Annotated in this window: 39 protein-coding genes and 1 tRNA gene; 12 read left to right on the forward strand and 28 right to left on the reverse strand. The window is 59.8% G+C overall.

All coding sequences use genetic code 11. The annotated features are described in order from the left end of the window. The first annotated feature begins 109 nt into the window (after positions 1-109). From ACJ8PL_RS17680 to ACJ8PL_RS17700, 5 genes are all read left to right on the forward strand, one after another. Positions 110-1,411 (forward strand): anaerobic C4-dicarboxylate transporter, encoded by a 1,302-nt coding sequence (locus ACJ8PL_RS17680; RefSeq protein ID WP_016929379.1) that lies wholly within the window; start codon positions 110-112, stop codon positions 1,409-1,411. Positions 1,412-1,520: 109 nt separating this feature from the next. Then, the gene (gene cutA / locus ACJ8PL_RS17685) at positions 1,521-1,844 is read left to right on the forward strand and encodes a divalent cation tolerance protein CutA (protein ID WP_015376376.1); all 324 of its coding nucleotides are present in this window, start codon (positions 1,521-1,523) and stop codon (positions 1,842-1,844) included. Beyond that, entirely contained in the window at positions 1,820-3,538 is a 1,719-nt protein-coding gene (locus ACJ8PL_RS17690) for a protein-disulfide reductase DsbD (protein WP_397609342.1), read from the forward strand. Before cutA ends, ACJ8PL_RS17690 begins: the two co-directional genes overlap by 25 nt. Positions 3,539-3,577: 39 nt before the next feature. Further along, entirely contained in the window at positions 3,578-4,153 is a 576-nt protein-coding gene (gene dicD / locus ACJ8PL_RS17695) for a division control transcriptional repressor DicD (protein WP_016929381.1), read from the forward strand. Between the two features lie 160 nt (positions 4,154-4,313). Further along, positions 4,314-4,389: transfer RNA gene (locus ACJ8PL_RS17700), tRNA-Phe, on the forward strand. A gap of 925 nt (positions 4,390-5,314) precedes the next feature. On the opposite strand, the gene ACJ8PL_RS17705 is transcribed toward ACJ8PL_RS17700, so the two are convergent. The 12 genes from ACJ8PL_RS17705 to ACJ8PL_RS17760 form a co-directional block, all read right to left on the reverse strand. Beyond that, positions 5,315-5,593, reverse strand: a complete 279-nt coding sequence (locus ACJ8PL_RS17705) for a hypothetical protein (protein ID WP_442517286.1) — start codon at positions 5,591-5,593, stop codon at positions 5,315-5,317. Positions 5,594-5,731: 138 nt separating this feature from the next. Then, entirely contained in the window at positions 5,732-6,268 is a 537-nt protein-coding gene (locus ACJ8PL_RS17710) for a helix-turn-helix domain-containing protein (RefSeq protein WP_016929383.1), read from the reverse strand. A gap of 103 nt (positions 6,269-6,371) precedes the next feature. Then, positions 6,372-7,166 carry an MrpH family fimbial adhesin gene (locus ACJ8PL_RS17715; RefSeq protein ID WP_110146525.1) on the reverse strand — a complete coding sequence of 265 codons (795 nt, stop codon included), beginning with the start codon at positions 7,164-7,166 and terminating at the stop codon, positions 6,372-6,374. 399 nt (positions 7,167-7,565) lie between these two features. Next, positions 7,566-8,372, reverse strand: coding sequence for a hypothetical protein (locus ACJ8PL_RS17720; protein WP_152514000.1), 807 nt, complete (start codon positions 8,370-8,372; stop codon positions 7,566-7,568). A gap of 162 nt (positions 8,373-8,534) precedes the next feature. Beyond that, positions 8,535-9,188, reverse strand: a complete 654-nt coding sequence (locus ACJ8PL_RS17725) for a fimbrial protein (protein WP_110146524.1) — start codon at positions 9,186-9,188, stop codon at positions 8,535-8,537. A gap of 56 nt (positions 9,189-9,244) precedes the next feature. Further along, complete coding sequence (locus tag ACJ8PL_RS17730) at positions 9,245-9,790, reverse strand: fimbrial protein (protein WP_406948089.1); 546 nt, start codon at positions 9,788-9,790, stop codon at positions 9,245-9,247. Positions 9,791-9,823: 33 nt separating this feature from the next. After that, positions 9,824-10,318 (reverse strand): fimbrial protein, encoded by a 495-nt coding sequence (locus ACJ8PL_RS17735; RefSeq protein WP_016929388.1) that lies wholly within the window; start codon positions 10,316-10,318, stop codon positions 9,824-9,826. 14 nt (positions 10,319-10,332) lie between these two features. Next, complete coding sequence (locus ACJ8PL_RS17740) at positions 10,333-10,863, reverse strand: fimbrial protein (RefSeq protein WP_442531307.1); 531 nt, start codon at positions 10,861-10,863, stop codon at positions 10,333-10,335. A 76-nt stretch (positions 10,864-10,939) separates the two neighbouring features. After that, entirely contained in the window at positions 10,940-11,692 is a 753-nt protein-coding gene (locus ACJ8PL_RS17745; protein ID WP_033634298.1) for a fimbria/pilus periplasmic chaperone, read from the reverse strand. An 18-nt stretch (positions 11,693-11,710) separates the two neighbouring features. Beyond that, positions 11,711-14,251 carry an outer membrane usher protein gene (locus ACJ8PL_RS17750; protein WP_097102942.1) on the reverse strand — a complete coding sequence of 847 codons (2,541 nt, stop codon included), beginning with the start codon at positions 14,249-14,251 and terminating at the stop codon, positions 11,711-11,713. Between the two features lie 46 nt (positions 14,252-14,297). Further along, positions 14,298-14,840 (reverse strand): fimbrial protein, encoded by a 543-nt coding sequence (locus tag ACJ8PL_RS17755; RefSeq protein WP_016929392.1) that lies wholly within the window; start codon positions 14,838-14,840, stop codon positions 14,298-14,300. A 92-nt stretch (positions 14,841-14,932) separates the two neighbouring features. Next, positions 14,933-15,475 carry a fimbrial protein gene (locus tag ACJ8PL_RS17760; RefSeq protein WP_079449977.1) on the reverse strand — a complete coding sequence of 181 codons (543 nt, stop codon included), beginning with the start codon at positions 15,473-15,475 and terminating at the stop codon, positions 14,933-14,935. A 415-nt stretch (positions 15,476-15,890) separates the two neighbouring features. Between ACJ8PL_RS17760 and ACJ8PL_RS17765 the strand changes: the two genes are divergently transcribed. Continuing rightward, complete coding sequence (locus ACJ8PL_RS17765; protein ID WP_079449976.1) at positions 15,891-16,634, forward strand: winged helix-turn-helix domain-containing protein; 744 nt, start codon at positions 15,891-15,893, stop codon at positions 16,632-16,634. A gap of 82 nt (positions 16,635-16,716) precedes the next feature. Here ACJ8PL_RS17765 and ACJ8PL_RS17770 read toward each other — a convergent pair whose 3' ends face one another. The 11 genes from ACJ8PL_RS17770 to fes form a co-directional block, all read right to left on the reverse strand. After that, positions 16,717-17,208: a hypothetical protein gene (locus tag ACJ8PL_RS17770; protein WP_442531308.1), complete on the reverse strand. Its 492-nt coding sequence runs from the start codon at positions 17,206-17,208 to the stop codon at positions 16,717-16,719. After that, positions 17,189-17,923 carry a winged helix-turn-helix domain-containing protein gene (locus ACJ8PL_RS17775; RefSeq protein ID WP_228988497.1) on the reverse strand — a complete coding sequence of 245 codons (735 nt, stop codon included), beginning with the start codon at positions 17,921-17,923 and terminating at the stop codon, positions 17,189-17,191. Before ACJ8PL_RS17775 ends, ACJ8PL_RS17770 begins: the two co-directional genes overlap by 20 nt. Positions 17,924-18,248: 325 nt before the next feature. Next, positions 18,249-18,869, reverse strand: a complete 621-nt coding sequence (locus tag ACJ8PL_RS17780; protein ID WP_097102944.1) for a DUF2238 domain-containing protein — start codon at positions 18,867-18,869, stop codon at positions 18,249-18,251. Positions 18,870-18,990: 121 nt separating this feature from the next. After that, on the reverse strand, positions 18,991-20,010 hold the full coding sequence (gene yncE / locus ACJ8PL_RS17785) for a 7-bladed beta-propeller protein YncE (RefSeq protein WP_391564977.1): 1,020 nt from the start codon (positions 20,008-20,010) through the stop codon (positions 18,991-18,993). 106 nt (positions 20,011-20,116) lie between these two features. Beyond that, positions 20,117-20,977, reverse strand: coding sequence for an isochorismatase family protein (locus tag ACJ8PL_RS17790; RefSeq protein WP_442531309.1), 861 nt, complete (start codon positions 20,975-20,977; stop codon positions 20,117-20,119). A 3-nt stretch (positions 20,978-20,980) separates the two neighbouring features. Further along, positions 20,981-22,609, reverse strand: coding sequence for a (2,3-dihydroxybenzoyl)adenylate synthase (locus ACJ8PL_RS17795; RefSeq protein ID WP_016929400.1), 1,629 nt, complete (start codon positions 22,607-22,609; stop codon positions 20,981-20,983). Between the two features lie 7 nt (positions 22,610-22,616). Next, a complete protein-coding gene (locus ACJ8PL_RS17800) occupies positions 22,617-23,822 on the reverse strand; it encodes an isochorismate synthase (RefSeq protein WP_110146520.1) in 1,206 nt (401 codons plus the stop codon). A 212-nt stretch (positions 23,823-24,034) separates the two neighbouring features. Further along, a complete protein-coding gene (entS, locus tag ACJ8PL_RS17805) occupies positions 24,035-25,303 on the reverse strand; it encodes an enterobactin transporter EntS (protein WP_016929402.1) in 1,269 nt (422 codons plus the stop codon). A gap of 175 nt (positions 25,304-25,478) precedes the next feature. Continuing rightward, positions 25,479-29,423: an enterobactin synthase subunit F gene (locus tag ACJ8PL_RS17810; RefSeq protein WP_442531310.1), complete on the reverse strand. Its 3,945-nt coding sequence runs from the start codon at positions 29,421-29,423 to the stop codon at positions 25,479-25,481. A gap of 32 nt (positions 29,424-29,455) precedes the next feature. Further along, positions 29,456-29,662 (reverse strand): MbtH family protein, encoded by a 207-nt coding sequence (locus ACJ8PL_RS17815; RefSeq protein WP_028127805.1) that lies wholly within the window; start codon positions 29,660-29,662, stop codon positions 29,456-29,458. After that, positions 29,637-31,016: an enterochelin esterase gene (gene fes, locus ACJ8PL_RS17820; RefSeq protein WP_079449972.1), complete on the reverse strand. Its 1,380-nt coding sequence runs from the start codon at positions 31,014-31,016 to the stop codon at positions 29,637-29,639. Before fes ends, ACJ8PL_RS17815 begins: the two co-directional genes overlap by 26 nt. Positions 31,017-31,300: 284 nt before the next feature. Here fes and ACJ8PL_RS17825 point away from each other — a divergent pair, with 284 nt between their 5' ends. Then, positions 31,301-33,583, forward strand: a complete 2,283-nt coding sequence (locus tag ACJ8PL_RS17825) for a TonB-dependent siderophore receptor (RefSeq protein WP_028127806.1) — start codon at positions 31,301-31,303, stop codon at positions 33,581-33,583. A gap of 57 nt (positions 33,584-33,640) precedes the next feature. Here ACJ8PL_RS17825 and ACJ8PL_RS17830 read toward each other — a convergent pair whose 3' ends face one another. From ACJ8PL_RS17830 to ACJ8PL_RS17840, 3 genes are all read right to left on the reverse strand, one after another. After that, the gene (locus ACJ8PL_RS17830; RefSeq protein ID WP_346404062.1) at positions 33,641-34,873 is read right to left on the reverse strand and encodes a YncE family protein; all 1,233 of its coding nucleotides are present in this window, start codon (positions 34,871-34,873) and stop codon (positions 33,641-33,643) included. A gap of 47 nt (positions 34,874-34,920) precedes the next feature. Then, positions 34,921-37,821 carry a condensation domain-containing protein gene (locus ACJ8PL_RS17835; protein WP_442531311.1) on the reverse strand — a complete coding sequence of 967 codons (2,901 nt, stop codon included), beginning with the start codon at positions 37,819-37,821 and terminating at the stop codon, positions 34,921-34,923. A gap of 78 nt (positions 37,822-37,899) precedes the next feature. Next, the gene (locus ACJ8PL_RS17840) at positions 37,900-39,993 is read right to left on the reverse strand and encodes a TonB-dependent receptor (RefSeq protein WP_016929409.1); all 2,094 of its coding nucleotides are present in this window, start codon (positions 39,991-39,993) and stop codon (positions 37,900-37,902) included. Positions 39,994-40,527: 534 nt separating this feature from the next. Here ACJ8PL_RS17840 and ACJ8PL_RS17845 point away from each other — a divergent pair. Continuing rightward, positions 40,528-42,138 (forward strand): condensation domain-containing protein, encoded by a 1,611-nt coding sequence (locus ACJ8PL_RS17845; protein WP_079449969.1) that lies wholly within the window; start codon positions 40,528-40,530, stop codon positions 42,136-42,138. Between the two features lie 64 nt (positions 42,139-42,202). Next, positions 42,203-45,298, forward strand: coding sequence for an amino acid adenylation domain-containing protein (locus ACJ8PL_RS17850; protein ID WP_442531312.1), 3,096 nt, complete (start codon positions 42,203-42,205; stop codon positions 45,296-45,298). Between the two features lie 43 nt (positions 45,299-45,341). On the opposite strand, the gene ACJ8PL_RS17855 is transcribed toward ACJ8PL_RS17850, so the two are convergent. After that, positions 45,342-46,685: a condensation domain-containing protein gene (locus ACJ8PL_RS17855; protein WP_442531313.1), complete on the reverse strand. Its 1,344-nt coding sequence runs from the start codon at positions 46,683-46,685 to the stop codon at positions 45,342-45,344. 274 nt (positions 46,686-46,959) lie between these two features. Then, positions 46,960-48,276, reverse strand: a complete 1,317-nt coding sequence (gene gltP, locus ACJ8PL_RS17860; protein ID WP_016929412.1) for a glutamate/aspartate:proton symporter GltP — start codon at positions 48,274-48,276, stop codon at positions 46,960-46,962. Positions 48,277-49,177: 901 nt separating this feature from the next. Between gltP and acs the strand changes: the two genes are divergently transcribed. From acs to actP, 3 genes are all read left to right on the forward strand, one after another. Then, a complete protein-coding gene (gene acs, locus ACJ8PL_RS17865; RefSeq protein WP_016929413.1) occupies positions 49,178-51,136 on the forward strand; it encodes an acetate--CoA ligase in 1,959 nt (652 codons plus the stop codon). A gap of 91 nt (positions 51,137-51,227) precedes the next feature. After that, positions 51,228-51,539, forward strand: a complete 312-nt coding sequence (locus tag ACJ8PL_RS17870) for a DUF485 domain-containing protein (protein ID WP_004930047.1) — start codon at positions 51,228-51,230, stop codon at positions 51,537-51,539. Beyond that, a complete protein-coding gene (gene actP / locus ACJ8PL_RS17875) occupies positions 51,536-53,188 on the forward strand; it encodes a cation/acetate symporter ActP (RefSeq protein WP_004930048.1) in 1,653 nt (550 codons plus the stop codon). Before ACJ8PL_RS17870 ends, actP begins: the two co-directional genes overlap by 4 nt. The last annotated feature ends 232 nt before the right edge of the window (positions 53,189-53,420 follow it).

A 53,420-nucleotide genomic window follows, 5' to 3' on the forward strand; every position in this document is an offset into this window, starting at 1 on the left:
CGCAAGTCCCCAGGAGCTTACTCAAGTAAGTGACTGGGGTGAGCGCTCGCAGCAAACACCGATGCAGTTTCAAGGATGACGGGAAATCTCATTTTAAGGAGTAAACACTATGCTAGCCGTAGAATTGGTTATCGTTCTGCTGGCCATCTTTTTAGGGGCCAGGTTGGGCGGTATCGGTATCGGGTTCGCGGGGGGATTGGGCGTTCTGGTCCTGGCGCTGATCGGCGTCAAGCCGGGCAGCATTCCTTTCGACGTGATTTCCATCATCATGGCGGTGATCGCGGCGATCTCCGCCATGCAGGTCGCCGGGGGGATGGACTACCTGGTGCAGCAGACCGAAAAGCTGCTGCGCAAGAACCCCAAACATATCACCATTCTCGCCCCTATCGTCACCTACTTCCTGACCATCTTCGCCGGCACCGGCAACATCTCGCTCTCGGCGCTGCCGGTGATCGCCGAAGTGGCGAAAGAACAGGGCATTAAACCTTGCCGGCCGCTGTCGACCGCCGTCGTCTCCGCCCAGATCGCCATCACCGCCTCGCCGATCTCCGCCGCGGTGGTGTACATGTCTTCGGTGATGGAAGGCCACGGCGTCAGCTACCTGCACCTGCTGATGGTGGTGATCCCGTCCACCTTCTGCGCGGTGCTGGTGATGTCGCTGCTGGTGACCTGGCTGTTCGACTCCAAACTGTCTAACGATCCGGTGTACCTGAAACGCCTGGAAGAAGGCCTAATCACCCTGCGCGGCAACAACGCGCTGGCGATCAAACCGCGCGCCAAAACCTCGGTGCTGCTGTTCCTGCTGGGCGTGCTGTGCGTGGTCGCCTACGCCATCATCAACAGCCCGGGCCTGGGCCTGGTGGCCAAGCCGCTGATGAACACCACCAACGCCATCCTGATCATCATGCTGAGCGTCGCCACGCTGACCACCCTGCTGTGCCGCGTCGACACCGACATGGTGCTGAACTCCAGCACCTTCAAGGCCGGCATGAGCGCCTGTATCTGTATCCTCGGCGTCGCCTGGCTGGGCGACACCTTCGTACAGGCCAACATCGACTGGATCAAAGAGACGGCCGGCAGCGTCATTCAGGCGCACCCGTGGCTGCTGGCGGTGATCTTCTTCTTCTGCTCGGCGCTGCTGTACTCGCAGGCTGCCACCGCCAAGGCGCTGATGCCGATGGCGCTGGCGCTGAACGTGTCGCCGCTGACCGCCGTCGCCTCCTTCGCCGCCGTTTCCGGCCTGTTCATCCTGCCGACCTACCCGACGCTGGTCGCCGCGGTGCAGATGGACGATACCGGCACCACGCGCATCGGCCGCTTCGTGTTCAACCATCCGTTCTTCATTCCCGGCACCATGGGCGTGATCTTCGCGGTGGTATTCGGCTTCCTGCTCGGCAGCGTCATGCTGTAACGCTTCGACCGGGGCTGCGGCCCCGGTTTTCCTTTTGGCGATAAACTCGCCTTCTAGCCAATCCGCCTTCAGGGTATAGTGCCCATTCGAACCGATGAGAGGGCTGAAGATGTCTGATTGCGAAGCTGTCGTCATACTCTGTACCGCACCCGATGAAGCCAGCGCCCAGGAACTGGCGGCGCGGGTCCTGGGCGATAAGCTGGCGGCCTGCGCCACGCTGCTGCCCGGCGCCACCTCGCTGTATTACTGGGAAGGGAAACTGGAACAGGAATACGAGGTGCAGATGCTGTTCAAAAGCGATCGCCGCCGTCAGCAGGCCCTGCTCGACACCCTGAAACAACATCACCCCTACCAGACGCCCGAGCTGCTGGTCTTGCCGGTGATGGCCGGAGATAAAGACTACCTGTCATGGATCAACGCTTCATTAAACTGATTTTGCTGCTGTGCAGCCTGTGCTTCCTGCCGCAGGCGGCGCAGGCTTCGCTGTTCGCGCCGAAGGGCGGCAGCCAGTTCGTGCCCGTCGATCGGGCCTTCGCCTTCGATTTCAAACAGCAAGGCGGCCTGGTAACGCTGAACTGGCAGATCCGCCCCGGCTACTACCTGTATCGCCAGCAGATCAAACTGGTGCCGCAGCAGGCAACGCTCGGCGTCTTTACCCTGCCCGAAGGATTGAGCCACAAGGACGAGTTCTTCGGCGAAGTGGCGATTTTCAAACAGCAGTTGAATCTGCAGGTGCCGCTGCAACAGGCGGCGGCCAACGCCAGCCTCAGCGTCACCTATCAGGGCTGCGCCGAAGCCGGTTTTTGCTACCCGCCGGAAACCCGAACCATCCCGCTGGACGCGGTCAGCGCCACCGCAGCCGCGCCGCTCTCAGCCTCTGCACCGGCTGAAGCCCCCGCCGCACCGGCCAGCCTGCCGTTCTCGCCGCTGTGGGCATTGCTGATCGGCATCGGCATCGCCTTCACCCCGTGCGTGCTGCCGATGTACCCGCTGATCTCCGGCATCATCCTCGGCCGCGACCGGCCGCAAAGCAGCGGCCGCATTCTGGCGCTGGCGGTGGTTTACGTGCAGGGTATGGCGCTCACCTACACCCTGCTGGGCTTGGTGGTGGCCGCTGCCGGATTGCAGTTCCAGGCGGCGCTGCAGCATCCTTACGTCCTGATTGGCCTGTCGGTGCTGTTCATCGCGCTGGCGCTGTCGATGTTCGGCCTCTATTCCCTGCAGCTGCCCTCGGCGTTGCAAACCCGGCTGGCGAACTGGAGCAACACCCAGCGCGGCGGCTCGCTGACCGGCGTGTTCCTGATGGGCGCTCTGGCCGGATTGATTTGCTCGCCCTGCACCACCGCGCCGCTCAGCGCCATCCTGCTGTATATCGCCCAGAGCGGCAATCTGTGGGCCGGCGGCGGCACGCTGTACCTGTACGCGCTGGGGATGGGCATTCCGCTGGTGATCGTCACCCTGTTCGGCAACCGCCTGCTGCCGCGCAGCGGCCCGTGGATGCAGTACGTGAAAGAAGCCTTCGGCTTCGTCATTCTGGCGCTGCCGGTGTTCCTGCTGGAGCGAGTGATCGGCGATCTGTGGGGCATGCGCCTGTGGAGCCTGCTCGGCCTGGCGTTCTTCGGCTGGGCCTTCGCCCTGAGCCTGAGAAGCGCGCGCGGCTGGGCTCGCGCCCTGCAACTGCTGCTGCTGGCGGCGGCGGTGATCGCCGCGCGGCCGCTGCAGGACTGGGCTTTCGGCGCCGACCAAGCGCAGCAGGCCGCTCAGCCACACCTGGCCTTTACCCGCATCAACAACGTCGCACAGCTCGATCTGGCGCTGCAACAGGCACGCGGCAAGCTGGTGATGCTGGATCTGTACGCCGACTGGTGCGTAGCCTGTAAAGAGTTCGAGAAATACACCTTCAGCGATGCGGCGGTGCAGGCGAGCCTGGCCAACGCAGTATTGCTGCAGGCGGATGTGACCGCCAACAGCGCCGAACAGGCGGCGCTGCTGAAGCACCTGCAGGTGCTGGGGCTGCCGACGATCCTGTTCTTCGACCGGGCGGGCCAGGAACTGACGGCACAGCGGGTCACCGGCTTTATGAAGGCGGAAGCCTTCAACGCGCATTTGCAGAAAGTAATGCGATAACTGACACTGAAGATCGGAAGCGAATGGGAGGAAGCACAAGTGCAACGTGAACACGTCCTTGATACCGCGCTGGGCCTGCTGGAACAACAGGGCCTGGCGACCGCCACATTAGAGATGCTGGCGGAAAAACTCGACGTTCAGCCCGGCGATCTCAAACGGTTCTGGCCGGATCGCGAAGCGCTGCTGTACGACTGCCTGCGCTACCACGGCCAACAGATCGACACCTGGCGCCGCCAGCTGCTGCTGGACGAAAATCTGAGCCCGCAGCAAAAGCTGCTGGCGCGCTATGACGTGCTGGCGGAATACGTGCAGCAAGACCGCTATCCCGGCTGCCTGTTTATCGCCGCCTGCAGCTTCTTCCCGGAAACGGACCACCCGATCCACCAGCTGGCGGAGCAGCAAAAGCTGACCTCGCTGGAGCTGACCCGCGAATTGCTGCGTGAAATGGACGCCGATGACGCCGACATGGTGGCGCAGCAAATGGAGCTGATTCAGGAAGGCTGCCTGAGCAAACTGCTGGTAAAACGCCAGCTCCAGGACGTATCGGTCGCCAAACGGCTGGCGGAAGACATCTTGCAGGTGGCGCAGTGCCGTCGCAACGGGGCGTTGAGCTGAATCGACAGGGTTGACGGCATAGACAACCCAAGGTGCCCCCCCCGGCAGGCGCATTTTTTGCGCCCTTTGCCTGAAAAGCCAGCAACCGGAGGCATTTTCGCGTATTTCACGCATAAAGCCGTTGACGGCTTTATGCCAATACGGTTTAATGCTGCCCGTTGCCCGGATAGCTCAGTCGGTAGAGCAGGGGATTGAAAATCCCCGTGTCCTTGGTTCGATTCCGAGTCCGGGCACCATATTCAGAATAACCCGCCTATGGCGGGTTTTTCGCTTTCTGGAGTACGAACTCTCCATCGAACTGCGTTCGATTATTCGGTCTGAAGACCTCACCCTGCGGGCCAGCGCTAAAGCGCTGTTCAACGCGGCGCCAGCGCCGGTTGTCCGAGTCCGGGCACCATATTTAGAAGAACCCGCCTATGGCGGGTTTTTCGCTTTCTGGGGGACTGACTCTCCATCGAACTGCGTTCGACTATTCGGCCAAAGGCCTCACCCTGCGGGCCTGCGCTGAAGCGCTATTCAACACGGCGCCAGCGCCGGTTGTCCGAGTCCGGTCGCCCTATTTAGAAGAACCCGCCTATGGCTGGGTTTTTGCTTTTCAGAGACAGGACTCTCCATCGAACTGCGTTCGATTTTTCGGCCAAAGGCCTCACCCTGCGAGCCAGCGACACAGGACGAATGCTCCCTTCTCTGCTTGCATCCCCCAAGAACGTTGGCTCCAGGGGCAACCGGATTACCGCATTCTCGGCATTAGGCGTGAAAGTAACGGTGCCAAGCGAGCAATATCCAATGTTGATACTCACTCTCTGGTAAAAAACGCTACCTCATACAATGTGCAGCAGCGTCAATGACGCCGCCATGAAGCCAATCGGCGGGAAGAATGGCCGTAGTCTTGAATAGACAACTGCCTTTTCTTCATATGCTGCGCATGCTTATAGAATGAATAAATGCTTAAGCAGAATAAAAACATCGCGAAATAGAACAAACTCACTTCACCTTTCCCTTGGTGTAGATAATACCCAACGTAAATTACGCACAGCTACCATCACTGCCAACGATAATAATTCACCGAACTTATGCTTTGAGTCGGAACAACAGGCTATTTAATCAATAGTCACAAAAAAAGCAGGGAGGATAACCCTGCTTGTCATTTTAAAATCAATATTACTGACATAGCGGCAAATACTTCTTCATAAACGGCGATTCGCAGAACGCATTCATGACTTCGCCTTTATCTTTAGGCTTGGCGCCTGAGTTGGTGTTGCCTGCACATTGCCCGCTATTTTTCCCCTGGCCATTGATGCATTGGCCAAAATCGCTATTGCCGGCGCCGCTGGCGTTGCCATGATTCCCCTGCACATTCTGATTGCCGTTAAAACCGGCGTGCGCATAAGACATCATCATGATGCCAGCGCCAATAAGTAAAGCCGCTGTCGTTTTCATAACTGTCCCTTTGTGTTATTTAGAAAATGAATAAAAAAAATACTTAACATTCCCTTGGGGAATGTTAATCACAACTCATGATTTTTTAGCGTTATGAAGATATCAGATGAGAATAATTTAAATTATCCCCCATCACGGTTAGGAATACTCTGCCTCTGGTGATAACAACCAATAAATAAAATCATGGCTGCGGTTTAGCATCAGCTTGCCCATCACCGAACGTTTATGACTGTGCACCGTTTTAACGCTCACCCCCATCACTCTGGCGGTTTGCGATTGATCCAACCCGCGCCGTAAATAGCCGATAACCTGCCGCTCACGGGGAGTCAACAGCTTAGCGGGAAATCGACATACCGGCTTCGGATTAACCAACGTATCAGACAGCAGCGCAAACAAGCACTGCTGATCGTCGGTGCGGTACAGCACCCGGTTCGCGCGCCCGGAGGCAACGGTCTGCTTTTCCTTAATGGTGACGACATGCGCCCCGGAATAGGCTGCCCAACGCCGGGCACGCCGGGCCGGAGAGGTCAACACGATGTCAGGCCGCTCATCGCTGCCCGACGGCAGAAAATGCGCGATTTTATTATGCTGCTGCGCATATGTCGCAATGCTTAACCGCAAGCCGGCGGCAAAATAGCGGTTTTCGTCATCGATGACGATATTGAGTGGTTTCATTTCATTTGCCCTATTCATAACTGAATGACTTTTGACTTTAGCTTTCTCAAGATAAGTGAATAAGCATCGGACCGATCATATTTCCCTTATTGCTCCTGACACATCATGGGATACTTAGTATTATCACTTTCGAACCTTGAAATTCACCGACACCGCTGGGAGAGCCGCTCAGCGTTGAGCTTAATGTAAACGTTTTTCCTACCGGGCCGACCACTGCCGTATGCCCAATACCGAGATCGTCACCGTTTACTTTCAAATGACTGGTGATCCCACCGCCCAGCTGAAGATCGCCTTTTCCACCCTGTGCGACAATCAATAATTTGAAATCTTTATTACAGGCCGCTCTAAAGGAACTGCTGACGGTATGGCCATTCACCCCGTCACTCGCTATAGAACCGTGATCCAACTCAATATAGGGCTCTTCAATGCTGCAGTATGTGGGGATAATTTCCGCCATCGTGCAATCCAGAGCCCCTCCGTCCATTGGTACAATGGGCCCCGAGAGTAGCTGATATGCCAATGCATAGCAGTGCTTTTCTAAGGCAGACACATATCTGGAGTTTACCGCCCGATTTAAATAGCCTTTCCTGGCGAAAAGATCGGCTAACTCCCCCATCGTTCTTAAGTATGATGCCTCGCGACCTAAGTAAAATGATTCATCAAAGTAGCCCACATTGAGGGGAGAGTTATAGTATATGAAAATACGGCACCTACTATCATCGCCCGTCATAGGGCTATAACAGGAAAGTAAAGGGTTCCTGCTGGAGTCGTCCACGTCCCATCTTATAACTTTAACTAAATATTGTTTAGCCGGTGGTGAGTATTTTACGTCTAACTCCCAGCTACCTTTAGCCTGAAGTGAAAAAATCAGCATAAAAAAAAGCAAAAACGGTTTCATATCTCACTCCATAAAAATATGATTCTTCTTTATAAGAAACCCATAAAAACTCAGCCCAGAACCCCTGGCTATTTATTGATGTTTAACCAGAGGCATTACCTGGCTTGATAAAACATAAGGGGGGAATCACACTACTCTCACCCCAAAAAGAATGAAAAATCAGAAAATCAGCTTATAGAAATCAACATCCATACAGCCTTTACCTTCACGCCACTGGATGATTAACCTGTAATAACAATCGATTACATTTTTACATCGCAGCCACCCTTTCCAAGTCAAGATATTGGTGGACCGGAGCAATAAACTCGTTCATTTCAAAAGGTAAATAATCTGACATCCATTTACGTCTTGTGCACATGTCAGTTTGTAGTCGTGTAGAGCACCTTACCCAAATGATTCTCAGGCGGGTTCTATCACCATAATGGCGCTGCCAAAATAACTTCCGGCATTATTCAAGCCAAATAATTTACTTGTTAAATTAAGCACGTTAGCACCAGCCAACAGATTAAACACGCCACCAATCGCATGACCATTAACGCTTATATACGCAAGCCCTGCAGGTGAGAGATTGATATAAGGCTCATCATTAATGAATCGCACCCTTACTTTTGTTCCCGTGCTGCATTGAATTGAAACCTTTCCTTCCGCTATGGAGCTCTCAGCTTCTTTAATAGAAAGAGTGCCATGATCAATTTCCACTTTTGGTGTTATAATGTTGCACCATTGCTGGGGAGGAGGCACTATCAGGCACATGCCCGCAGGATAGAGAGTACCGCTCCAGGGTGTTAAAACACGACTCGCGGCAGCCACATACCCCAAACATTCAGGAATATCGCCCCCCAGATAACCGCTGTGAAGAATGGCATTATTTTGCTTCCCTCTATAAACTTCCATAGCAAGATCACTGATTGTTCGCACACCATTACCTGACACATTGCCAAACCCTTCAATTCTTGCAATAGGATTGCTTGACTTAGACTCATAGTGTTTATGCGCAATACCTACGAACCATTTATCAGGTACAACAACATCCCCCGCACTACCGATCTCGATGACTGACTCTGTGTACTCATACTTCATATATCTTGAGGCGCCATTATCCACAATAGTGCTGGAAATAGAGCTCACAATAGGATAAGGGCTGGCGTAGCCATATGAGACAATTAATCCGGCAACGATACCAATAATATGCTTTATAATTGACACCCATCCCCCTTACCGGTCAAAAAAAAAAAGAGCAAAACAAAATGAATAAAGAGATCGATGTAGATCATCCGCGAAGCCCCATTCTTCATAGCGAATATGTCAGAAAAATCGACGCATAATAAGCTACTTGAAAATTAAATTTGGCCCACCAATTATCCGCTTTTAATCGTAATTGAGGCTAAAATCCACTGTTGCCCCAAAACTCCCCGCCCGCAAAGGCGCGCCGGTACGTTCAGCCATCACGTTGTAGTTCAACACATTGCTGCCCGGCGTCAGCCACAGCGGCTTGCCGCGGCTGCCCAAACGAATGTCTTCGCCCTGGGCATCCAGCAGGCGCAGCCCCATCCCGCTCACGCCCTGCGCTTTCACCAACTGCGGGTTATCCGCATCGGCCGGTGCACGGAAGCTCACCCGCACCGCCGGCTGATCCGCCGCCCAGCTCAGCGCACCGGTGCGTTCATCCCGGCTCGCCGCCGGGCTGCGCAGGCAATCGCGCAACCGCAGCGCAAAGCGCACCGCCGCGCCGCGATCGCCGGTTTGTGTCAATGACCCGGTCGCTACCTCACCCAGCCAAATTTCCTGCCGCACGCTGTCCATCTCCAGCCGGCAGGCGCTTTCGGTCAATGCCCCCCTGACATAAAGCACACCGTTAGCGCCATCCACTTCCCAGTTATCTACCGCCTGCGCCGCCGGCAGCAGCCACATCATGGCCGCCAGGCTGAGCGGCGCCATCAGCGCCAGGCCGCCCAGCGAGGCGTAATAGCCCAGTTCACCGCGCAGGTATGCCCAGTCACGCACCGTCTGTTTCCCTGTCATAGTTCTCTCCTGATAAAATGGGGGCTTAGGGCCGTTTGCCGTCACGCTAAACATGCTTACTCATATTCCAGGCCGAAAGTCGCCACGGCGGAAAACGTTCCCAGGCCAATGCTCTTCTGCGCTAGCGCCTGCGGTTCCCCTTGCACATAAACCTGCAGCTGCAGGCTGTTGTTCCCCTTGGCGATCGAATAGCTCTCGCTCGGTTTATTCATCGCCAACGGCTCACCCGTCGCCGTCTCCAGCCCCAAAGCGATCCCGGTCGCCATACTGGCGCCATCCGGTTTTAGCAACCCTGGCAGCGCACCGCTTTCGGCACCGGTGAAGGTCACCTTCACCGTGTTGCCCAGGCTGATGTCACAGTCCTGCAGCACCAGACTGAACGCCTTACCGGGAGTACGGCCATAGGTATACAGGTACTTATCGATCACCGTACCGAAATCCAGGCGGATATCCTCATCACCCGGCCGCAGCGTGCAAGGCTCGGCGACCAATGCGCCGCTGAAATGCATATTGTCAGCGGCGGCCCAACACCCACTCGCGCCGATCAGTAACCCCACGCCGATAACGCCTCGCCACATCGCCGTTTTACTTATCCTCTCCATGCGCTTTTCCTCTTCTTTCTTCCGGCCCGTGGCTCAAAGGTAATTCGCCTGCAGCGTCGCCGTGGCGGCGAACGCGCCTTCTTTCAATGGCACACCCGCTTTGGCAACCGGCACCGCTTCCAAACGCGGCGGATTCGCAGGATCGATTTTGATACTGCTGTTCGGGGCGAACGGTTTGTCATCCCGGTACAAGCGGATACCGAGGTTACCGTTATCTGTTTGCAACGCGGCGTTATCAAAGGACGCAGCGTTGCCCTTAAAGGTCAATGTCAGCTCCCACGGCAGGGCACCGGGCAAATCACATTGGATGCGGTAATTCACCGCTTGCCGGTAGTTGACACCATCGACTTTGTTGATACCGACGCGCTGGCCAAACGCCACTTCGATCACGCCGCCATCGTTGATGCGGCAGGGCGGCGGCGCACGCAACGTCCCTTTCAGGTGCATGGCGACCTCTTCGGCAGCCTGAACGGAATGGCCGAACAGACTACTTGCACACAACAGCATCACGGCAACGCCCTGTTTCATGTTCGCCTCCCGGTTCATTGATAATCGACACGCAACGTGGCGGAGGCCGTAAACTCGCCCGTCGGTAGCGTCGCGTTCGCCTGTTTCACGGGCACCGCCTCCAGCTTCGGCAAGACGGGAAAGGTGAAATTCTGCCAACTGTTCAATTCGATACGTGCATCGTTGTTTAAAAACGCAATGCCCAGGCTGCCGACATTGGTCTGGAGCAGCTTGCCATCGAATCCCGCTCCGGTGCCGGCAATCAACAGCCGCATGCCGTTCTTTTCCGGTTTGTCGCAGGTCACCGAATAGTCGACGAGCGTGCGATAATTTTCGCCATCGACGCGCGTCGTCATCACCTCATCACCGAAATTCACCTCGATCGGCTGATTACCGTTGATCACGCAAGGCAGCGGCGCCAGCACGGTCACTTTGACCGATACCATGGTGGCGGCTTGCGTCACTCCAGCCGCAAACAGGCAGAATGCGCCGGTCAAAAAAAGCATGCATGTTGTGTTAAATAAGCGGTTCACCTTTTTGCCCATTCCCTGTTGTGTACTGCCCATGATGTTCCCCATCACGTCGGGCGATACGATAATGAGGACGTTTTGCCCATCCGCGCCGCAAACGCCCGCCGTAACATCAAGACGCTTTCTTCTCCGGCACCACTTTGCAGACCGTACCCGCACAATTGAAGCTCAACTGCGGGCGGCCGCCGTAGTCGTTGATATAGGTCAACACCGGGCTGTTACCCAAACTCCCGGCACTCACCGCCAGCGGCGCGCTGCCCTTCGGCTCGATCATTAACGGTTCGAACCCCTTGGCGCCTTCAATGCCTTTGCGGCTGGCGGCGTCAATCAGCGTGACGTAAAACGGCGTCGGGTTGTTCACCACATACTTGTCGCCCTGTTTACTGAGGGTGAGCTGCTCCTGCCACGGCGCCGCGTTGCGCTCCGGCGCGATCGCCGCCGGGCGGTAGAACAGCTTGATTCGCGTTTGCAGCGCGATTTGCAGCGAGTTCGGTTTGTTGCTCTTCGGCGGGATCTCGCGCAGGTTGAAGTAGTAAAGCGTCTCGCGGTCCTGCGGCAGCATCTTCGCCGCCGGCAGTGCCTGGATCTTCACCTGGCTCGGCTTACCCGGCTCGATGCGCTGCACCGGTGGCAATACCGTCAGCGGACTCTGGATCTTGTTGCCCTGCGCGTCTTCCAGCCAGCCCTGCGCCAGATATGGCAGCTGTTTGTTCTGGTTGCTGACGCTCAGGCTCACCGACTGCACGCCGCCGTCGAAAATCACCCGGGTGCGATCCAGCGCAATAGCCGCCTGCGCGGTTGGCGACAGCGCGCCGGCCAGCAACGACGTGGTGGCCAGCAGGCCGATGGCGTTACGTTTGCTCATCATAAAAAACTCCTTAATTCAGTGTTCGTCGCCGCCCGCACCGGCGCTTAACGCCCGGCACGGCAGCAGTAAATTGGCTGTCAGCATCTCGGCCGGCAGCGGTGTCGGCATGTGCACTTCGCACTGTTCGGTGCCGTTCCAGCGCACCGTCATCCGCTCCCCTGCGTTGATGCCGCTCAGGTAGACGCTGCCGCCGTCGTTGACGATACCGGTCTCCTGTTTACGGGCATTCAACACTGTCGCGCCGAACGGCGGTTCACTGCCGTCCGCCAGCTTAATCACGGCCATCGCCTTCTCCCCGGCGATCACCGCAAACTTGCGGTAACCGATGGCGCCTTCGGTCAGCGTCGCCTGCACCACCGAGGTAGTGGCCTCGGCGTTATCGTCCAGCTTGTCCAGATCGATGCTGGCCTTGTTGCGGTAGTAGCTGTTGACGTCCGTCACCACCGCCTTACCCCAGCGGTTGGTCGCCATCGTGCTGCCGTATCCGCGTACCGGTACCCCGGCCACCCCTTCGGTATCTAACAACAGTCGGGTCCCGCCAGCCATACCGGTACGGTGCAGCGCGCCGCCTTCGGCGGTCAGCGTCATCCCGCCCTGCAACGAACCGCCGATGGCGCTGTACCGGTCCTGTTGGTAGCTGGCGTTGGCGCTCATCCGCGCCAGATCGCCATCGCGGTTGTAGTAGCCGCTCAGGTTGGCACCGCTGCGCGAGCCGCCGGCGCTGATCTGGTAGTTGCTGCGATCGTCGATGCGGTCGTAATACCCCACCCGGTGGGTGCTGTCGTCACGGTTCACCGTTGCGTTGTAGCTCAGCGTGGCGCCGTTGCCCCACGGCACCGACAGCGACAGATACATGCCGTCGTCGTTGGTCTCGTTGTAGCGGTTGCGGTAAGCCGACAGCGACAGACTCAGGTTTTTAAACCGGCCCAGGTCGAAATAGCGCGACATCGTCAGGCTGTAGCGATCGTTGGCCGGCCGATCCCAGTAAGTCTGGTGGCTAACGTTGAGATACGCGCTCAACCCGATATCGCGCAGCTGCTGGTTGTAGGTGATGGTGTACATCTCCTTGCTGTTGCCGAACCGTTGCCCGAACTGGCGCGCGTCCAGATACTCGCTCATGCTCATAAAGTTCTGCTCGGAGAAGCGGTAGCCGGCAAAGGTCACCTGGCTGTCCAGCTCGTCGAAGCTTTTCGAGTAGCTGAGGCGGTACGAGCCACCGCTCAGCGTCTCGCCGTTGTACGGCAGTTTGGCGCGCGACTGGGTGACGTCGAACGACAGCGCCCCCAGCAGCATCAAATCGCGGCCGATACCCAGTGCCGCCGCGTTGTAATCGCCGCCCAGCAGCCCACCGCCGAACAGCGACCAGCCGTTGCTCACCCCCCAGGAGAACTCGCCGGTGCCGAACATCGGCCCCCGGTAGCGGTGATCCATATCCGACGGCTTGCCCGCCGCCAGCTTGTAGCGCAGCGAGCCGGGGCGCGTCAGATACGGGATGCTGGCGGTGCTCATTTTGAATTCCTGCACACTGCCGTCCTGCTCTTCCACCCGCACGTCCAGATCGCCTGTAACCGCATCGTTTAGATCCTGGATACGAAACGGCCCGGCGGCGACGGTGGTCTCATACAGCACCCGCCCCTGCTGGCTGACAGTCACCTTGGCGTTGCTCTTCGCCACTCCGCTGACTTCCGGCGCGTAACCGCGCAGGTTCGGCGGCAACATGTTGTCGTCGGAGCGCAGGCTTACGCCGCCGAAGCGAAAGCTGTCGAACAACCCGGAATCCAGGTAGTCCTCGCCCAGCGTCAGCTTGGATCTCAGCGCCGGGATCGCCCGGTAGGCGTAGTAACGACTCCAGTCCAGTTGCTTATCGGTTGACTGCCCTGAGCCGGTCTGGTGGTTCAGGTTCCCTTGCCAGTCGGCGCGCAGCCGCCAGGCACCCAGGTTGGCGCCCGCCACGCCGTTACCGCTGGCGCTGTAACCCCGTGAACCTGTCTGCAATTGATGCTGGGTCTGCATATTGACGTTGTAATCAAACAGCAATCCCGGTATGCCCTCGTCCCAGCGGGCCGGCGGATCCCAATCCTCAGAGACATAGTCCAGATAAGCCTGGGGGATGCTCAGATACAGCGCCGAGGTGGCTAAATCCCCACGCACTTCCATACCCGGCAGACTGGCCTCGTCCAGACAGGCACCTTCGCGCCACCAGGTTAACTTTTTCAGCGCCTCAGCCCTGATACCCAGCTGCGCCACCAGCTCCGGCGATAAGCAGGCACGGCTGCCATTGGCATCGTCGTCCGGTGCATAAAACGCCACCGGCTGTTCCGGCAACGTGGCTTTATTGATATGTACCGCCATGCCGTACTGACCTGGCATGATGTAACCGCCACGCGAGAACTGGCTCAGATCGATGTTTTTGCGGTCGTTCACGTCCAGCACGTCGGTATTGAACTGGATGTCTTCCACCGCGCCGGCTTTGCTCGCCAAGCTGCCCAGCACCAGCGCCACGCAGGCGCTGAGAATATGCAAACGAAACGGTTTCCCGGCAGGTAAAAACATCATTTCCAAGACCTTTTAATTTATTGATTTCCCTGACTCATCAGCCGGCTCAGTAATAATCCATTTTGAAGCGCACTGATGAGAAATAGTCCCCGGCCTTCAATGGCCGCTGGTTACTGATTAACGTCATGGCGTAATTCAGACGGTAATTCCCCGGCAATATATTTATCGACGGAAGAGATTTCCCAGGTGTGGCAATATTTCCGTCGGCATCGGTTATTTTCAGTGCAATACCGGAGGCATTACCGCTAACGCCAAACATTTCGCCATCAACATGGCCATCAAATGTAATCTGGAATTGTTTCCAGTCCGGTAAGTTTTTATCGGCGCGTTCGAGCACGCAATTAACCAATTCAATACTAAATGGTACCGACCGACCTCTGCCGTCGCGCGCAATATCTGAGACAGGCATAATATCCATATCGATAATTTGCTCTCGGCTTTCCGTTGCTATTGCACAGGCAGTGTCAATAATAGCCCCTTGCATATTGACGCGCCCTTCACCTTGCACGGCAGAGAACGCCTGCTGGGAAATAAAAAATGGCGCCAGCAATAGGCAAAAAGCCCCTATTTCTTTTATTTGTTCACTCATTGCCATTCCCTGGTGAAATCATGCTGCCTTGAAAATGGCATGCGGGGTGCCCCGCATGCCCGATAATCACACGTATTTCGTCAGGTAACGACTTACTGGTAAGCCAGGGTAAAGTCGGCTACGGACTGGAACTCACCCGGGACGATCACGGCGGTGGAAGCCGAGCTGCCCTGCAGATAAGCGGCGAAGCTCAGGGTGTTGGCACCGTTTTGCAGCTCACGCGCTTTAGAAGGTTTGCCCAGCTCGATGTTGGTACCTGCGCCGTCGGTGATGGCGATGCCGGCGCCTTTAGCGGTACCGGTGATGCCCAGCAGTTTGCTGTCGGCTTCAGAAGCGGAACCGGAGAAGGTCAGCGCTACGGTGTTGTTTTTGCCTGGATCCTTGGCGGTCAGCTCACAGTTTTCCAGCTTGATCTGGAAGTTGCGCGGGGTGGATTTACCGCCGTTTTTCAGCGCCACGTTAGAGATTGCACCCAGTTCAACGGTCTGATCCAGAGATTCAGGCGCGATTGAGCAAGGAGCGTCAATGATAGAACCGCTGAAGGTCACTTTACCGTGGCCTTGGTCAGCAGCGTGCGCCAGAGAAGAAACACCAAATGCCATAACGGCGGCCAGCATAATTTTATTCAGTTTCATATAAATCCCTTACATTCCTTAGTAAGTAGTGGAGTAAATTAAATCCGTAAGTCACGCATGCAATGCCGCAGTTTTATTCCTGAGCGTTGTATTCGTGGCTAATACATAGCGTTTTTGCGCTCCGTATCAGTGGGAACAAATTTACACCCTCCGATCTCATTTTGAAATGTTATGTCGCAAAAATACAAAAACACAGGATTATTATCGACAAAATAATAATTAAATAGATTTTAACACTAAAAAATAGAATTTAATTATCAATATTTATTTAAGAAAACTTGTAAGCAGATAAACATTTCATGTCAATTATACGGATAGAGAGAAAAATCCTATTTACACACAGCGTGAAGGATTGAAAAAAGCCGCATCAGGTCTCAGAATAATCCCTCGACAGGAAAGTTGACGGGTAAATGAAATGATTTTTATCATAAATGAAGACATCCTCTTTAATGAGGATGAGGGCACGCTGTCGCATATTGATAATGCCAGCAATAAAATAGTTTTACTTAAACCGACCGGCAGATTGCTTTCGTTGTTTATTCGAAATAATGATAAGCTGCTGCTGCGAGAGAGGTTGCTTAATGATGTCTGGGTTGAGCATGGGCTCAAAGCCTCCAATAACAACCTGAATAATTACGTTTCCGGCCTGCGTAAGTCATTGGCGCAGTTCGGCGTAGAAGATATTATTGTGACCTACCCCCGCCAGGGGTTTAAATTTAATGCCGCAAGCATTCAACAGATGGATATAAAAACCAATGAGATTAATAATAATGATTATAGCGAAACCGAAATAGCGTCAACGCCGCCGCCGGCAAGAACGCCGAACTTTCGCCGCTCGGTACAGCGCTTAATTATGATCATGGCCGCTTGTTTAGTGCCGTTTGCCGCGATTGTGCTTTACCAAAACAGCACGCGCATCAGCGTTTATCCGTTGGGCAATGAGCAAAATTGCCAAATTTACACCATGCGGTTAGGCAGCGGCGAGCTGGCAAACATTAAGCGAGAGATACGGCAAGCCGGCTTCGACTGCCAATACCGGGCGGATGTCTATTACTATGACAACATTCGCAATGAGGATGCCGAGAAGGACGAACAGTGGTTAACCTATTGCCCGCGGGCGAGCAATAGCCCGTGCATTAACAATTACATAAAAAAATAACGATATCTCAATTCATTTTAAAATAGCACCTGGGCTATGAATCCACCTTGCCCCTCGGTCGTACCGGGGGCGCAGGCTGCTCTTATGATGACGTCACGCAGACATAATACGGCGCATGGTTATCCACAAACAGATAATGGCGTGCATCCATGCGTTCAATACGCAGGTGAATCGTCTGCCCTTCGATGGGTAAACTGCGGTTCAGCGCCTCATCTTGTAGCGTGTCCTGCGGTTTTCGGATATTTTCCCGCACCTGAAATTCGTAGTTCCCCCCCCATTTTCGGTAATCGACCCCCATGGATCGTTCAATGATGTAACGCTTGCCATCGTAAAACACACTGCCGTTAAACAGTATGGTGGCATGCCGCACCCCATCAGGGACCACGCTTATCAGCAGCGCTCTCTCCAGCATTTTTCCTTCATATTGGTTGACGAAACGTTCAACCGCCGTACATTCCGGAATTTGTGGTTTAAAAAATAAAAAATAAGCAGAAACGCCGCAAACCAGCACGGCCACCGCCGCGGCAATCGCATAGCCGTGGCGGCATACTGAGCTATAGACCCCTGATTTCATAGTAGTTCTCACATTGTACCTTACCCGAGGTCATGGCCTCCTGCGGACAATAATAGAAATAAGACGCTCTGACCCGCCCGCTGGCATTTGGCACCAGGACCTGGCTGTCATAATAAAGCAACGTCGCCGGCTCGCCGCAGGTTGCCGTTTTCTTCTCTTGCAACATGTTCTTCAGGTGGTTCAGGTCGATCTCGCCAGGGCCGACATTGTGATAGGAAGTGACAAATTGCACATTGCAGCTCCCGATCTTCCCCACCGTCATCAAACTGGCCGAGGGATACCCCGTCTCCTGCCAGGCCAAAATCCCGCTTCCCGCCGCCAGCAGCAGCAACGCGGCCAACCCGAAGCGCTTAAATCGTTGCACTCGCAGCGGCCTGGTCGGCAAGGGGTTTTCTGCAGCCGCCAGGATCGGCATCTCCGGCAAACTCTCCGCCAGGCTGTCCGTCGTCTTCAACGAAGCGGCGGTAAACATGAATCCCTGGCGCGGCAACGTGACGATAATGTCGTCCTCGCCCATGGCGGCGAACATCTTGCGCAGGATGGAAATGGTGTTATTGAGGTTATTGCCGGAGGCCACCTGGCCGTGCGCTTCCCATACCTGCGTCAGCAGGGTATCGCGAGAGATCACAAGGTTATTGTTTCTGACCAACGCGGACAGCAGGCGGTTCAACGTGGCGGTGAGCGGTTGAGGCGGCAGCTCAGCGTTGAGATCCACCAACTCTGATCTATCTTCATGATATTTAATCTTATTATTAATTATGTATCTCATTATTCCCCGCTCAAAAAACTAATTAATAATAATTAGCCCTTGTTAAACATGAGAATAGTAGCACACGGCATGAGTTAAGAAAATTCCTAGAAAAACGCATAAAAAGCTAAATAAACATAAATTATGAAATAACATTGTGCTGTCTCACAGGGTGAAAAATATTTAACTGATGATTGTCGATTTTTATCATGTGGACATTAAAAATGCCGCCCGGCAAATACCGGGCGGCACGAGAAATATCCATTTTCACCAGGCTCAACCGCCACCGGGCTTACGCCTTTAAACGCCGCAGTTGCCGATCCTGCCAGCCACCAAACAGCCATTGGCCGGCTATCGCGCCGAGCAAGGCGCAGAACATGTCGGACTGCGTGTCCCACGGGTCGCCCTGGGTGCCGAGAAACTCATCGGCGCCCTGGCCCAGCGCCAGCGCCGCCCACCACTCGATAAGCTCATACACCGCGCTGATCGCCAGCGCGATACAGCACACCACGAAGCCCAGCATTTTGCGGCCCTGCACATAACCGCCGCGTAGCAGGATCTCGCGCGCCGCCAGCGCCGGCACCAGCCCCTGGAAGAAATGCCCCAGTTTGTCGTACGGGTTGCGGCCAAGATCCAGCCACTGCTGCACCTCAAACCCCAGCGGCACGCGGGCGTAGCTGTACATGCCGCCGAAAATCAGGATCAGCGCGTGGAAGAAAATCAGCGTGTAGAGCAGCGGCGTCAGCGGGTAACGGCGATGGGTCAGCCACAGCAGCGGCAAAACGATCAATACCGGCGCCACCTCCATCAGCCAGGTGGTGCGATCGTAAGGGCTGATGCCGCTGTGGATCAGCGCGGTCAGCAGCAGCAAGGTGATAATGGACAACAACAGCGGAGAGCGTGAGACGGGCATATCCAACGTTCCTTCGGGTCAATAATGCAATCCCCTCTTTATACCGCAGATCGCACGGCGAAAAAAAACAGGCGGAGCGTCGCCGCTTCGCCTGTTCGGTATGCGCTTAACCAGCGAGGGATTATTTCAGCGCTACGCGGATCACGTCGTCCGGCGCGGTCGCTTCTTTCTCGCGGCTGGAAGCCTGCTTGACGCTGACATACAGCGTCTGGCCGTCCGGCGACAGCGCCAGGCTATTCGGGTGGGTCGGCGTCTTGATGGTGTTCAGCACCTTGTAGTTCTTGGCGTCGATCACGCTCACTTCGCCCGCCTGGCGGTGGGTCACGTAAACTTCATTGCGCGCCGGGTTGAACAGCACCGCCAGCGATTCCGGCACGTCGATCTTGCTCAGGATGTTGCCGTTGCGGGTATCCACCACCAGCACCTGCGGCTGCTTGGAATCGGTGATGAAGGCGCGGTGAGTGGCGGTATCCAGGCTGAGGTTCAGGAAGAAGTGCTCTTTAGCCTCATCCAGCTTCTTGCGCGACAGCACCTTGTTGCTCTGGGTATCGATGGTCACCAGCTCGCCGTCGGCGTTGGTGACGTACAGGCGCTTGGCGGCGGCGTCAAGCGCCAGGCCGGTGCCGTATTTGCCGGTGTCGGTCACGGTGGCGCGCAGGGTCAGATCCTTGCCGTCCACCACCCACACCACGCTGGATTCACCCAGCCCGGTAATGTACAGGGTATCGCTGTCGGCATCCGCCACCAGCTCGCGCGGCGCCAGCGGCTTGACGGTCTCGGAGCGCTGGCGCGCGTCCAGCACCAAGCGGCCTTTCACGTCGCCGGTCTTGGCGTCGATGGCAGTCACCGAGTTATTGACGGTGTTGCCGAAGAACAGCGTACCGGTCTTGGCGTTGACGGCTGCGCCAAACGGCTTGATGTCGTTATGGATAATCTGGGTCACGTCCAGCGTGGCCGGATCCAAACGGTAGACGATGCCGCCCTTGTCCAGCTTGCGGCTCTGCGAGGTGGCCAGGTAGAGCGCGTTCTCGCTCGGGCTGTAGGCCATTTCATAGGCGCCCTTGCCGACCGGCTTGCGCAGCACTTCCGGCGCGGTCTGCGCCAGCAAGGTGTTGGAGAACAGCAACGTAGACAGCAGCATCAGCGGAAATGCCGCACGTTTTCCCTTGGTGATCAAAGTATTCATCAAAATCTCCTTATAGAGCCAACAGGGCGGCCGAACGGCCGCCCTCTGCTCGTGATTAAAATCAGGCTTTCTCTTCGGAAAGCAGCGCCCACCAGCTGTCGATGGTCGGGTTGCGCGCCAGCGCGATAAAGTCGATGTCGCTGCGGATCTTGCGCCAACGGGTCGCCAGTTCCATGATGCGCACCGAATCCAGCCCGTAATCGATCAGGTTTTCATCGTTGCCCATGTCTTCGCTGTCTTCGTCCAGCAGCGGCAGGATCTGCTGACGCAGCGCATCGATGCTGGCGATACCGGCCGCCGGCAGCAGAGACCCGGTGGTCACCACCCGGCCGCAACGGCCGGCGGTGTAGCGCAGTGCCATCAGGTGTTCGTCGCGCGAGAAGTCCGCCAGGCCGTCGGCCACCATGAACGGCTGGATGTTGCGCATGAAGGCGTCGATGGCGGTGGTCAGGCAGCCGATGTGCGCATACACGCCGCAGATGATCAGTTGATCGCGGCCGGACTCCTGCAGGATCTCCTGCAGCGGCGAGCGATGGAAGGCGCTGTAGCGCCATTTCACCAGCACCGAGTCGTCTTCGTCCGGCGCCAGCGCGGCAGTCACCGCCTGTTGCTCAGGGTGTTTGTTCAGGCCCGGCCCCCACATGTCGTTCAACAGCGCGCGATCTTCATCGCTCTGCTGGTTCGGCTGTGCGGTATAAAACACCGGGATGCCCTGCTGCTTGCAGTAGCGGCGCAGGTTGGCGATGTTCTCCACCACCTGTTTAATCAGCGCGCTGTCCTCACCCCAGAAGTTGAGGAAATACTGCTGCATATCGTGGATCAACAGCGCGGCGCGCTGCGGCTCCACCTGCCAGGTGACCTTATTTTGCGGCAGTTCGTCCGCCGTCGGCAGCGCGTAGTCATTAAGTTTTGGAATGGCCATCGATTAATCTCCCTGAGCCTGAGTCTGTAGTTGCGCGTCGAGCTGCTGGCGCAGCCGTTTTTTGTCCACTTTGCCGACCGGGGTCAGCGGCAGGCTGTCCACCTGAATAAAGCGATCCGGCAGCTTGAAGTCCGCCACGCCCTGCTCACGCAGGTGACGGCGCAGCACCACCGGCTTCAGCGGCGCGTTGGCGATGATATAGGCACAGCTCTTCTCCCCCATCAGCGCATCCGGCATCGACACCAGCGCGGCGTTGATCACGTCCGGATGACGCAGCAGCAGGTTCTCGATCTCCTCGGCGGCGATCTTCTCTCCGCCGCGGTTGATCTGGTCTTTTTGCCGCCCCTGCACGGTGATGTAACCGTCTTCGCTGATGCTGATCAGATCGCCGGAGCAATAGAAACCGTTGGCGTCGAAGGCGTCAGCGTTGTGCGCCGGGCTCTGGTAGTAACCGCGGAAGGTGTAAGGCCCGCGCGTCATCAACCGCCCAACCTCGCCCGCCGGCAACGGATTGCCGTCGTCATCCGCCACCCACACCTCGTCGTCCGGCGACATCGGCCGCCCTTGCGTCGTCAGGATGTGGCGTTCGTCGTCGTCCAGACGGGTGTAGTTCACCAGCCCTTCCGCCATGCCGAACACCTGCTGCAGTTGGCAGCCAATTTCGTTCTGAATGCGCGCCGCCAGCGTTTCGCCCAGCTTGGCGCCGCCCACCTGCAGCAGTTTCAGGCTGGCGAGCTGGGTATTGCCGCCCCACTCTTCGATCGCCTGCAGCCACAGCGTGACCGCCGGCGGCACCAGCGCCGTCACGTTGATTTGATGCTGTTCGATCAGGCGAAAGCACTGTCCGGCGTCCGGATCGGCGGCGAACACCACCCGCCCGGCGCCATAAAACACGCCCAGCACGCCCGGCGAACTCATCGGGTAGTTGTGCGCCACCGGCAGCGCGCACAGATAGCGGGTCTGCGCGTCGAAACGGCAGATCTCCACGCTGCGGCGAATGCTGTAGTAGTAGTCATTGTGGGTGCGCGGGATAAGCTTCGGCGTACCGGTGCTGCCGCCGGAAAGCTGGAAGAACGCCACCTGGTCGGCCGCGGAAGGCTGCGCGACAAAACCGTCGCTCGCTTCGTCCAGCCAGGCGGCCAGCGCCAGCTCGCCCTCAGGCTGGCTGCGCAGCGCCACGACGCGCAGCGAAGGATGCGCAGCGCGGAAGGCGTTCAGGAATTGATCGTCGGCAAACAGCCCGTGCTGGCGATCGGCGATCAGCAACGCCGGTTTGATCTGCTCGGCATAGGCGTTCAGTTCGCTGCGCTGATGGCTGAACAGCGCGTTGACCGGCGCCACGCCAATTTTCAGCAGCGCAAAGAACACGATATAGAACTCCGCCACGTTGCCCAGTTGCACCAGCGCGGTATCGCCGGATTTTACGCCGCGGCGCAGCAGAGCGGCCGCCAGACGATCGGCGCGCTGCTGCAGCTCACGGTAGGTCAGGCTGCCCTGGGCATCGATAATCGCCGGGGCGTCGTTGTCGGCCTGGCGGTCGAGGATCTCGGTCAGCGGCTTGTCTATCCAGTAGCCGCGCTCGCGATAGCGGCTGGCGAACTCCGCCGGCCAGGGGGTAAAGGCAATGCTCATCTTGTCGTTATCCTTGATTTATACCAAAGGCACGCAGAATAGTGCTGAGTTTGGTGCCTGTTTCATGCCATTCAGATTCGGGTGAAGAGTCTTCCACGATGCCGGCGCCGGCGAACAGCCGCACCCGGTTGCCGTTAACGGTGCCGCAGCGGATAGTCACTACCCACTCGCCGTTGCCTTCGTCGTCGCACCAGCCGACGATGCCGCCGAACAGGCCGCGATCGAACGGCTCCAGCTTGCCGATCAAGGCGTGCGCCTCGGCCGTCGGCATGCCGCACAGCGCCGGCGTCGGGTGCAGCAGACAGGCCAGCGACAGGGCATTTTCGTCAGGAGACGCCGCCTCGCCGTCGATCGGCGTGGAGAGATGCCACAGCGTCGTGGTGGTCAACAGTTCAGGGGTGTGCGGCACGTTCAGGTAGCGGCAGCGGCCGGCCAGCACGTCACGCATGCTTTCGGTAACGATGCGATGCTCGTAGCGATCTTTCGCCGAGGCCATCAACCGCTCTCCCACTTCGCGATCGCGCTCTGGGTCGGCCTCGCGCCGGGCGGAACCGGCCAGCGGGTTGGAATAGAAACGGCCGCCGTCCTGGCGCAGCAGCAACTCGGGGCTGGCGCCCAACAGCGCGCCCTGCTCCAGCGGCACATGGAAATGGAAACCGTGCGGGTTCTGGGCGATCACGCGCGCCATCAGCGCATGGCGATCCACCGGCTGGCGCGTTTCGATCTCCAGCAGGCGCGACAAGACCACTTTGTCCAACTCACCGGCCTTCATCGCGTCGACGGCGTCGCTGACCATGTTCATGAACGGCTGCTGCGGCGGCAGTTCCGTTACGCCGGCCAGCTCCGGCCCATCCGCCGCCGGCCTAACGCCGGCCATAAAGGCGGCGCGATCGAACCAGCGGCTCTGCTGGGGAATAAACAGCGCCGAAGGCTGCCGGGTATCGAACGGAATGGCGCCGCACAGCAGCGGTTTTTTGATGCCGGCCTGGCGGGCCTCGGCAAACGCCTGCCGTACGCTGCGCTGGAACTCGCCGTTCAGATCGGCGCCGTCCGCGGCCGGCAGGCGAATGCGGCTGAAACAACCGGTGGTGGTCAAGCTGCGGAAAGGGGAGGTAAAGAAGAAGCCCGACGCCGGAGAAAAATCAGCGGCGAACCGGTGTTCTTCGCGCTCCTGCATTTCCTTTCGATTGATGTCGTTCACGGCAGTATCCATCGCTTCGCCCTCAATAATTTGAAGTGATAACCAATATAATAATGATTATCATTTGAGTTAATTCCGCGCTAAATTACTCGCCGATATTTGCTATGTCAATAAACGTAAGCACTTCTTTCATTTCGAAATCATGACATAAACGCTGTGGGTTTTACGCATGCCGATGATAAGCATTGCTATTTGATCCCACAGCGTCGCATTAGCGCATGACGTTACTTTTCGCTGGCTGGTTGCGCCTCGTTATGCGGCTCCGGTTTGTGCAACGTGACCTGGCGCAAACCGGTCATGGCGAACAGCAACAGGATGCCGAGCAGCGCCGCGCCGAAGCCGAAACCGCTGGCGCTCATCGCCGGCAGCATGAAGGCGCCCATCGCCCCCAGTAGCAACGCGCCCAGCGCATCGCCCACCACGTTTTGCGCCGTCCACAGGCCGTTGATGCGGCCAAGGAAGTTATCCGGCGTCAGGCTCTGGATCAGGCCGTATTGCAGCAGCGAGTTCAGCGCGCTCAGGTAGCCGAACGCCACCAGGCACAGCAACGCCAGGCTGTACCACGGCATCAGACCGAACAGGCCAATAGAGGCGAAAGCCGCGATCGCCGTCAGCAGCATTACCCAACCGGGGCGCGCCACGTGCGCCACGCGCCCGCTGGTGAACGCACCGATGGCCGCGCCGAGCGGCACGGCGGCGTACATATAACCGAGGTGGGCTGCGTCGATGCGCCAGCTTTCCGCCATCGCCGGGTACAGCACGCGCACCGCGCTGGCCATGGTCAGCAACGCGCCGATCAGCGCCACCATACCTATCACCTTGTTCTGGAACAGGAAGGCGAAACCGCCCGCCAGCGCGCGCAGCGGATGTTCCCGCGGCTGCGGCGGCGGCATCAGCTGCGGCAGGCTCAGCAGCGGCAACAGCGTCAGCAGGGTGCCGAACGCCGCCAGGCCGTAGTTCCAGGCGATGCCCATATGAGCGATCACCAGGCCGCCAATCGCCGGGGAAAGAATCGAGCCGAAGCGCACCGTCAGCATGCTGATGGCGCCCGCCTGCACGATGTTTTCGCGGCCCACCAGCGCCGGCGTGGCCGCCAGCAGCGCCGTCACCCCCACCGCGCCGAAGAAGCCGTCCCATACCGCCAGCAGATAAATGGCCGCCAGCGAAGGCGACGGCAACAGGGCGTTGAGGCACAGGCCGACGAAGCCGACGCCGCAGGTGGAGCGCGCAAACAGAATCAGTCGGCGCCGCTCATAGCGATCGGCCAATACGCCCCCCATCAGTAGCCCGGCGAACATGCCGCCGCCGGCCAGCGTCACCGCCAGCCCGACCTGCAGGGTGGAACCGGTCAGCGCCTGGATCTGCACCGGGATGGCGATCGCCATCAACCCCAGCGCCACAATGGAGATAAAGCGCGCGCAGAACACCGCGCGGAAAGCCCGGTTGGTTTTCAGCAGGCTGAAATCAAGCAGGATGGAGGGTTTGCTACTCATCGGTTGTTCACCACATCTTTAAACGGGGATTCTGCAGTTGCGGAGCGCTATGCTAGCACAGATGACGAAATCAATAATGATAATAAAACTCATTGATATTCAATTGTGAGCGACCGCAAGAAACGCCGCCAAACGCGGGACAATCCCCGTGCCTGGCGGCGGGATGAGGGCGTAATTACAGCGTGCGCAAGATCCGGTTCAGCAGCGGCCCCAGCACTTTGAACGACGCCGGCGAAACGATATCGACGTGTGCGCAGTCCAGCTCGTGCGCCTGCAGCGCATCGACGTACTGCGACCAGGTTTGCTGCACGTCCATCCCGTCCTGTAGCGTGCGCTTGGCGACGAACAGCGTCGCCTGGCCGTGGAAACGGGCGGTCCGCGTGTGCGACAGCAACCGCACCGAATCGGCGTAGTTGGCTTCAATGTTGTCGAACATCGCCGTGCGCGCCTCACCCAGCGCCGGATCGAGCGTGTCCTGCGACACCGCCAGGAACTGCTCGCGCTCACGCTGCACTTCCTTCAACACGTTGTCGTCCAGCATCACGTCCCAGTTTTGGGTCTCCGGCGGATAGGTATCCAGCAGGCCGAGGAACGCCACCTGCTCGCCGCGCGCCTGCAGCCGGGCGGCAATGCCCTGCGCCAGCGTGCCGCCCAGCGAGTAGCCGATGAAGTGATACGGCCCGTGCGGTTGCACCTGCAACACCGTCTGCAAGTGGGCATCCACCACCTGATCCATATCTTCGCTCAGCGCCAGCGGGCCGTCCGGCCGCGGCGACTGGATGCCGACCAGCGACCAGTGCTGATCGAGATAGCGTGGCAATACGCTGAACTGCCAGGAGAAACCGGACGCCGGGTGCAGACAGAACAGTGTCGGCCCCTCGGTGACGCGCAGCGGCAATACGCTGTCGAAGCCGCTGCGATCGGCCTCTTCCTGCGTGCGATCTTCCGCCAGCAAGGCAGCCAGTTGCTCAACGCGCGACGCCACCATCACCTGGCCGACGGACACCGCCTTGCCCAGATCGCGGCGCAACTCCGCCGCTAGGCGCATCGCCAGCAGCGAATGGCCGCCAAGCGCGAAGAAATCGTCGTCGGCGAACACCTGCTCGCGCTGCAGCAAACGGGCGAATACCGCAGCGATCTCGCTTTCCAACCCGGCCTGCGGCGGCCGCCCCGCCTTGCGCTCACCGCCCTGCGGCTGCGGCAAAGCCTTGCGATCCAGCTTGCCGTTGGCGCTCAGCGGCAAATCACTCATTTCCACCAACGCCACCGGCACCATGTGCGGCGGCAGGCGGTCGGCCAGCGCCGCGCGCAAAACTTCCGCATCCCAGCTCGCGCCGGGCTGCATCACCAGATAGCCCACCAGCTGGCGCGCATCGCCGCCGGCGTCCACCGGCGTGCCCTGCAACACCAGCGCATGCGTCACCGCCTGGCGCACACCCGGCAGCGACAGCAAGGCGTGGTCGATTTCACTCAGCTCGATACGCTGCCCGCGGATCTTCAGTTGATCATCGCTGCGGCCCAAATATTCCACCGCGCCGTCCGGCAGCCAGCGCGCCACGTCGCCGGTGCGATACATCCGTCCGCCCTCGCCGAACGGGTCGGCGACAAAGCGGCTGGCGGTCAGATCAGGCCGGCCAAGGTAGCCGTGCGCCAGCTGCACGCCGGTCAGATACAGATCGCCCGCCACGCCCGGCGGCACCGGCCGCAGGCGCGCGTCCAGAATGCGCAGTCCGGTGTTCCATACCGGCAGGCCGATCGGCACGTTGGCGCCGGTCACCTTCGCCAGCGCGTCGCCGTAGGCCGGATGCCAGGTCACATCCACCGCCGCCTCGGTCGGGCCGTAGAGGTTATGCAACGGCACTGCCGTGCGGCTTTGCCACAGGCGGCACAGCTCCGCCGGCAGCGCTTCGCCGCTGCAGAACACCTGGCGCAGCGCGGCGCAGTTCGCCACCGCCGCGTCGTCGTCCAGTGCGGCCACGAAAGCCGCCAGCATCGAAGGCACGAAGTGCATCGTGGTAATGCGGTGTTGCGCGATCAGCTGTTGCAGTTGCTGCGGATCGCGGTGCGCCTCCGGCGGCGCCATCACCAGCCGGGCGCCGACCATCAGCGGCCAGAAGAATTCCCACACCGAGACGTCGAAACTGCATGGCGTTTTCTGCAGCACCGCGTCGTCCGCCCCCAGCGGATACTGGTGCTGCATCCACAGCAAGCGGTTGACGATCGCCTGATGGCCGACCAGCACGCCTTTCGGGCGCCCGGTGGAACCGGAGGTAAAGATGATATAGGCCGCATGATCCGGCGTCGGGCCCGCGATCGCCACCCCGGCGGCATGATCGGCCGCCAGCGGCGCGTCATACAGCAAGATTTCGCCCTTGTCGGCGAAGCGCGCCTGCTGTGCCGGGTTGGTGATGACCAGCCGGGGCGCGGCGTCTTCCAGCATCATCGCCAGCCGCTCGTCCGGATAACCGGTATCCAGCGGCAGGTAGGCGACGCCCGCTTCCACGATCGCCATCAACGCCAGCGACAGGAACACCGAACGCGGCAGCGCCACCGCCACGATGTCGCCCGGCTGCACGCCCTGCGCCACCAGCTGGCGTGCCAGCGCCGTGACCTGCTCGCGCGTTTCGCGGTAGGTGAAGCTGAAATGCGCATCCGCCAGCGCCGGCGCGTTCGGCGTAATTTGCGCCTGCTGCGCCAGCAGTTGGCTCAGCGTGGCCGCCGGCACCGGATGCGCCGTGTCGTTGACCCGCGCCAGCAGAGCATGATCGTCGGCGGTCAGCATGTCAGCTTCGCCGATCGGCAACGTTGCCTGCGCGGCGAACTGCGCCAGCAGCAGCGGCAACCGCTGCAGATGCGCCAGCAGTTCCTGACGGCTGTAACGCTCGGCGTTGGCCAGCAGCTCCACCTTCAGCTGATGGTGTTCGTCGATAAACAGCGCAATCTCCAGATCGCGCACCGGCCCGGAGGCCAGATCGTGGGTAATGCCTTCGATACCGGCGAAATCCAGCTGGTAATCGAACATTTTGAAGTTGAAGACCGTGCCGTACAGCGGTTCGCCGTCGCCGATGCGCCCCAGATCGCGTTGCACCTGTTCGGCGTCGTAGCGCTGATGGCGGCGCACCGTTTTCAGCTCGCGGCTGATGCGGGCGGCGGCCTCATACAGCGTGGCCTGCGGCTCGAGGTGCATCTCCATCGGCAGCACGTTGATCACCGGGCCGGCCGCGCACAGGGCGGCCGATCCGGTGCGGCGCATGAAGATAAAACCGGCGCTGAAGCTCGGTTGGCCGCTCAGACGCGACACCCACAGTGCCACCAGCGCCACCGCCATATCGGCGGCGTTCAGCTTCTGCTGCGCGCCGCACTGCACCAGTTCGGCGAAGGCCTGCGGATCGCAGCGCTGTTCCAATCGATGGATGCGCGGCGTGGGCGTTTGCCCGGCCAGCGGCTGCGGGCAGAGCGTGGCCGGCGGCGGCAGTTGCTGCGCTTTCTCGCGCCAGAAATCGGCGTCGCGTTGCCAGGCCGGCGCTTCCCGGTAAGCCTGGTATTCCGCCACCACGTCGCTGAATGCCGTGAAAGGCGTCGGTTCCAGCGCATCGCCGCGGCAAAGGTGGGTATAAATCGCCGCCACGCGGCGAGCGATGGCGGTGAAGCTGAAACCGTCCACCAGCAGATGGTGATAGCGCTGATACCAGAACCAACGGTCATCCGCCAAACGCATCACCACATGGCGATACAGCGGCGCGCCGCTGCCGGCGCGCAGATCGCTCGCCAGATCGATGTCCATCAGCGCGCGCGCGGCGGCTTCAGGATCCGACGACGTCGTCAGATCGACAAGTTCCGGCTCATACACCGCCAGCGCGTCGTCCAGCCATTGCACCGGCACGCCGTCGCGTTCCGCAAAACGCAGGCGCAGCATGTCCACCTCGCCCAGGCCCTGGATGATGGCCTGCAGCAGAGGCTCCACGGCAATGGGGCCGTTGAGTTCGATGGCGTGGGCCACCGCGTAGGCATTGCGATGCGGGGAGATTTGATCGGCGACCCAGATGCCGGGTTGCGCCGCGACCAGCGGCCATTCGCCCGCAAGCGCCGGGCCGCTGAGAGAGTTAGGGGTGTGTGACACTGCTTATTGCTCCCGTAATTACCTGGCGCCGGTCACGCCTCGCGTGCTGCGACCGGCAGAATATCTTGCCAATGCTGTTCCAGCCACTCGTCGCACGCGGGGCGCGCCGCCGGGCCAAAGACGATCGTCCACTCGGACGGAATGGCGCGGAAATCCGGCCACAAACTGTATTGTTGTTGTACGTTGCGCAGCACCAGGCTGCGCTGCTGTTGATCATCGAACGGATTCAGGCTTTCCACCATGTGTTCCTCGTGCCGTGGCCGTCGCCGATGCCGGATAAGCGGTGGCGAAAGCGGAAGCCCATACCGCCTGCAGCCCATCGGTCAGGCCGCTGCGCCAACACAACGCGTCGTGCCCGCCTTCCACCACCCGGTAGTGCACCCGATGGCCGGCGTCGCTCAGGCGTGCCGCCATTTCGCCGCTGACCCGATGCACCAGCTTTTCCTGCGAACCGGCTTCCATAAAGACCTTCAGCGCGCCGTGGTTGCCCAGGCCGTGCCGTTCTACCTGCTGCATCAGCCAGCAGGCGTCGTCGGGAATGCTCGGCAGCTGCAGCATGTCGCGCCGCGGCCACCAGTAGGAGCCGGACTGGGTGATCACCGCGCCGAAGCGCTGCGGCCAACGCAGCCCGGCGTACAGAGAAGCCAGGCCGCCAAAGCTTTGCCCCGCCACCACCGTATCGGCCGGCTTGTCGCTGTGCGGCGCCCAGTCGGCCAGCTGTGGCATCAGTTCTTCCTGCACCGCCAGCCAGAAATCGTCCTTGCAGGTTAATTCTCGCGCCCGGTGCGGCAGATCGATGATGTCGATCAGCACATACACCGCTTCCGGCAACGCCCCCTCGCGGGTCAGCTGCATCAGCGGCTCCCAAACCGGCATCTGCTTCGCCCAGAACTGGCCGTCGAGCAGGATCGCGAGCGGGCGCTCGGCCGGCTTGCTGTCGCCGGTGGTGTAGATCCAGACGTCGCGGCTGTTGCCCAAGCGTTCGCTCTGCCAGGTATGGCGCTGCAAACGCGCCGGCAGTGGCGGCGTGCAGCGCCCGCTGGCGATCTCATACTCGTCGAACGAGCGCCATACCGGCTGCGGTGGCGCATCCGGCATGTGCAGACCGGAGACGCTGTGGCCGCTGGCGCTTTGCCAGGAGCGATAAGGGTTGAGCAGATCGGGGGTAGCGCTGGCGAACACCTGGTGCCACCAGTGACGCAGGTTGTGCATGTTGGCGTGCGCATCGTCGCCGCTGAACGCCGGCGGCCGTTCGTCAAAGCAGGGGATAAAGCAGTAGCTGCCGCGCCAGGCGCCGCTCAGCTCGGTCTGCCAGTACCACACGTCGGTACCGGCCAAGCGCTGCAGGCTTTGCGGCGGATTCGGCTGATGATGGTCGGTCAGGCAGTTAATGTTGATCCACACGCGACGGTAGGCGGAGGTCAATTCGCATCCCTGAGGATCGCGCCAGAAGAAGGTGGTGCGCCACCGGCCGTTACCCGCCGGTTCTACCCATGGCGTACCGCGTCGTGCCACCGTCAACCACCACCCTGGACTGCCCGCATTGCTGCTGGCCAATAATCTGCTGCTTTCTGACTGTAGTTCTGTATTCACAACGCCTACCCATTTTGTAGTTGGCGGCACCGGGAACGTCGACTTTTCCCTATCGCCGGCCACCGCCCGAACGCACTGTACGCCAAATACTATTGATAATAATTTGCATTTGCAATAGTGTGTAAGGCTTGGAGATCGTGCTGGTATTGCGCGCAACGGACAGGGATCGGGGATACATCAATGGCATCCCTTGCCGCAGCCGATTTTCTATTTCCGACTACACAAAAACTACAACCGCCCTTCCCCCCATTCGGCGAGGGATGGCAGCAAGGTAGGACACTCAGATGAAAAGCAAGCTATCACGTTATTCTTTAGCCACTCTTATCGGCTTGGGATTGGGCGCGTCCGCGTTCGCCAACGCCGCGCAGCAGACCGACACCACCACCACGGAAGAGAACAGCGGCGCCACGGAGAAAAAGCCGCGCGGCGAAGACACCATCGTCGTGACCGCCGCCCGGCAGAACCTGCAGGCGCCGGGGGTGTCCACCATCACCGCCGACGAGATCAAAAAACGCCCGCCGGCGCGCGACATCAGCGAACTGATCCGCACCATGCCCGGGGTTAACCTGACCGGCAACTCCACCAGCGGCCAGCGCGGCAACAATCGCCAGATCGATATCCGCGGCATGGGCCCGGAAAACACCCTGATTCTGATCGACGGCAAACCGGCCTCCAGCCGCAACTCGGTGCGTCAGGGCTGGCGCGGCGAGCGCGACTCGCGCGGCGATACCGCCTGGGTGCCGCCGGAAATGATCGAGCGCATCGAAGTGCTGCGCGGCCCTGCCGCAGCGCGCTACGGCAACGGCGCCGCGGGCGGCGTGGTCAACATCATCACCAAGAAGGCCGGCGATGCGCTGCACGGCTCGCTGAACGGTTACTTCAACGTGCCGCAGCACAAGCAGGAAGGCGCCACCAAGCGCACCGACTTCAGCCTGTCCGGCCCGCTGAGCGACACCCTGAGCTTCCGCCTGTTCGGCGGCTACAGCAAAACGCAGGCCGACGCCTGGGACATTAACGAATCGCATAAATCCGAACGCGTCGGCGCCTACGCCAACAGCGTCCCGGCCGGGCGCGAGGGGGTGGTTGATAAAAACATCGACGCCTTGCTGCACTGGGATTTCGCCCATCTGCAGTCATTGGAGTTCGAGTACGCCTATGGCCGCCAGGGCAACCTGTACGCCGGCGATACCCAGAACACCAACACCAACGCCCTGGTGCAGAGCAACTACGGCAAAGAGACCAACCGCATCTACCGTGAAACCTTCGGCCTGACCCACCGCGGCGCTTGGGACAACGGCGTGAGCACCAACAACTACGTGCAGTTCGAACGCACCCGCAACACCCGCCTGAACGAAGGCTTGGCCGGCGGCACCGAAGGCATCTTCGACACCAAAAACACCGGTTTCGGCACCACCAAGCTGGACGACTTCCTGGCGCACAGCGAAGTCAGCGTGCCGTTTGAGCTGGGCGTCGCGCAAACCGCCACGCTGGGCACCGAGTGGACCCAGCAGCGGATGAAAGACGGCACGTCCACCAGCCAAACACTGATGGGCGGCACCATTCCCGGCATGACCACAGGTACGCGCAGCCCTTACGCTTCCGCGCATATCTTCTCGCTGTTCGCCGAAGACAACATTGAACTGACCGACACCACCATGCTGACGCCGGGTCTGCGCTACGATCTGCATTCGGAATCCGGCAACAACTGGAGCCCGGCGCTGAACCTGTCGCAGGAACTGGGCGACTACTTCACGCTGAAGATGGGCATCGCGCGTTCCTATAAAGCCCCGACGCTGTTCCAGACCAACGGCAACTACCTGCTGTACAGCAAAGGCCAGGGATGTGCCGGCAGCGATACCAAAAACGGCTGCTACCTGCTCGGCAACGACGATCTGAAAGCGGAGACCAGCGTTAACAAAGAGATCGGGCTGGAGTTCCATAACGACGGCTGGCTGGCCGGCGTGACCTACTTCCGCAACGATTATCACAACAAGATCGAAGCGGGCAACTCGCGCATCGCCACCAGCAGCACCGGCACGGCGGTCTATCAGTGGGAAAACGTACCGAAAGCGGTGGTGCAGGGGCTGGAGGGCTCATTGAACGTGCCGGTCAGCGAGACCGTCACCTGGAGCAACAACGCCACCTACATGATCGAGAACAAGAACAAGACCACCGGCGATTACCTGTCGGTGATCCCGAAGTTTACCGTCAACTCGACCCTCAGCTGGCAGGCCACGCAGGATCTGTCGATGCAGTCCACTCTGACCTGGTACGGCCGTCAGAAGCCGAAGAAGTACAACTACCAGGGTAAACCGGCCACCGGCGGCGAAACCCGTGAGGTTAGCCCTTACGCCGTCGTCGGCGCCAGCGCGACCTATGACCTGACCAAAAACGTCAGCCTCACCGCCGGCATCGACAACCTGTTCGACAAACGCCAGTTCCGCGCCGGCAACGCGCAGAACGTGGGCGATCCGAACACCGGCGCGATCAACATCGCCGGCGCGGGCGCGGCTACCTACAACGAACCGGGCCGTACCTATTACATGAGCATCAACACCCACTTCTGATGACATGTTCCAACGACAAAGGGCGCCGCGGCGCCCTTTTTTTATATTTATATTCAGCTAGTTGGAATGCAGTTGAATACGCACCACGCTTTCCGGCTTGCCGGCCTTGGTGGAAGCGCCGTCGTTTTTCACCGTCACGAACAGCGCGTCACCTTTCGGATCCAGCGCCAGGCTGTTAGGGTGCGGCGGCAAATCCACGGTCTGCAGACGCTTGAGCGTTTTGGCGTCAAACACCGTTAGCGTCCCGGCGCCGTGATCGACGCGTACCCCTTTGCGGTTGGCGACATACAGCCGCTGGCTGCGCTCGTCGAGCAACAGGCCGATCGGCACCTCATCCGTCAGCTCGCTGGCCAGCACCTTGCCGCTGTCCGCATCCAGCGCAAATACCCGGTGGCCGCTGCTGCGCTTCACGTAGTCGTGCCCCAGATGATGGTTGCGGTAGTCGTCGCGATCGATGCCCTGATCGACGCCCAGCAGGCGATTTCCCGCCGGGTCATACACCAGGTTCAGCAGCTGATCGGCCTGCACTTCGTGCGTGGCGGTGATCGCCAGCGTGTCGGCGTTCAGGGTGATCACCTGCCCCTGCATGTTGGAAACGAATACCCGACGGCCCTTCTCATCCAGCGTGATGCCCACCGCGTTGTAGCCGAAGCCCGGGATCACTTTCTCCAGCTTGCCGGCTTTGGTATCAACCACGTACAGCACGCTGTCGACGCCGAAACCCAGACCCGGCAGGAACAGACGGCCGCTTTGCGCGTCATACTTGAGCTCTCGGAGGCGGTACAGGTAGTCCTCGGTGATTTTGAATTTCTTCAGCTCCGCCAACAGGAAATCCAGACGCTTGCCGCTGATGCCCGCCTGCTTGTAAGCCTGCTCCAGCACCGCTTTGTCCAGCAGCTTGATGCTGCCCAGCGCGTGGTTGGTGGTGGTGTCCACCACCCCGACTTCGCCGTTGAAGGCCTGCGTCAGGTACAGGCGATTGCCAGCGTCGTTCAGCGCCACGCCGAAGCCTTTCACCTGCAGCGGGATCTCCGCCTTGATCGCCAGGGTGTTGGGATCCAGCCGCAGCACGCGGGAGCGCGCCTCTTCCTTCCAATCCGGCGCGCTGACGAACAGCGCCTGTTGCGAGGTGCTGTAGGCCATCTCCACCACCGTCGACGACAGCGTCTGGCGCTTGATGTCTTGCGGTTTGATGCCGGCATCGTCGGCCTGCGCGGCGCCGGCGACCACCAGAGAGGCCGCCACCAGCAGCGACAGTAACGCGCGCGGGGTTGCTAGGGTTCCAGACATCCTTTTATCTCCTTGAAAATCATGCTTTCGGTTAGAGTGAAACAACGTCATGCCTGCGGCCCGGGCGGCAGCGCCGCCAGAGCGATATCGCCAGCGATGTGCTGCGCAAACTGGGTAAAGACGTGCTGAACGCCGTCGGCGATCAGATTGGCCTGCTCCCGGCTGTAGTGATCCTGGCGGTAGGTCATCATCACCCGCAGGGATTTCGCCCCCGCCAGATCGTCTTCCATCACCTCAAACTGCAGGCCGAGCAACGATTCGGCTTTCTCCGGCTCCACCTGACGGTAGGCGATCGCGCTGCCGTCCTGCAGCCGGAACTCGCCGTTCAGCTTGATGCGGCTGTGGATCTGGATAAACACTTCGAACATGTGGTTCTTGCGGTCGGCGTCCACGCCGAACAGCCCTTCCTCCACCAGATCGATCGGAATGTCAGTGTACGGCAGCGAGCCATTGATGGTGTTTTTCACCTGGCTGACCAATCCGGCCACCGTCAGCCCCTCGTCGAAGCGCACGCGGTGCACCACCACGGTGGTGAAATAGCCGACGGTATCGAAGAACTCGGCGTCGTTACGGCCGGAAGTCGAGGTGCCCACCAGCAGATCCGCCGGGCCGCCCAGCAGGCGCAGCGCCGAGGTAATCCCGGCATACACCACGTTGAACAGCGACGCGTTGTTGCGGCGGGCAAGCTGATACAAGCCTTCCGCCACGGCAGGATCGACCTCGAACTCCAGCCAGCCGCCGTTGACGTCCGCCGGCGCCGGCACCGCCGGGTGGGTGGACGCTTCTTGCCGGAAGATCGGCTGGCCGACCGGCGCGCCGCGCAGCGCATCGAGCCAGTAGTCCAGATGTTGCTGCTGCACTCCCGAAGCCCGCTGTTGCCGGGCGAAGGTATGGAACTGCGGCGGCTGCCCGCTCCACTGCGGCGCCTGGCCGACGACGCGATGGCGATAGGCGACGCCCAACTCGTCCATCATCAGGTTGAGCGACCATTCATCCAGCACCACATGGTGGAACAGCAGCGACAGCAGCTGTTGGCCGTTGTCCGCATCGCGCAGCAGCGTGGCGCGCAGCGGCAGCTCGGCGGCCAGATCGAACCGATGCTGGCCGGCGTCGGCCAACAGGGCGGCGGCATTACCCACCGGCGTCTCGTGGGAGAAGCGGAACCACTGATAATCAGGCAATTCTGCGGCCGGCACCACGACCTGCACCACCTCCCCCTGCTGCTCGACGAAGCGTGAACGCAGCACGGTATGACGAGTCATGACGTCGATAAACGCCTGATGCAGCGCCGTTTCATCCACCGCATCGAAGAAGCGCAGAGAGAACGGCAGGTTGAAAATCTCGTCATGGCCGAAGGCTTCATACACCTTCCACAGCGATTCCTGTGCCAGCGACAGCGGCGCCTGTGCCCGATCATGATCGTCGGCGATGGCTAGCGCGGCATTCGGCTGCGCAACGTTCAGGCGTTTGGCATAGCCCGCCAACCCGCGCGCCGTCGGATGGCTGAACAAATCGTTAATGTTGATTTCGATCTGATGCAGGCTCAGCAAGCGGCCAATCACCCGGGTAGCGACCAGCGAATGGCCGCCGCGATCGAAGAAGTCTTCATCCAGGGTCATTTCCGGGGCCACCAGCGCCTCACGGAACTCCTGCAAAATCAGCGGCGCAACGCTTTCGTCCGCGTCGCCGTTCGCCGCCGGCGCGGCCATCGCCGGGGAAGCCGCCGGCAATGCGACGGTAATTCGCTGCCCGGCCAGGAACGCGCTGAACTGCTCCAGCAGGAAAGGCGCCGCGTGCGGAGACAGGCGCGGGTCGGTGACCAGCTCCAGCGTCAGCGTTTCTGCCTCCGGCAAGCCCAACAGCAGCGCCAGTTCAAACGGCGTATGCAGCGGCGGCAGCAACAGGCGTTCGGCGTGAACGCCTTCCATGCGCCAGTCCGCAGCCAGATCGTCACGCCAGGCCACCAGCAGCTGCGCCCGCTGCGGATCCGGCTGTTCGGCCACGGTCTGTGCCAGCAGCCGCTGCCCGATGTCGCCCTCGCCATGCAGCACGGTCAGGCGCATCAGCGGTACCGCCGTCAGCCCCAGCTCCAGACCGATGCACTCCGCCGTCTCCGCCGTCGGCACGCACAGCTGCACGGCTTGCCCACCGGCCTGCGCGGCGACGAACTCGGCAAACCGCGCCGCTACCGCCGCCAGCAAGGCCCGCGGTGTGTCGTTGGCGGGTAACAGCGAACGCGCAATGCGCGTGACCACGCGCCCCCCCACCGGCGGCAAGGCTTCAGCACGCTGCGCCGGGCTGCGGTAATCCTGCAGTGAAACAGCCTGGCGCTTCCAGGGCAGTTGCGGCTCCGGGATTTCCGCCGGCTCGACCGGCTCCGCCACGAAAGACAGGGGCATCGCACCCCCGTTATAACGGGCGGACAGCATCGTCGGCAGGTGGCGCCACGGCAACGCTTCCGCCAAAATGTCATGCAATACCACGCCCAACATCACGTCATCACCCGACGTGAGCAACAGCAGGCAGCGCAGCGGCGCTTCGCTTTCCAGTTCAAATGGCGCCGCCTGCGCTTGCAGCAGGCAACCCATGGCGTGTTGTTCATCCGCCACCTGACGCAGGCTCACCGGCAACGGCGCCGAATCGGCGGCGCGTTTAACCAGACCGTTTTCGTCATCAAAAACGTAACGCACGTTCACGCCCGGCGTTTCCCGCACCAGCGCCTGCAGCGCCGCCGCCAGCCGGGCGATATCCACGTCCCCCGTCAGGCGCCAGGCCAGCGCCCGCTGCCCGTGCGCACCGCCCTGCTGCAGATGGGCGAACCATGCTCGTTCTTCGGCTTCGCTTACCGGCCGCTCGCCGTTCGCCACCCCCGCGCCCAGCGCCTGAAACGCGCTCTCCAGCCGCTGGGCCTCTTCATCGCTCAGAATGCTGTCAAAATCACCGATCACTGCGTTATCTCCTTTGCCCGGCCATGCCGGGATAGCGCATAAAATGGGGGACATTCGTCCCCCGTCACCGCGATAGCGTTAGAAAGTCAGCTCAACCGCTGCGCCGACCAGGCGGCCTCGCTGGAGAGTCGCCGTGTAGATGTCGTTGCTTCTGACCATCTCGCGGCGGTCGGAATCAAACAGGTTTTTCGCATACAGCGTGGCGCGACCGTAGTCGAAGGTGTAAGCCAACTGGGCGTTGGCCGTCCAATAAGAGCCGATGCGCCCGCGCGAGTCGTTGTCGTATTGCGAATAGTAGGAGTCGGTAAACGCCACGTTGCTGCTCAGCTCCCATCCTTTCAGGAACTGATATTTGGCGCCCATGTTGGCGGTGTAAGCCGGTGCGCGCGCCAGCTCATGCCCTTCCACGCCGCTGCCCGAGAACTTCTTGATGTCGGTTTTCAACAGGCCGAGGTTGCCGAACAGTTCGAAGTCCCAGCGCGGCTGCCAGGTGGCGCCGATTTCCGCGCCGTAGGTTTCCACCTTGTCGGCGTTGCGGATCACGCTGGAGTTCTCACCCAGCGAGTACGGAAGCTGCATGTCTTTGTAATCGTTGTAGAAGATGTTACCTGTCAGCACCACGTTGGCGTCTTTCAGGTGATGGCGGGTGTACAACTCGTAGTTCCAGACATACTCAGAACCGTAGGTGTAGCTGACCACCGGCGTGCCGATCGTGATGCCGCCGCCGCCGGCGTTATAGCCGCGGGCGATCTTGGCGCCGTAGGTTTGGGTATCCGTCGGTTTCCAGGCCACGTCCAGCTTCGGCAGGAACACGGTGTAGGTTTCATCGAAATCGATGCGCACCGCCTGGCTGCCGCCGTCGCGGCGACGGTGTTCGCGTTCCAGGCGGCTGGCGGCGGTCACGTCCACCTGCGGCGTCAGCGCATAGGTCAGCTCGGCGAACGCCGAATGGGTATCGGTTTTATCTTTGAAGGTCGATCCGCCGAAGATGTTGACGAACTCATCCTGCGTGCCGTGGAAGTAACGCAGCCCCGCCAGCCCATGCAGGCGGCTGTCCGCTCCGCCGAAGCGCACCACCGGCTCCACGTGAACTTCCTGGCCGTCGATCTCGGCGTATTGGATGTTGTAAGCGGTCGGACGGTTGATGTTGAAATCGGTATAGATAACGCGGTTTTCAAACGTCAGCGCATCGGAGGCCTCCCAGGCCAGATCCCAGATGGTGCTGTTCATGTTGCTTTTGAACACAGCGCGGCGCGGATCGTGGCGCGGGTTGGTCGGATGCGGCTGCGGGTTGAGGCTTTCGTTCTGCGGCGCGGTGCTGCCAAAGTGGTTAAAGGTCAGCTTGGTGGTCAGATCGCGCAGGCCGGCCGGGTTAAACAACAGCTTGGCGCGGGCGGTGGTGGCCTCCACTTCGCGCGGATCGCCCACCGGCGCATAGGCCGGCAGATCGGCTTCGCTACGGCGGCGCTGGCGATCGACGCTGACGCGGAACGCCAGCTGATCTTCCACCAGCGGGCCGGACGCCATGGCGGCCAGCTGTGAAGAGTGCTGGTTGCCGGCCCCGCCCTTGAACGCGCTTTCCCATTCGAAGGTCGGATCTTTACTGGCCATGACGATGGCGCCGGCGATGGCGTTGCGCCCCTGGATGTAGCTTTGCGGGCCGAGGAACACTTCGACGCGATCCAGATCCCACAGCGACTGCGGACCGAACGCCTGTTCGTTATACGTCAGCGAACGGCCGTCCAATGACAGATTGAGGCGCGGGCGGGTGCCGCTGAGGAAAGCGTTGGCGCCGACGTTCGGGCCGGAACCGTCGATACCGCGCACGGTCGGCAGTTCGTTGCCGATGCCCAGATCCACCACGTTGGGGGTCATGCGCAGCAGATCGGGGATCTGCACCGCATCGGGCATCGAGGCGATGCGGTTGCTGTCGAACACCTGCACGCTGGAGCCGGTGTCGAAAATGGAACGTTTGATCTTCTCACCGGTAACCAGCAGCGTTTCCGCGTCCTGGTAGGTTTCGTTGCTCTTCGTTTCCGCCGCGTTGACGTTACCGATCGCCAGTGAACAAACCCCTAAAAATACGGAGGAAAATGCCCCAAGGGCTTTCATCCCCGCCTTTTCCCCGTTTCCTACGCTTTCATGCCGTTGAGCCGCAAAATGCTTGCCCATAGATGTCTTCTCCTTTCATCCCAGAGGTGCACAAAATTTGATTTTTTTTACACAACCTACATCGACACTCACACAGACCATGACGCTGCGGCCTTCCCGGCCTTGCTGTTGCTTATCCCTGCGGCGAACCCATGTCTTTCGCGGCCGAACGGGCGCGGCCCCGTCCACAGCCAAGCCGCCGGCGAAGCGGCCGGCAGCTTGTATAAAAACGTAAAATAGTGTTAAGAATGATAATATTTTGCATTTTTTAATGCAAATCATTATCAATAATGGTGTGAGGCCGGGCGTGTTCTCCGCCAGAAACCCTTATATTTTTGCAGGAAAAACAAGCGCTGTAATAACAAGCAATCATTTCAATGCTAAGAATAATATAGATAAATTATTCACGCCCAACGCCCTGCCTGCCCGGCATCGCTAAAACCCCTTATAGATAGCACCTCTGCGCCAAATGAATCAAATAATAATAATTTTCATTCCTATTAACATTTGGATATATTCTTGCAGTCTCGTTGGCTGAATCAAAATGGATACCCGATGAAAGCTTTGACCACGATGCAGGCCGCCTATTGGGTAGGCCGACAGTCCGCTCCTCCTCTCGGCGGCATAGCCGCCCACCTGTATGCGGAATTCGACAGCGGCGAGCTGAACATCGCCCGGCTGCGCCAGGCCGTCGAGGCGCTGTATCTGCGCCATCCGCTGTTACGCCTGCGCATTACCGACGATGGCAGGCAGACGATCGCACCTCCCGGCCCCCGGCATACTTTGCATCTCGACGACTGGCGACATGCCGATGAAGCGACGCTGGCGGCCGCGCTCGCCGCCAAGCGCCAGGCGAAAAGCACCCAGTTGCTGCCGCTGGAACAGGGCGTTCCCTGCGATATCAGCCTGAGCCTGTTGCCGGCGGGACGCAGCCGCCTGCATGTCGATCTCGACATGATCGCCGGCGATGCCATGAGCTTTCGCCTGTTGATGGAAGATCTGACGGCGTTTTATCACCAGTGCCCGCCGGCCCCAGCCCATGACGCGCCGCCGGCCTACTTCGACCACCTCGAACGACGCGACGCCGACGCGGCGCTGCGCCAACGGCGCGAACGCGGCCAGCGTTGGTGGCGTGAACGCCTGGCGCAGATGCCGCCGGCGCCGCGCCTGCTGCGCACGCCGGACCGCTGCCGCAGCGATCGTTTGGCCATACAGTTGAATGCAGAAGAAAGCCGCGCGCTGGAAAACGTCGCGAAACGGCATCACACCTCCCTCTCGACGCTGTTTCTGGCGCTGTTCGCGCTGGCCGTCGGCCAGGGTTGGAACATGACACGCTTCCGGCTCAACGTGCCGCTGTTCCACCGCGAGAGCGAACGGGAAGACGCACATCGCCTCATCGGCGATTTCTCTAACCTGGTGCTGCTCGGCGTGGAACTGAACCCGACGGAAAACCTGAACGCCTTCTGCCGGCGCCTGATGACGCAGCTGGCGGAGCTGATCGAGCATGCGGATTACCCCGGCGTCAGCGTGATGCGCGATCTGTCGCGCCTGCACGGCAGCCTGCAACCTTCGCCGGTGGTGTTTACCGCCGGTTTCGGCATCCGCGGCAAAACGCTGTTTTCCGAACGGGTCACCGACACCTTCGGCCGTCTCGGCTGGGTGATCTCTCAGGGGCCGCAGGTGGCGCTGGATGCGCAGGTCGCCCATGTCGACGACGGTATTCTGATCAACTGGGACGTGCGGCTGGACGCGTTCCCCGAGCAGGTGCTGCCGCGCCTGCTGGCCTGTTACCGGGCGCTGCTGCACCTGGCCGCGCGGCAAGCGGGGGCGTTCGATCGCCCGCTGTCGCAGCTGCTGGCGCAATGCACGCCCGACGCGCTGGCGCAGCAGGCGCCGGTGCGCCAGGTGCTGCACCGGCTGCTGGCGCGGGTGGCTCCCGAGGCCGACTTGCGCGACCACGACGATATCCGCCGGTTGGCCTTGCCGGATGCCGGGGTGAACGCGCTGCTGACAGTGCTCAACAAGTATCTGGCGGCGGCGCTGACGGCGCAGGATCTGACGGCGCATCCCTCCCCGGCTGCGCTGGCGGCGTTGATCTGCCAACGGTCGCCCGAGGCAGGAAAGCATGCGAAAACGCTGCTCGCCGCGCTGGCGCCGCAGCACTGAGATCGGTTTCCGGGCGCACGGCGCCCGGCTCGTTTTAATCGGTTAGCGACTATAGGGAAGTACCATGGAGACACCATTAACCGCACTGCAGCAGGCCTACCTTCTGGGCCGCAGCGATCGATGGCCGCTCGGCGGCGTGGCGATGCACGACTTTCGCGAATACCGCGCCCGGCAGCGGGATGTACCGCGCCTTGAAGCGCGCCTGGCCGAGCTGGTACAGCACTACCCGGCGTTGCGCACCTGCATCGATGTGCAGCGCGCCACGCAGCACTTACGCCCAGAGGTGACGCTGCATCTGGATCGCCACGATCTGCGCTCCCTTGATGACGAAGCGGCGCAGCGCCAGACTGAACAGCTGCGCGATCGCTACTCCCACCAGCGCCACGATCCGAGCCAGCCACTGTGGCGCATCGCCGTGATCCAACTTGCCGAACAGCAGGATCCGACGGGATCGCCGTACGATACGCTGATCTTCACCAGCTTCGATGCCTTGATCCTCGACGGCCAGGGGATCTCCACCGTGATCGCACGCCTGTTCGACGATCGCCCTCTGGCGCCGACCGCCGCCGCACTGCCGCCCCCCGCCGCATCGGCGACGCAGCGCCAGGCCGATGCCGCCTACTGGCGTGAAAAGCTGCAGGATGTCACCACGCCGTCGGCACTGCCGTGGCGCGCCCCGCTCGCCAATCTCACCTCATCACGCTATCGCCGCGCCACCTTGACGCTACCGCGCGATACGGTAAAACAGCTTGGCCGCCTGGGATCGCCGCATGCGCTACTGCGCAACAGCCTGCTGTCGGCGCTGATCCTCGATACGCTGGCCCACTGGACCACCGATGGCGAGCTGTGCGTCGGGGTGCCGGTGGCGTTCCCCGCCGCCGACGGCGCCCTGGGCAACGCCTCCAGCTTCGTGGCGGTGCGCTATTCCCGCCACGGCGAAGATTTTATTCAGCGCGCGCAGGCCCTGCAGGACGATGTACTCGGCGCGCTCGACCACCTGGCGTTTTCCGGCGTCGATCTGGCGCGGCAGTTGCTCGGCCAAAGCCAGGGCGGCCCGGCGCTGCCGGTGATCCTGACCAACTGCCTGGGTTGGGAAACGCTTCCGGCCGAGGCGCCGGTGCGCTTCCACGACGGCCTGACCCAAACGCCGCAGGTCGCCATCGACATTCGCCTGACGCTGGACAGCGAAAAAAATCTGCAGCTGTGCGTGGACTACGCCGAACAGGCGCTGCACGGTGAGCAGGTAGAAGCCATGCTGGCCGCGTTGCAGCGACGCATCCTGCACAGTTGCCAACGGGCCGACCTGGCGATCGCGCCGCGGGACTTCATCGATCTGGCGCATTACCGCCACAACGACAGCGAAGCGAATTACGCGCCTTACCCTTATCTGGCGCAGCTGGCCGAGCGGCTGTTTGGCGCGCAAAACGGCGGCAATGCGCTGATCTGCGGCGAGCAGACGCTGACCTACCGCGAACTGGGCCAGCGGATCGCCACGGCAATCGCCCACCTGCAAAGCCGCGGCGTGCAGCCAGGCAACGTGGTGGCGCTGTATCTGCCGCGCAGCCCGGAACTGGTCATCTTCAGCCTCGCCTGCGCCCTGCAGGGAGTGATCTGGGTGCCTGTCGACATCAACTCGCCGCCGGAGCGCACCGCCTACCTGCTGGAGAACTGCCGGCCGACGTTGGTGGTGCACGGCGGCGATCTGGAGACGCCGATCGGCGTGACGCCGGCCCCCCTGCTGACGCCGACGGATCGCACGCCTGCGCTGCCGGATGAACAGACGTTGGTGGAACGCAGCGCCAGCCTGGCCGCAAGCTACTATCTGTATACCTCCGGCACCACCGGCAAGCCCAAATGCGTGGTGCTCAACAACCGCGCCACCGCCAACGTTATCCACCAGACCCAGCTGCGCTGGGCGGTCACCGCTGACGACGTCTTCATTTCCGTCACGCCGCCGCACCATGACATGTCGATGTTCGATCTGTTCGGTTCGCTGTGCGCCGGCGCCACGCTGGTGCTGCCGGCGTCGCATCAGGAAAAGGACGCCATCAGTTGGAACCAATTGGTGGAGAAACATCGGGTCAGTCTGTGGTGTTCGGTGCCGGCCATTCTGGAGATGCTGCTCACCTGTAAAACGGCCGACAGCCTGCGCTCCCTGCGCCTGGTGGCGCAAGGCGGCGACTACATCAAGCCAGCGACGGTGCAAACCCTGCGTACCCTGCGCCCGGATCTCGCGCTTTTCTCACTCGGCGGGCCGACCGAAACCACCATTTGGAGCATCTGGCACCCGATCGCCCCACAGGAGAGCGGCACCGTGCCTTACGGCCGCCCGCTGCCGGCCAACCGCTACTTCATCTGCCATGACGACGGCAGCCACTGCCCGGCCGGCGTGGTCGGCCGCATTCACACCGCCGGGGTCAACCTGGCGTTAGGCTATCTGGAGCAGGGGGAACTGAAGCAGCACGATTTCGTCACCCTCGAAGGGCCGGACGGGCAATCGCTGCGCGCTTTCCGCACCGGCGATCAGGGCTATTACCGTGCGGACGGTAACATCATGTTCGCCACCCGGGTGAACGGCTATGTGAAGATCCGCGGCGTGCGCGTCTCGCTGCCGGAAATCGAAGACGTGCTGCGCCGTCATCCGGCGATCCTGGATATGGTGGTGGTGGATTATCCCAGCGGAGAGAACAACGAGGCGGCGCTCGGCGCCCTGTATCTGACCCGCGACGGCAAACCGCTGTCGCTGTCCGAGATCCGCGCCTTCGCCACCGGCTATCTGCCCTGTACCCATATTCCCACGCGCTTTATCCATGCCGAGGCGCTGCCGCTGTCCGCCAACGGTAAAACCGACCGCCATCGCATCCGCGCCGACCTGAGCCACCAACAAACCGCGCCGGCGTTGAACGCCTGCGCGGCCCCGCCGCCGAACGCGCCGCTGGCGCGCAGCGCCGAGATCCTGGCCATTTACTGGCAGGAAATTGGCGTAACGCCGCGCCCGGAATGGGGGGAAGAGACGGCGTTTATCGCCATGGGGCTGAAGCTGCCGCATATCAAACAGGTGGCGGCACGCCTCAATGACGCTTTCGGCACCCGTCTGGTAAGCAGTTCGCTCTTGCCGTGCAAGAACGCGCGCGAAGTGGCGGCGTTGCTGGCCAGCTGAAGCCATACCACTCGGGCGGGAGCATCCTCCCGCCCGCACTTTCTCAGGCGGGCAACGCCGTCAGGGCCGCCAGCGGTTGCTCCCAGGCTTCCCGCTGCAGCGCACGCAACAGAAATTCTTGCAGCGCCTCGCCATAGTCCAGCGCATCCTCCGTCGGAAACTGCTCCAGATAGATATCGATATCCACCTGCAGATCGCGGGCGTCGGTGCGGCCGCGATAAGTCAGGTTGAAACCGTCGCCCGAGCCGCCGGCCAATACGCTGCGCGTACCGCTGCAGCCGGTAAAACGGGGCGTATCGAAGGGCTGCACGTTGATGAAAGGGGAAATAAAGAAGCGCGAGTCCGGATCCACGCCGCGATCGGCGGCCAGTTGGCGCAGGCGGTAGCCGCCGTGGCTGCGCAGCTCGCGCAGCTGCTGCGTCAGCGTGGTGAGAAAGCTCCCCAGCGTCTCCGCTTGCGGCGGTGACACCAGCAGCGGCAGAGTGTTGACCGCCAGCGAAGGCACGTTGGTGGCGGCCTGTCCACGACGATTCAGCGCCGGCATCCACATCGGCAGCGTATCGCCTTGCCGGGTACAGCGCGGCATCACCTGAAACAGCCAGGCCGCCGACAGCGCCACCAGCAAGTCGGGCCAATTGATGCCGCTGCGCTCCGCCAACTGCGCCAGACAGTGCGACACCGCCGCCGGCAGCCGGTAGTGGGCGCTCAAACGCCGTACGCCATAGGCCTCACCGCCCTTGCGCACCGTCGGCAGCGCCTGCGACGGCGGCAGATAGGTCTGCCAAAAGCGCCGATCGCGCGCGCATCGCTCAGAATCAGCGTAGGCCAGTTCAGCCTGTTGAAAGGCGTCAAAGGCACCCAGGGGCATACCCGTGCTGCCCTCACCCAGATAGTGCGCGTATAACGCGGCGCAGCGGTGTTCGATCAGGGCCATGCCGAAGCCATCAACCAGAATATGATGCGCACGCACGTACCAGAGGTAGCGCTCCGGCCCCAGTTTGAGCAGCCAGGCTGCGGCTAGCGGCTCGCTGTGCAGCGCCCGGCGCTGCGCGATATCTTCGCGCATCAGGCTCTGCGCCGCCTGCCAGGGATCGCCGTGCGTTTGCAGATCGATGCGTTGCAATGGCGGTGTGCACTGTGGATCGTAACGTAACGACGCAGGAGAGTCGCCATGCCGCTCACCAAAGCGCAAGGCAAACGCCTGCGTCTCGGCGAGAGTGGTGACGATCGCCCGGCAGAGCGTCTCTTCCTCTACCGCGCCACACAGTTCGGTGCAATGTGCGACGGTGGACAGAGTCTGCCCAGGGTGCAAGGTGTGTTCTTCCCAGAAATCAAGCTGCGCTGGCGCCAGCGGCAACCATCCAGAGGCCAAAGCGGTGTCCGACATGTTACCTACCTTTGATAAGCCCGAATAAAGACGCCGAACGGGCGTAACCCCACCGTTCAACGGCTTTGCGTGTCTCCATACATCATCAAATGAAAATGATAATAACATCTATTATCATTTCTATTAATTTGGTAACACTTTAGATTCTGTTAAGCGGGGATGCAAGTCGCGCAGTAAGGCAGAGAAAAGAAAGTGGCAGGTTGAAGAGCCATAAAAAACAAAACGCCCCGGCACAACTGCCTGGGGCGTTTTCAACGTCGGCGATACACGGTGATTAGGCCTGGTTGGCCGGCTTCACCTTCTGCGCCAGGAACTCCGTTTCGTAGGCCAGCGCCTTCTTGCGATCGAACTGGTGCTCCCACTTGGCGATCACCAGTACCGCCAGCGCGTTGCCCACCACGTTCAGCGCGGTGCGCGCCATATCCAGGATACGGTCCACGCCGGCGATGAACGCCAGGCCTTCCAGCGGAATGCCGACGCTGCCCAGGGTGGCCAGCAACACCACGAACGAAACGCCCGGCACGCCGGCGATCCCTTTCGAGGTCACCATCAGCGTCAGCACCAGCACGATCTCCTGCCCCAACGACAGCTCGATGCCGTACAGCTGGGCGATAAAGATGGCGGCAATGCTCTGGTACAGCGTCGAGCCATCCAGGTTAAAGGAGTAACCCGTCGGCACCACGAAGCTGGTGATCGACTTGGGTGCGCCGTAAGCCTCCATCTTTTCGATGATGCGCGGCAGCACCGTTTCCGAGCTGGCGGTGGAATAAGCCAGGATCAGTTCGTCTTTCAGGATGCGGATCAGCGTCCAGATGCGCAGGTTGCACAGCCGGGCGACCGCCCCCAGTACCACCAGGGCGAAGAACGCGATGGCGAAGTACACCAGCACCACCAGCTTGGCCAGCGGCAGCAGCGAAGCGAAACCGAAGTTGGCTACCGTGACCGCAATCAGGCCAAACACCCCGATCGGCGCATAACGCATGATCATGTGGGTGACTTTGAACATGCTCTCGGACACCGCCTTGAACACCTTCAGCAGCGGCTCTTTGGTCTCTTTCGGCAACGACGACAGCCCCAGGCCGAACAGCACCGAGAAGAAGATAATCGGCAGCATGTCGCCCTTGGCCATCGACGAGAAGACGTTCGATGGGATCAGCGACAGAATGGTCGCCACCAGACTGTGCGAACCGCTTTGCACCTGTTCGGTGGTTTTCTCATACTGCGAAATGTCCACCGTGGTCAGCGTCGACATATCAATGCCGTGGCCAGGTTGGAATACGTTGGCCAACGTCAGCCCCACCACGATGGCGATCGTGGTGATCACTTCGAAGTAAATAATGGTTTTCAATCCGATGCGGCCCAGCTTTTTCGCATCCCCCACGCCGGCAATACCGACGATCAGCGTGGAAATAACGATCGGCACCACAATCATCTTGATCAGACGAATAAAGATATCACCCGCCGGGCTGAGAATATTACTGACCAGCCACTCACGAGATTCGGTCTGGTTGTGCAATACCGCGCCAACAATAATACCCAGTACCAACGCGATCAGGATTTGCCAAGCCAGGCTAATTTTTACACTTTTCATACCCAAAAAGTCCTCAAAGACTCTTTTCGCCGTACAAAGTCGCAACACGACGAAAAGAATACTTAATCATTTATTACAGGCTTATGTTAATTCAGCGGAAGCGTTCACCTGCCCTGAGTGAAACGCAGTATAAATCTGTATCATCCGGGCGGCATGCTCTGCAAGCCTTGATTTGTCAGTGTTGAGCGCTGAATCGAATCACAAAAAATTCGCGTAACTATTTCAAACGGCATAATTGGTTGTTATTAAAAACATAATTTTTCATACAATGAAGTACATAACCGCACCGACGACGATTTTTTGAACGCTATTAAAATGCGTTATTTTTCGCTCATTCTGCATATTTAATCCGCATGATATGTTTATATTTTGTTACTTAAAAGTCAAACAAATGAGAATTGACCGAGTGACACTTTCGCCCATAAATGCAGTGCCACTTTATATTTCGATTAAAAAAAGAACGATATCGCAGGGCGCATACCATAGGGCATTACCCGACCTTTCATCAGGAATTAAAGGTTAATAAAACGTTATTTCACGCTGTGCAGTCCATCGTTATATCGTGCTAATGCCAACTTAGAATATTAATAGCGAAAAATAATCCAAAAAGATTTATAGCGAGAAATAATGGCAGCCCTGATCGTATCTATTAGTTTCTCGGCAGTTGAGCCCGTTTTGGTTTATTCTTTTTTGTTCTTTAGATAAGTGTTTTTGGTTAAAAACGTGGGTTTATGAGGATTTAAGCGCCAAAGAGATAGATACGCCCTGCAAATGCGACAGAATGATTACAAATCAATATCTTTGTTGCGTGATCTGCCGCGCAAAAAAGAAACAAAGAATCATAGCAAACTATACTTAACCTTCAGTTGACATATCATTAACAACTTCAAGGAGAAAAGCTATGAGCCAACTGCATAAACACGCTATTCCTTCTGCAATTGCAGAACGCGCCCTGATTAATCCGGCACAATACCAAGAGTATTATCAACAGTCGGTTCAAGACCCAGAGGCTTTCTGGGGTGAGCATGGCAAAATCCTGGATTGGATCAAACCCTATACCAAAGTTAAAAACACCTCGTTCGATCCGGGCCACGTCAGCATTCGCTGGTTTGAAGACGGCACGTTGAACCTGGCGGCCAACTGCCTGGACCGCCATCTGGCCGAGCGCGGTGACCAGACCGCCATTATCTGGGAAGGCGATGACCCGACCCAATCCAAAAAGGTGACTTACAAACAGCTGCATCACGATGTCTGCCAATTCGCCAACGTGCTGAAACAGCTCGGCGTTAAAAAAGGCGACGTGGTGGCCATCTATATGCCGATGGTGCCGGAAGCGGCGGTCGCGATGCTGGCCTGCGCGCGCATCGGCGCCGTACATTCGGTGATCTTCGGCGGCTTCTCGCCGGAAGCCGTCGCCGGGCGCATTATCGACTCCAACGCCAAACTGGTGATCACCGCCGATGAAGGCCTGCGCGCCGGCCGCGCCGTGCCGCTGAAAAAGAACGTCGACGATGCGCTGAAAAATCCCGGCGTGATCAGCGTGGCCAACGTGGTGGTATTCAAACGCACCGGTAAGCCGGGCTACTGGCAGGAAGGGCGCGATCTGTGGTGGCATGAGCTGACCCAGGGCGTCTCCGCAGACTGCCCGCCGGAAGAAGTGAACGCCGAAGATCCGCTGTTCATCCTGTACACCTCCGGTTCGACCGGCAAGCCGAAAGGCGTGCTGCACACCACCGGCGGCTACCTGGTCTACGCTGCGATGACCTTTAAGTATGTGTTCGACTACCACGACGGCGACATTTACTGGTGCACCGCCGACGTGGGCTGGGTCACCGGCCACAGCTATCTGCTGTACGGCCCGCTGGCCTGCGGCGCCACCACGCTGATGTTCGAAGGCGTGCCTAACTATCCGGGCGTCAATCGCCTGTCGCAGGTGATCGACAAACACCAGGTCAACATTCTGTATACCGCGCCGACCGCCATTCGCGCGTTGATGGCCGAAGGCGACAAGGCGATCGAAGGCACCCGACGCGATTCGCTGCGCATCATGGGCTCGGTCGGCGAACCGATCAACCCGGAAGCCTGGGAGTGGTACTACAACAAGATAGGCAACGCCAAATGCCCGATCGTCGACACCTGGTGGCAAACCGAAACCGGCGGCTTCATGATTACCCCGCTGCCGGGCGCCACCGAGCTGAAGGCCGGTTCCGCCACGCGGCCTTTCTTCGGCGTACAGCCGGCGCTGGTCGATAATGTCGGCACGCCGCAGGAAGGCGCCTGCGAAGGCAACCTGGTGATCGTCGATTCCTGGCCAGGCCAGGCGCGCACCCTGTTCGGCGATCATGACCGCTTCGAGCAAACCTACTTCTCGACCTTCAAAGGCATGTACTTCAGCGGCGACGGCGCCCGCCGCGACGAGGACGGTTACTACTGGATCACCGGCCGCGTCGATGACGTGCTGAACGTCTCCGGCCACCGTTTGGGCACCGCCGAGATCGAGTCCGCGCTGGTATCGCACCCGAAAATCGCCGAAGCGGCGGTGGTCGGCATTCCTCACAACATCAAAGGCCAGGCGATCTACGCCTACATCACGCTAAATCACGGCGAAGAACCGACGCCGGAGCTCTATACCGAAGTGCGCAACTGGGTGCGCAAAGAGATAGGGCCGATCGCTACGCCGGATGTGTTGCACTGGACAGATTCGCTGCCCAAAACGCGCTCCGGCAAGATCATGCGGCGTATCCTGCGCAAAATTGCCGCCGGCGACACCAGCAACCTGGGGGATACCTCCACGCTGGCGGATCCGGCCGTAGTCGACAAGCTGTTGGAAGAAAAACAATCAATGAAAGTGCCGTCATAATTTACGCCGCTTCAGGCCGCTCATTCGGATAACGCGCCGTTGAGCGGCCCTGGCGCGGCGTACTCTCTCAATACCGACTGGAGACACTCTGATGAATGACACCATTTATCAAGGGATTGAAGAAAACCCGCGCTTTAAAGAGCTGGTGAGAAAACGCGGCCGGTTCGCCTGGCTGCTTTCGCTGATTACGCTGGCGCTGTACGTCGGCTTTATCTTGTTGATCGCCTTCGATCCCCAATGGCTCGGCACGCCGATCGCCGCCGGATCGACCATCACCCGCGGGATCCCGGTCGGCGTCGGGTTGATCGTGATCTCTTTCGTCTTGACCGGGATCTACGTGTTTCGCGCCAACGGCGAGTTCGATCGCCTCACCGCAGAGATTCTGCGCGAGGTGAAACAATGAAGCGCTTATTGTCCGCCGCCGCGCTGCTGTTGCTGCCGGGCCTGGCCTGCGCCGACGCCATTGGCGGTGAGGTGCATCGTCAACCGCTGAACATCCAGGCGATCGTGATGTTTATCCTGTTTGTCGGCGCCACACTCTACATCACCTATTGGGCGTCCAAACGCACCCGTTCCCGTCAGGACTACTACACCGCGGGCGGGCGCATCACCGGCCTGCAAAATGGCCTGGCGATCGCCGGCGACTTCATGTCCGCCGCCTCGTTCCTCGGCATCTCCGCACTGGTCTATACCTCGGGCTATGACGGGCTGATCTACTCCATCGGCTTCCTCATCGGCTGGCCGATCATTCTGTTCCTGATCGCAGAACGCCTGCGCAATCTCGGCCGCTATACCTTCGCCGATGTCGCCTCTTATCGTCTGCAGCAAAAACCGATCCGTACCCTCTCGGCCTGCGGCTCGTTGGTGGTGGTGGCGCTATATCTGATCGCGCAGATGGTCGGTGCCGGCAAACTGATCCAGCTGCTGTTCGGGCTCAACTACCACGTGGCGGTGATCCTGGTCGGTATCCTGATGGTGCTGTACGTGCTGTTCGGCGGCATGCTGGCCACCACCTGGGTGCAGATCATCAAAGCGGTGCTGCTGCTGGCCGGCGCCAGCTTTATGGCGCTGATGGTGATGAAGTCGGTTAACTTCGACTTCAATACCCTGTTCGCCGAAGCGGTAAAGGTTCACCCGAAAGGCATCGCCATCATGAGCCCCGGCGGGCTGGTCTCCGATCCGATTTCCGCGCTGTCGCTTGGCCTGGCGCTGATGTTCGGCACCGCCGGCCTGCCACACATCCTGATGCGTTTCTTCACCGTGAGTGATGCCAAGGAAGCGCGCAAGAGCGTGTTCTACGCCACCGGCTTTATCGGTTACTTCTATATCCTGACCTTTATCATCGGCTTCGGCGCCATCTTGCTGGTCAGCGCCAATCCGGCGTTCAAAGACGCCACCGGCGCGCTGCTGGGCGGCACCAACATGGCGGCGGTGCACCTGGCCAATGCCGTTGGCGGCAACTTCTTCCTCGGCTTTATCTCGGCGGTGGCGTTCGCCACCATTCTGGCAGTCGTCGCAGGCCTGACGCTGGCCGGCGCCTCGGCCGTGTCCCATGACCTGTACGCCAGCGTGATTAAAAACGGCAAGGCGACCGAGCGCGATGAACTGAAGGTCTCCAAGATCACCGTCGTGGTATTGGGGCTGGTCGCCATTGCCCTGGGGATTTTGTTCGAGAAGCAGAATATCGCCTTTATGGTCGGACTGGCCTTCTCCATCGCCGCCAGCTGTAACTTCCCTATCATCATCCTGTCGATGTACTGGTCGCGTTTGACGACCCGCGGCGCGATGATTGGCGGCTGGCTGGGTCTGTTAACGGCGGTGATTCTGATGATCCTCGGCCCGACAATCTGGGTGCAGATCCTCGGCCATGAAAAACCGATTTATCCGTATGAATATCCGGCGCTGTTCTCGATGATCGTGGCCTTTGTCGGCACCTGGCTGTTCTCGATCACCGACAGCTCGCTGGCCGGACAGCAGGAGCGGGAACGCTTCCGGGCCCAGTTTGTCCGTTCGCAAACCGGGCTGGGCATCTCTCAGGGCAGCTCGCATTGATCGAATAATAAGTGAAAAAAGCAAACACACCCTAATCAAAGGCCCTTCGGGGCCTTTTCTCTGGCTCGCTGGCGGAGAATAAGGAGGAGGGGAAAACCGCGCAGCGTAGTTGCGCTTTTTTTACGTTTTACGCATAGCAAAAAGCCCTGAACGTCAGTTCAGGGCTTTCGGCTTAATTTGATGCCTGGCAGTGTCCTACTCTCGCATGGGGAGACCCCACACTACCATCGGC

It is taken from the genome of Serratia sp. CY83965 (assembly GCF_052166375.1).
In the GTDB taxonomy this organism is placed as follows: Bacteria; Pseudomonadota; Gammaproteobacteria; order Enterobacterales; family Enterobacteriaceae; genus Serratia; species Serratia marcescens.

Excerpts from the sequence above, each read along its gene's own strand:
- ACJ8PL_RS17680 (WP_016929379.1), top strand. The coding sequence starts at position 110 with ATGCTAGCCGTAGAATTGGTTATCGTTCTGCTGGCCATCTTTTTAGGG.
- cutA (WP_015376376.1), top strand. The coding sequence starts at position 1,521 with ATGTCTGATTGCGAAGCTGTCGTCATACTCTGTACCGCACCCGATGAA.
- ACJ8PL_RS17690 (WP_397609342.1), top strand. The coding sequence starts at position 1,820 with ATGGATCAACGCTTCATTAAACTGATTTTGCTGCTGTGCAGCCTGTGC.
- ACJ8PL_RS17705 (WP_442517286.1), bottom strand. The coding sequence starts at position 5,593 with ATGAAAACGACAGCGGCTTTACTTATTGGCGCTGGCATCATGATGATG.
- ACJ8PL_RS17710 (WP_016929383.1), bottom strand. The coding sequence starts at position 6,268 with ATGAAACCACTCAATATCGTCATCGATGACGAAAACCGCTATTTTGCC.
- ACJ8PL_RS17715 (WP_110146525.1), bottom strand. The coding sequence starts at position 7,166 with ATGAAACCGTTTTTGCTTTTTTTTATGCTGATTTTTTCACTTCAGGCT.
- ACJ8PL_RS17725 (WP_110146524.1), bottom strand. The coding sequence starts at position 9,188 with ATGACAGGGAAACAGACGGTGCGTGACTGGGCATACCTGCGCGGTGAA.
- ACJ8PL_RS17730 (WP_406948089.1), bottom strand. The coding sequence starts at position 9,790 with ATGGAGAGGATAAGTAAAACGGCGATGTGGCGAGGCGTTATCGGCGTG.
- ACJ8PL_RS17735 (WP_016929388.1), bottom strand. The coding sequence starts at position 10,318 with ATGAAACAGGGCGTTGCCGTGATGCTGTTGTGTGCAAGTAGTCTGTTC.
- ACJ8PL_RS17740 (WP_442531307.1), bottom strand. The coding sequence starts at position 10,863 with ATGGGCAGTACACAACAGGGAATGGGCAAAAAGGTGAACCGCTTATTT.
- ACJ8PL_RS17745 (WP_033634298.1), bottom strand. The coding sequence starts at position 11,692 with ATGAGCAAACGTAACGCCATCGGCCTGCTGGCCACCACGTCGTTGCTG.
- ACJ8PL_RS17750 (WP_097102942.1), bottom strand. The coding sequence starts at position 14,251 with ATGATGTTTTTACCTGCCGGGAAACCGTTTCGTTTGCATATTCTCAGC.
- ACJ8PL_RS17755 (WP_016929392.1), bottom strand. The coding sequence starts at position 14,840 with ATGAGTGAACAAATAAAAGAAATAGGGGCTTTTTGCCTATTGCTGGCG.
- ACJ8PL_RS17760 (WP_079449977.1), bottom strand. The coding sequence starts at position 15,475 with ATGAAACTGAATAAAATTATGCTGGCCGCCGTTATGGCATTTGGTGTT.
- ACJ8PL_RS17765 (WP_079449976.1), top strand. The coding sequence starts at position 15,891 with ATGATTTTTATCATAAATGAAGACATCCTCTTTAATGAGGATGAGGGC.
- ACJ8PL_RS17770 (WP_442531308.1), bottom strand. The coding sequence starts at position 17,208 with ATGAAATCAGGGGTCTATAGCTCAGTATGCCGCCACGGCTATGCGATT.
- ACJ8PL_RS17780 (WP_097102944.1), bottom strand. The coding sequence starts at position 18,869 with ATGCCCGTCTCACGCTCTCCGCTGTTGTTGTCCATTATCACCTTGCTG.
- yncE (WP_391564977.1), bottom strand. The coding sequence starts at position 20,010 with ATGCTGCTGTCTACGTTGCTGTTCTCCAACACCTTGCTGGCGCAGACC.
- ACJ8PL_RS17790 (WP_442531309.1), bottom strand. The coding sequence starts at position 20,977 with ATGGCCATTCCAAAACTTAATGACTACGCGCTGCCGACGGCGGACGAA.
- ACJ8PL_RS17795 (WP_016929400.1), bottom strand. The coding sequence starts at position 22,609 with ATGAGCATTGCCTTTACCCCCTGGCCGGCGGAGTTCGCCAGCCGCTAT.
- ACJ8PL_RS17800 (WP_110146520.1), bottom strand. The coding sequence starts at position 23,822 with ATGGATACTGCCGTGAACGACATCAATCGAAAGGAAATGCAGGAGCGC.
- entS (WP_016929402.1), bottom strand. The coding sequence starts at position 25,303 with ATGAGTAGCAAACCCTCCATCCTGCTTGATTTCAGCCTGCTGAAAACC.
- ACJ8PL_RS17825 (WP_028127806.1), top strand. The coding sequence starts at position 31,301 with ATGAAAAGCAAGCTATCACGTTATTCTTTAGCCACTCTTATCGGCTTG.
- ACJ8PL_RS17830 (WP_346404062.1), bottom strand. The coding sequence starts at position 34,873 with ATGTCTGGAACCCTAGCAACCCCGCGCGCGTTACTGTCGCTGCTGGTG.
- ACJ8PL_RS17840 (WP_016929409.1), bottom strand. The coding sequence starts at position 39,993 with ATGGGCAAGCATTTTGCGGCTCAACGGCATGAAAGCGTAGGAAACGGG.
- ACJ8PL_RS17845 (WP_079449969.1), top strand. The coding sequence starts at position 40,528 with ATGAAAGCTTTGACCACGATGCAGGCCGCCTATTGGGTAGGCCGACAG.
- ACJ8PL_RS17850 (WP_442531312.1), top strand. The coding sequence starts at position 42,203 with ATGGAGACACCATTAACCGCACTGCAGCAGGCCTACCTTCTGGGCCGC.
- ACJ8PL_RS17855 (WP_442531313.1), bottom strand. The coding sequence starts at position 46,685 with ATGTCGGACACCGCTTTGGCCTCTGGATGGTTGCCGCTGGCGCCAGCG.
- gltP (WP_016929412.1), bottom strand. The coding sequence starts at position 48,276 with ATGAAAAGTGTAAAAATTAGCCTGGCTTGGCAAATCCTGATCGCGTTG.
- acs (WP_016929413.1), top strand. The coding sequence starts at position 49,178 with ATGAGCCAACTGCATAAACACGCTATTCCTTCTGCAATTGCAGAACGC.
- ACJ8PL_RS17870 (WP_004930047.1), top strand. The coding sequence starts at position 51,228 with ATGAATGACACCATTTATCAAGGGATTGAAGAAAACCCGCGCTTTAAA.
- actP (WP_004930048.1), top strand. The coding sequence starts at position 51,536 with ATGAAGCGCTTATTGTCCGCCGCCGCGCTGCTGTTGCTGCCGGGCCTG.